This window comes from Streptomyces sp. NPDC058955 (assembly GCF_042741435.1).
Classification (GTDB): Bacteria; Actinomycetota; Actinomycetes; order Streptomycetales; family Streptomycetaceae; genus Streptomyces.
This window is the reverse complement of sequence record NZ_JBHYKM010000011.1, coordinates 24,034-64,408: the sequence shown is the minus strand read 5'-3', so window position 1 is coordinate 64,408 and position 40,375 is coordinate 24,034. Positions and strand designations below refer to the sequence as shown.

Annotated in this window: 26 protein-coding genes and 5 pseudogenes; 13 read left to right on the top strand and 18 right to left on the bottom strand. The window is 67.9% G+C overall.

Features of this window, described 5'->3' with window-relative positions:
* Window positions 1-293: 293 nt before the first annotated feature.
* Window positions 294-851 carry a hypothetical protein gene (locus ACFW1I_RS07525; RefSeq protein WP_384667025.1) on the top strand — a complete coding sequence of 186 codons (558 nt, stop codon included), beginning with the start codon at window positions 294-296 and terminating at the stop codon, window positions 849-851.
* An 87-nt stretch (window positions 852-938) separates the two neighbouring features.
* Here ACFW1I_RS07525 and ACFW1I_RS07520 read toward each other — a convergent pair whose 3' ends face one another.
* The 3 genes from ACFW1I_RS07520 to ACFW1I_RS07510 form a co-directional block, all read right to left on the bottom strand.
* Window positions 939-4,658, bottom strand: coding sequence for a NocE (locus ACFW1I_RS07520; RefSeq protein ID WP_384667022.1), 3,720 nt, complete (start codon window positions 4,656-4,658; stop codon window positions 939-941).
* Window positions 4,659-5,149: 491 nt separating this feature from the next.
* Window positions 5,150-5,683: a hypothetical protein gene (locus ACFW1I_RS07515; protein ID WP_384667019.1), complete on the bottom strand. Its 534-nt coding sequence runs from the start codon at window positions 5,681-5,683 to the stop codon at window positions 5,150-5,152.
* A gap of 75 nt (window positions 5,684-5,758) precedes the next feature.
* Window positions 5,759-6,301, bottom strand: coding sequence for a hypothetical protein (locus tag ACFW1I_RS07510; protein WP_384667016.1), 543 nt, complete (start codon window positions 6,299-6,301; stop codon window positions 5,759-5,761).
* 1,153 nt (window positions 6,302-7,454) lie between these two features.
* Here ACFW1I_RS07510 and ACFW1I_RS07505 point away from each other — a divergent pair.
* From ACFW1I_RS07505 to ACFW1I_RS07485, 5 genes are all read left to right on the top strand, one after another.
* The gene (locus ACFW1I_RS07505) at window positions 7,455-11,342 is read left to right on the top strand and encodes an SGNH/GDSL hydrolase family protein (RefSeq protein ID WP_384667013.1); all 3,888 of its coding nucleotides are present in this window, start codon (window positions 7,455-7,457) and stop codon (window positions 11,340-11,342) included.
* Between the two features lie 16 nt (window positions 11,343-11,358).
* Window positions 11,359-11,829: a hypothetical protein gene (locus tag ACFW1I_RS07500; protein ID WP_384667010.1), complete on the top strand. Its 471-nt coding sequence runs from the start codon at window positions 11,359-11,361 to the stop codon at window positions 11,827-11,829.
* 488 nt (window positions 11,830-12,317) lie between these two features.
* Window positions 12,318-12,776: a hypothetical protein gene (locus ACFW1I_RS07495; protein WP_384667007.1), complete on the top strand. Its 459-nt coding sequence runs from the start codon at window positions 12,318-12,320 to the stop codon at window positions 12,774-12,776.
* A 53-nt stretch (window positions 12,777-12,829) separates the two neighbouring features.
* Window positions 12,830-13,735, top strand: a complete 906-nt coding sequence (locus tag ACFW1I_RS07490) for a hypothetical protein (protein ID WP_384667004.1) — start codon at window positions 12,830-12,832, stop codon at window positions 13,733-13,735.
* Window positions 13,736-13,873: 138 nt separating this feature from the next.
* Window positions 13,874-14,302, top strand: coding sequence for a hypothetical protein (locus tag ACFW1I_RS07485; protein WP_384667001.1), 429 nt, complete (start codon window positions 13,874-13,876; stop codon window positions 14,300-14,302).
* Between the two features lie 391 nt (window positions 14,303-14,693).
* Here the strand turns inward: ACFW1I_RS07485 and ACFW1I_RS07480 are convergent, their stop codons facing one another.
* Together ACFW1I_RS07480 and ACFW1I_RS07475 are read right to left on the bottom strand one after the other, a co-directional pair.
* Window positions 14,694-15,002 (bottom strand): transposase, encoded by a 309-nt coding sequence (locus ACFW1I_RS07480; protein WP_384666998.1) that lies wholly within the window; start codon window positions 15,000-15,002, stop codon window positions 14,694-14,696.
* Between the two features lie 27 nt (window positions 15,003-15,029).
* A protein-coding gene (locus ACFW1I_RS07475; RefSeq protein WP_384666996.1) for an IS5 family transposase occupies window positions 15,030-15,865 on the bottom strand; the annotation gives its coding sequence in 2 pieces (ribosomal slippage) (window positions 15,030-15,515 and window positions 15,518-15,865; 834 coding nt in all).
* Window positions 15,866-16,080: 215 nt separating this feature from the next.
* Here ACFW1I_RS07475 and ACFW1I_RS07470 point away from each other — a divergent pair.
* Window positions 16,081-17,055, top strand: a complete 975-nt coding sequence (locus ACFW1I_RS07470) for a tyrosine-type recombinase/integrase (protein ID WP_384666993.1) — start codon at window positions 16,081-16,083, stop codon at window positions 17,053-17,055.
* A gap of 42 nt (window positions 17,056-17,097) precedes the next feature.
* Here ACFW1I_RS07470 and ACFW1I_RS07465 read toward each other — a convergent pair whose 3' ends face one another.
* From ACFW1I_RS07465 to ACFW1I_RS07455, 3 genes and pseudogenes are all read right to left on the bottom strand, one after another.
* Window positions 17,098-18,060, bottom strand: a complete 963-nt coding sequence (locus ACFW1I_RS07465; protein ID WP_384666990.1) for a sigma-70 family RNA polymerase sigma factor — start codon at window positions 18,058-18,060, stop codon at window positions 17,098-17,100.
* A 122-nt stretch (window positions 18,061-18,182) separates the two neighbouring features.
* Window positions 18,183-18,809 (bottom strand): hypothetical protein, encoded by a 627-nt coding sequence (locus tag ACFW1I_RS07460; protein ID WP_384666986.1) that lies wholly within the window; start codon window positions 18,807-18,809, stop codon window positions 18,183-18,185.
* A gap of 116 nt (window positions 18,810-18,925) precedes the next feature.
* Window positions 18,926-19,942 (bottom strand): annotated as a pseudogene (locus ACFW1I_RS07455) (transposase); the annotation flags it as partial.
* A 110-nt stretch (window positions 19,943-20,052) separates the two neighbouring features.
* Between ACFW1I_RS07455 and ACFW1I_RS07450 the strand changes: the two are divergent.
* The 4 genes from ACFW1I_RS07450 (at window position 20,053) to ACFW1I_RS07435 (ending at window position 24,509) form a co-directional block, all read left to right on the top strand.
* Window positions 20,053-21,297, top strand: a complete 1,245-nt coding sequence (locus tag ACFW1I_RS07450; RefSeq protein WP_384666984.1) for a tyrosine-type recombinase/integrase — start codon at window positions 20,053-20,055, stop codon at window positions 21,295-21,297.
* Window positions 21,294-22,922: a hypothetical protein gene (locus ACFW1I_RS07445; protein WP_384666982.1), complete on the top strand. Its 1,629-nt coding sequence runs from the start codon at window positions 21,294-21,296 to the stop codon at window positions 22,920-22,922. The genes ACFW1I_RS07450 and ACFW1I_RS07445 overlap by 4 nt, the downstream gene beginning before the upstream one ends.
* A 129-nt stretch (window positions 22,923-23,051) precedes the next feature.
* Entirely contained in the window at window positions 23,052-23,759 is a 708-nt protein-coding gene (locus ACFW1I_RS07440) for a tyrosine-type recombinase/integrase (RefSeq protein ID WP_384666979.1), read from the top strand.
* Between the two features lie 9 nt (window positions 23,760-23,768).
* Window positions 23,769-24,509 (top strand): hypothetical protein, encoded by a 741-nt coding sequence (locus ACFW1I_RS07435; RefSeq protein WP_384666977.1) that lies wholly within the window; start codon window positions 23,769-23,771, stop codon window positions 24,507-24,509.
* Window positions 24,510-25,148: 639 nt separating this feature from the next.
* Here the strand turns inward: ACFW1I_RS07435 and istB are convergent.
* The 9 genes and pseudogenes from istB to ACFW1I_RS07390 form a co-directional block, all read right to left on the bottom strand.
* Window positions 25,149-25,919 (bottom strand): annotated as a pseudogene (istB, locus tag ACFW1I_RS07430) (IS21-like element helper ATPase IstB).
* Window positions 25,916-27,334 carry an IS21 family transposase gene (gene istA / locus ACFW1I_RS07425; RefSeq protein ID WP_384666974.1) on the bottom strand — a complete coding sequence of 473 codons (1,419 nt, stop codon included), beginning with the start codon at window positions 27,332-27,334 and terminating at the stop codon, window positions 25,916-25,918. The pseudogene istB and the gene istA overlap by 4 nt, the downstream one beginning before the upstream one ends.
* Window positions 27,335-27,461: 127 nt before the next feature.
* Window positions 27,462-29,399: pseudogene (locus ACFW1I_RS07420) on the bottom strand (DUF4158 domain-containing protein); the annotation flags it as partial.
* Window positions 29,400-29,447: 48 nt separating this feature from the next.
* Window positions 29,448-29,975: a transposase gene (locus ACFW1I_RS07415; protein WP_384666971.1), complete on the bottom strand. Its 528-nt coding sequence runs from the start codon at window positions 29,973-29,975 to the stop codon at window positions 29,448-29,450.
* A gap of 390 nt (window positions 29,976-30,365) precedes the next feature.
* Window positions 30,366-31,989 (bottom strand): annotated as a pseudogene (locus ACFW1I_RS07410) (penicillin-binding transpeptidase domain-containing protein).
* Between the two features lie 631 nt (window positions 31,990-32,620).
* Window positions 32,621-33,709 carry a TniB family NTP-binding protein gene (locus tag ACFW1I_RS07405; protein ID WP_384666968.1) on the bottom strand — a complete coding sequence of 363 codons (1,089 nt, stop codon included), beginning with the start codon at window positions 33,707-33,709 and terminating at the stop codon, window positions 32,621-32,623.
* A 2-nt stretch (window positions 33,710-33,711) separates the two neighbouring features.
* Window positions 33,712-35,856 (bottom strand): transposase, encoded by a 2,145-nt coding sequence (locus ACFW1I_RS07400; protein ID WP_384666965.1) that lies wholly within the window; start codon window positions 35,854-35,856, stop codon window positions 33,712-33,714.
* Window positions 35,853-36,629 (bottom strand): TnsA-like heteromeric transposase endonuclease subunit, encoded by a 777-nt coding sequence (locus ACFW1I_RS07395; protein ID WP_384666962.1) that lies wholly within the window; start codon window positions 36,627-36,629, stop codon window positions 35,853-35,855. The genes ACFW1I_RS07400 and ACFW1I_RS07395 overlap by 4 nt, the downstream gene beginning before the upstream one ends.
* Window positions 36,626-38,338, bottom strand: coding sequence for a TniQ family protein (locus tag ACFW1I_RS07390; protein WP_384666960.1), 1,713 nt, complete (start codon window positions 38,336-38,338; stop codon window positions 36,626-36,628). The genes ACFW1I_RS07395 and ACFW1I_RS07390 overlap by 4 nt, the downstream gene beginning before the upstream one ends.
* A gap of 220 nt (window positions 38,339-38,558) precedes the next feature.
* Here ACFW1I_RS07390 and ACFW1I_RS07385 point away from each other — a divergent pair, with 220 nt between their 5' ends.
* The gene (locus ACFW1I_RS07385; RefSeq protein ID WP_384666958.1) at window positions 38,559-38,813 is read left to right on the top strand and encodes a helix-turn-helix domain-containing protein; all 255 of its coding nucleotides are present in this window, start codon (window positions 38,559-38,561) and stop codon (window positions 38,811-38,813) included.
* Between the two features lie 568 nt (window positions 38,814-39,381).
* Here ACFW1I_RS07385 and ACFW1I_RS07380 read toward each other — a convergent pair.
* Window positions 39,382-39,819 (bottom strand): annotated as a pseudogene (locus ACFW1I_RS07380) (AraC family ligand binding domain-containing protein); the annotation flags it as partial.
* A gap of 133 nt (window positions 39,820-39,952) precedes the next feature.
* Between ACFW1I_RS07380 and ACFW1I_RS07375 the strand changes: the two are divergent.
* The coding region (locus ACFW1I_RS07375) for a DEAD/DEAH box helicase (RefSeq protein WP_384666955.1) at window positions 39,953-40,375 on the top strand (423 nt) is incomplete at its 3' end.

The following is a 40,375-nucleotide window of genomic DNA, read 5'->3' as shown; positions in this document are numbered from 1 at the left end:
CCGGGTTGGCCCCCCCCCCCCAACCACTCTCGCCTCCCCCCCGGCCGGGGGGGTTTTTTTTTAACACCCCCCCCCCCCCTTGGCCGGGGCTCTCTCGGTTCCCCGTCCCTCCGTCTCGACGACCCTGCAGAACTCTGCCGAACGTGTAGGAGACTTTGACCATGCCTTCACCCTTACGCAGGCGGTCCGGCCAGGCCGCGTCTCTTCTGTTCGCGTTCTTCCTCGTCGGAGTCGGCGCATGCTCCAGAGGTCCCAGCCAGAGCGAACTCAAGAAGATCGCGACTTCGGACGAAGTGCGACAGAAACGGGAGCAGACTGAGCGGGACCTGTGGGCGAGGGCCGGCGAGATCGAAGGCGCCTCCCCGTGGGGGCCGCCGCTGCGTACCACCGTCGTGGACACCTGCACCCGGGGCGGAGGTAAGAACTACCTCGACCAGAACGCTCCGGAGCAGCCCGTCCTGTCCTGCATGATGCGGCTGCACCTGTACTTCGTCGTCGACCGTCCCGTGGCCCAGGTCCTCCAAGAACTGCGCTCCATGAGCACTCCCACCAGGTGGTCCGAGCACACGATCGACAGCGCGTTGCGCTACTACGAGAACAGGACCTACGAGGGGCCGTACACCTACCCTCCGTCGATCGGTTCCCGTACCGGAGGGGAGAACCTGCGTTGGGATGCGCCCGGGGACAACACAGGGGCGAAGGTGCGGGAACCGTGCCCCGACCACAAGACGGTCCTCGCCACCTGTGTGTCCGATCCCGCCGACCTAACCCTCGCCGCGATGCGGGAGCGCCCGGGGACTCTGTACGCGTGGACCCTCACGGCGAACTACCACAGGTTGTACCGCACGTAGCGGTGGCAGGAGGCCGAAGAGCCGGCTCGGGTCACGTACTCTCCCGGGCCGGCTCCTCGTTCTTCTCTCAAGAGACGGATCCCGCACCTACCATCCGGCGAGCGTTGCCTCCATGGCGGTCGCGTACAGCAGGGCGCCGCTGATCTTCGGGTGGAATGCCTGTGCCGAAAGGCCGTACGCCTTCAGCAGCGGCCAGTCCACGACCGGGTTGTCGCTGTCGGTCAGGTCTTTGACCAGACCGTGGATGCTCTCGGGATTTCCGCATATACCTCTGCCTTCGAAGGCCCAGGTCGGGTCGGAGAACCGCGCGTTGATGCCCTTGCTTCGGGCGATCTCGCCGACGCTCTTCATCTCTCTGGTGAGATGCGCGGCCACGGTGTTGAGCCAGTTGTTGGACTCCTCCGACAAGCCCAGCCCCGCCATGCGCAGGCAGCTCGCGTCACCGGAGACCAGTTTCGGGTAGCCCATGAGGAGGATCTTGGCGTTGGGGGCCTTGCGGTGGATCTCCTCGACGACGGCGAGGAGATCCACCTTCACCACCTCGGTGATCAGCTCAGGCAGGGCATCCTCCATCCGCATGTTTTTGAAGCCTTCGTCCCTGTCCCTGTCGATGTACCCGTCCCCGTCGGCGTCCCGGTCGATCTTCGGGTCGTGGTCGTCGAACAGCTTGTCCTTGCAGCTGCCCGAGCCGTAGGAGATGAGGCACTTCTGGATGACGTACGCGAACCGTGTGTCGTTGCCGCCGACAGAGATGGTCACCATGGTGGTGTTCTGGTCCAGGTACCCCTTCTGGATCTGGGCGAGTTCGCCGTTCTCTGGGTACTCCAGGATGTTGTACGTGCGCGCGCCGGAGCAGGCGATCAGGTGGTAGTCCATGCTCGCGTCCCAGCGGTCCGCCAGCTCGCCGATCGACTCGTACGCGCCGGCGGACGTCCTGGCCTGACGTGACCACGTCTTCTTCGAGCGGTGGCAGGCGTTGCGGGTCGGCTCGTTCAGGCTGTCCCGGTAGTTGGTCTCCTTGTAGTAGTCGGCGTTGCCTTCGGAGGCGCCCTCGCCCGAGGAGAAGGAGTCGCCCATGGCCACGATCTGGTGGACCGGCTTGCCCGGCAGCTTCTGGAACGCCACGGCGTCCCAGGCGATGTCCTCGCCGGTGCCGCCGTCTTCGGTGTGGGTGGACAGGGAGACCGTCGGCGTGCCGGTGAAGCGGAAGACTCCCAGGCTCACCCAGCGGTTCTCGCGGGTGCGCTGCGGTACGACGCGGACCGGCGAGGTGGAGTCGGTGCCGCCCACCACGTAGGCGGCCTGCCGGGTGTGCGCGCCGTGGTCGGGCATGTGCACCAGGACGCGGCTCCAGCCGATGGCGGACTCGTTGAGCGTCCACTTGCCGGTGATGAACGTCCGCGCGCCGTCAAGGGTGTCCTGGTCCCTGGTGTGGGAGAACCAGAAGTGGTTGTTGCTCCCGGCCCCGATCTGGTGCAGGTCCATCTTGCCCGCGTAGGTGCCGTTCCAGCCGGCGAAGCTGAACGCGAAGGTCCCGGCGGACGAGGAAGGGCCGCAGGTTCTGCTGGTGCTTCCGGCCGGTGTCACGCCGGCCGGGGTGTTCTCGATGATCTCCGTCCCAGCAGGCAGGCCGCCCGTCCCGCACTGGGGCGGGTAGGAGTTCGCGTCCGACTGTTCGGGGTAGGTGTCGTTGAAGCGGTGGACCGCGTTCCCGCACTCCGAGAGGAGGTTGCAGTCCTTCCACTGCACCGAGGTGTTCCACCAGCAGTGCAGCCAGTGGGGGTTGGTCGTCGCCTCCTGGTCCAGAGTGCAGGCGCCCTGGCCGGGTTCGTTGGAGTCGTTCTCCCCGATGCGGCCCGCGTAGCAGTCGTTGTTCTCCATGGTGCAGAACAGGTCGAGCCGAGGCTTGGCCCGCGTGCGATCTCCGTTGCTGTTCCACCACGCGGCCCGGTAGCCGGCCTGCATGTCACCCGGGGCGAACAAGGCGGCGATGGGGCGGGCGGCCCAGCCGATCACCTTCTCCTGGTACGGCCAATCCTGCGGGTGCGCCGCGTGGGAGTAGTCGTCGGCACCGCTCGCGTTCTCCAGGAAGGGCGTACGGTTGTACTTCCAGAGTGGGTTGGCCGGGTTGTTGGTGAAGCCGACGCCCCAGTGGTCGCCTCCTGCGGGGTCGCTCCCCTTCTCGTAGAACCCCGAGTTGTAGGCCCAGAGGGCGAAGAACCAGTTCTCAATGTGCTTCGGGTGGCCGTTGTTGACGGTCATCCCGGCCTTGTTGGTCTGGTTCCACTTCTCGGCGAGGATGCGCGCACCGGCGGCGATGTTAGCCGTGTAGTCGAGCGCGACGGCCTCCTGCTGCGTCTTACTGAGCTTGACTCCCTGGTCGGCCAGCCGCATGCCATCGGTGACCTGCGTGATCCCATAACCGCAGTCGGCCTTGCCCCAGTTGATAGCCCACGGGTCCGGCTGCCCGCCGCCGGCCGTGTACTCGACGCCGTAGTAGTTCCCGATCAGGGAGTTGGCAGTGACGCCCGGCACGGCGAAGCGCGTGGCCTGCCACATGTTGGACTCCTGCGCGGTGATGCCGAGCAGCACCTGCGAGGGGATGTGCCAGTCATTGACCCGGTCCGGGACGCCGTTGCCGTCTCCATACAGCAGGGTCGGCGGGAACAGCGTCTGCGGCTGGTAGGCCGCCATGCCCGTGTTCTTCCAGTTGGCCGACCGGGAGACGTGCTTGTTCAGCGTCCCGGCGACGGTCTGGTTCACGGCCCATTCGACCTGCCGGGGAGTCGGCTGGAAGGCCTGCTTGCGCACGTCGTTGCGCGGCACGGCACACGTACGCTCCGCCTCGACCGGATCCGTGGGCGACGGGTCGGACGCTGCGGACCTCGCCGCCTCCGACGCCTTCGGCGTCCCTCCGCCGCTCGACAGAACGGGGGATAGGGCGCCTCCCGCGGACCGGTCCCTGGTGGTGCCCAGTGGTCTGCCTCCCGGCAGGGCTTCCAGGACCTCAGTCTTCCCGGTGGCGAGCAGGCGGAGTTCGGTCCGGACCGGCCGGGCATCGTCCTCGTCAGGAGCGATCAGGGGAGAGTTCTTCCCCGCCGCCCAGGCGGTCGCCACGGCGGCTTCCCCCCGGGTGGAGATCCGGTCGTCCTTCGCCAGGTCGCCGCGATTGCGAACGGCCCTCGGCAGCGTCCCCAGCGTCTTCGCCCTGCCGGTGACGTGCACAGTGCCATCGGCCGAGGAGGCGAGGTCCCACTCCGTCAGAGCGCCACGCACGAGCGTGGACGGGGTGGCTTCGCCGTTCCTAATCTGTCCGGCGGTCACCCGGCGGGCCTGGCTGTCGCCGTCTTCAGTCTTCTCTGCGGCCGGAGCGGGGAGCCGCTCGATGAATGTGACACCGCCGTCCTTGTCGGTCCGGAGCTGGAAGGGAACACCACTCGTCCGCGCGATCGTCTTGCGCTTCCCGCCCTTGTCCACTCGGACCAGCCGTGCGCCCTCGGCCGCGACGATGCCCTCCCGGGTTGGTATCGCGGAGGTCACATTCCCGTGCATCAGAAGCGGCTTTCCGGCTTTGCCGGCGGTCGCGTCGACCGTGATGAGGCGGGTGCCGGCCTGCTCGTCCCCTTCGTGGGACAGCTGACTGAAGACCGCGTCCTCACCTCGGCCGCAGCCCGGCGAGAAGTACGCCAGCGATGCCTGGTGCGGAAGCTTGACGACCCGCCCCGTCTCCAGGTCCACGATCGCGGTGAACGCTCCCCTCACCATCAGCTCGGGCTTGTTGGTGAAGGTCCGCGGCGCGTAGGCCACTGCCGCGCGCTTTCCCGACTCCGTGACACAAGCATTCCCGATCCAGCTGTCGGCGTCGAAGCCCGGCTCCGACAGAGTGGCCGCGGTCCTCCACTCGTACCCCGCAGCCGCATCCGCCACCAGGACATGGAACCCTTCCGCATCACCAGACGTCGTCCACGCAACGTCCTTGGACGAGGCATGCCCTCTCCCCTGCACCGATGCACGACGCCCCTCCGGAATCACACCTCGAGATACGCCTGGAGATGGGGCCTCAGGCGGTGTCCCCGACCACGGCTCGGCCGACTGCTCCTGTTCGGCGCCGTCCGGCCGTTGCGGATCATCCGCCATGGCCTGCGCGGGCAGCGTCGCCAACAGCGCCAGCGTCATGGTGACCACCACGGGTGCGGATGCCCATCGCCGCCTCATCGCGCGGTGCCCGTTCTTCCGAGACTCTCCGTTAAGCCTGTCATCGGCCGTCCTCTCACTTCTCGCTCGGGTAAGGAGCACAGCTAGCGGTAGACATCGACGACCACGCGGTCCGGCTGCGTCAGATGGAAGACGTTGTACCGGGTCGAGGGGCCGAGCGAGAGGCCGAACTCCGCCCTGGCGGCGTGGAAGTTGGTCAGCTGCACTCCCTTGATCGTGGGCAGGCCGAACGCCTTGCTCCACTCCACTCCGGAGGCCAGGTGGGCGGGCTCCATCGTGATGAACAGATACGACGTCCCCTTGACGGTCACGTACTCCGTCAGACCGCTCATCGGCGTGTAGGCGCCGGTCGTATTCGTCGACGTGCCGAAGATCCGGGTGGGCGCGGTGAGGTCGAACACCAGACGGTCGTAGCCCGTGTGCGTCGCGGCACGTATGCCCGTGATGCAGGGGTTGTCGTAGCACGTCACGGTCGTGGCGGCGGTCTCGGCAGGGGTGGTGGCGGTGGTCTCGGCAGGGGTGGTGGCGGTGGCTGTCGGAACGGCGAGCACCGAGGCGACCGCGGCCGCAGCAAGGGGCACGGCGACACGAGCCCACGTACGAAGCGATCTGTTCATGACAGAAGAACTCCTTGTGCGAAACGAGAGTGGGGTGACCGGGCTTGGACGACGTAGACCAGACGACTGCCCGGCCTATCGGTAGATGTCGACGACCAGGCGGTTCGGCTGGGTCAGCTGGAAGATCTGGTAGCCCGTCGACGGTCCGAGCGTGATGCCGAACTGGACGCGCTTGTCGAATCGGGTGTCGAACGCTCCCAACTCCTGGACACCCTTGAGGGAAGGAAGGCCGAAGCTCTGCACCCTGGGACTCGCGAAGGTCAGATTGCCCGCGTTGTCATAGATGTCGGCGTTCTCCATCGTGATGAAGAGGTACGAGGTGCCGCGGATCTGCAGGAGTTCCTGCTTGCCGCTCCACGGATAGAACGCACCCGTCGTGTTCGTCTCCGTCGTGACCTGAGTGCCCGACGTCAGATCGAAAACCAGCCGGTCGAAGCCGGTGTGCGTCGCGGCACGGGTCCCCAGGACACACGTGTGGGTGCATGTGGCGGTCACGCTCGCAGCGCCGGCCACGACCGGTGTCGCGGCGGACGCCGAAGGCAAGGCGAACAGCGAGGCGACCGCGGCGGCGGCGAGAGGCGCGGCGACGCGAGCCCACGCCCGGTGCGATGTACGCATGGCAGATCAGATCCTTTGCTCGGATTACGACCAGATGGCCGATCGGGAACGTCGAAGGGCGAGGCCGTGCGGCCTGCTGGTCCACACGCAGTGCGCCGGGGGACCGAGGTGACTGCGAACTCGACCCCGTCCCGCCAAGGGCGACACGAAGCGGTCGCAGTCCGGGTGAGCGGCAACACGCAATCCCAGGAGCAAATGTCGCTATAGGAAGCCTCGGCAACCAACCGAAGGCGATCCACCCCTCCCCCGGATAGTCACCTCCTCTAGATTGACCAAAAATGGCAGCCAAACGGCTCGTTCCATCTACAACCCACTGCCCACTCTCTCCTCTTGCCCCGAAAGACAAAACGGAAAAGCAAATGCGAACAGGCCTGCGGGAGGGGGTGCCATGTGCGGGGGCAGCATACGAAAGTGGATCCATAAGGCGGAGGGATGAATTCCTCGCCCGGCCCGATGACTTCTGGCCGCTCCGTCTCACTTTTCGGACATCATCGTTGCGGTTCGCGAACCGGAGGGAAATCCAGCCATGCCTAACGAGAGGAGCGACTGCAACCCGGCTCCCACCTTATGCATCTGCGATCTCCACGCGTCGGGTCGATCCGCGACCTGGCTGAAAGAGCCTGATCGACATGAGGTTGAAACAGGAAACAAGGAGCTCCGCAGGCGGCGTCTTCTCGCCATTCCCTGGGTGGTTTAGGCCGCCTCCATGCCCGTACGCCTATCGTTGCGACGCTCAGATCGAGCGACGACACGGGGGCATCAGTGCGACTGACGGATGGAGCGGCGAGCCGATGGCCGCCAACAGCGATCTGCCGCGACGAGGCCCAGTCCGCCCCGACCACCGCATTTGATGCACGGAAACAGGCCCGTCGGGGCTCCCCGCTACCGCCAGGCAACACCCCTCGGCACGGTCCCGTCACGACCGTAACCTCGCCTGGCACCGGTGCTCGCCTCTGCACAGGGTGGGGCGTCCGCGCCTTACGAGTCTCCAAGGAGATCGCAATTGAGATTACTCCGAAAGACACGAGCGCCTCTGATAGGGGCGGCTGTCGGAGCGCTGCTGGCCGGACTTCCCCATGCCTCGGCCTGGGCACAACCCGGACCTGTCGCCCCGTCGACGCCCGTCGCCATCGCCACCCCGGCGACGGACCGTGTGCCGGCCTCAGATCGCGCCGAGTTCCTCGGCCCGGACTGGGAAAACTCCACGGACGTCGCCTGGACCTCCACCGGTGACGCCCAGGGCTTCCACCTGCTGACGGCGACAGAACAGAGCGGCTACGCCTGGAAGACGCTCGTGTCCCTCGCCGAACCCGGCTTCGACGTCGACCAGTGGATCGGCAACGCCTGCGTCACCGGATCCGGCAAGCGCGCCGTCGTCGTCTACGCCCCGCGCACCTTCACCAACGACCCCCGCCTGATGGCCCGCGGCGGCTTCACCGCCATCGTGGATCTCACCACCGGCGCCGTCACCAAGCTGAAGCTCAACGCTTCGCTGTCGTACTACAACCCCGGCTGTGGGGCCGGAGAGGAAGCGGTCCTCACACAGTCTCCCGGCGAGGACAAGAGGCAGACCCGACTCTTCCGGGTCAACGCCGCCACAGGCCAGGTCGGCAATCCTGTCGTCGTCGACGGTCAGATCACCTCGTCTGTACCCGTCGGCGACGGCAGAATCGCCGCCGCTTCCGGACGCGCCCTCGTCGAGATCGACAACAGGGGCGTGAAGAAGCAGCTCGCGACCACGAGTACCGTCCCCTACCGCATCAGCAAGGACGCTGACGGCGGCTACGTTTTCCTGGAGCGCGTCCAGCGCGGCAGCCTCCAGAACGAGGAGACCGCGCTCGTCCGCCGGTGGGCCGACAAAAAGGTCACACAGCTCGGCCACGGCCCCCTTTCGGACACCGGCCTCACGCGGGTCGGCGGGCAAGTCTACCTGACCGGTGACGTCACCGCCGAGGCCGGTGTCAGCCTGCCGCGGTCGGTCACGCGACTGGACGGGGTCGACAAGGACGCCACCCTGTCCACCATGGGCGCCTCGATCGTCCAGCACACCGTCTGGGCCGACGGCAAAGGTTCTCCGAAGTACCTCCAGCCACAGGAGGTCACCGACGCGCGCCCGGTGAAGATCGACACCACTGTGCGCGACACCGGCAAGAACATTGCCTTCACCGTCAGGCCGATTGCGGCCATTTCCGACGGGTGGGAGTCATCCCGCGCACCGTCTCCGCTACTCAGAACCCGAAAGAACGCGGGTGCCGACACCGACGACGATGACCCGAGCGCCCAGGGCGCCGGTCTACGTCCCCTCGACGCCACGACGGCCTCGGCCACCACATCCGGGTCCAGCAGCGAGCTCGTCGAATCGGAGCGCATCTGTTCCGTGCCCCGTAACGACCCGCGCAACCAGGCTATGCAGCCCAAGCCCCGTCAGGTCGAGTGGGCCGTCGACAAGGCCATCACCGGCAAACTCGACATCGGCGCCTCGCGCCCTGCGAACTGGAAGAACCTGGGCATGCCGGCGTACTCACCGCAGGTCCTCTTCCCGAACCCGATCCTCGAAGGCGGCGGCCGTGTCCCCGCGCAGGTGTTCCTCGGCATCACCGCGCAGGAGTCGAACATGTGGCAGGCCTCCCGCTCGGCAGTTCCCGGCGTGACGGGCAACCCCTTGATCGGAAACTACTACGGCATCGACTACTACGACGGCATTCCGGACAACGACTGGAACGTCAACTGGTCCGCCGGCGACTGCGGTTACGGCGTCGCCCAGGTCACCGACCATATGCGTCTCGCCGGCCGTGAGTACGGCAAGGGCGGGGCCGCCTGGGACTACCAGATACAGCGCGCCGTCGCCCTCGACTACGCGGCGAATGTCGCCGCCGGCCTCCGCATCCTGGTCGAGAAGTGGAACCAGACCAAGCGCGCCGGCCTCGTCGTCCACGACGGCAATCCCGCCAAGCTGGAGAACTGGTTCTTCGCTCTCTGGGCCTACAACTCCGGGTTCTACGAGAACGTCAACGCCAACGAACCCTGGGGCGTGGGCTGGGCCAACAACCCCGCCAACCCCGAGTGGGATGCCGGCCGCCTGCCGTTCATGGAGGACCGGCTTGGCAACGAGGACGCCTCCGCCGCCGCACGCCCGCAGCACTGGCCGTACCCCGAGAAGGTGCTCGGCTTCGCCGCACACCCGCCGGCCTTCCTGGAGTCACCAGGCGTCATGGTGGCCGCGTTCCGCGCCGCCTGGTGGAACGGCACCACCGAAGACGCCACCGTCCAGGGCTCGGCCAAGTGGAACCGAGCCCGCGTGAAGCCGCCGGAGGACCTCTTCTGCGGCGTCTACAACTGGTGCGATCCGTCCAAAATCTCCGATGGCGCCTCCAACGATCCGGGCGCAGGACCCTGCACCCGACCCGACCACAAGTGCTGGTTCCACCTGCCCGTCCAATGGAAGAGCGACTGCTCCTATTCCTGCGGCAACGAGCTCTTCCGTTTCACCTCGCCGAACTACGACGCCGAGCAGGCCGACGGCATCGCGTATCCGCCCAACTGCACCCGCAGCGGCCTGCCCTCCGGCGCACTCATCGTCGACGACGTCCCCAGCGGCACCCCATCCGTCCGACCGGCCTGCGCCAACAGTGACTGGACCAACTCCGGCGCCTTCACCGCCGACTTCCCGGGTGAGTCGGGCATCGCCCACGACAAGACCGCCTCGACGGTCTACCCAGGAAAAGTTGACCTGCATCAGCTGGGCGCAGGATTCGGCGGCCACTTCTACTTCGGCCACACCCGAGACGACGACGCCAAGGGCACCCGCCTCAACTTCACCGGCACCTGGACTCTGAACAAGCCCCGCACCGACTGGATGCGTGTCCTCGTACACCTGCCAGACCACGGCGCGCACACCCAGCAGGCGCGCTACGACATCGACACCGGCAGCGGCTTGTTCTCCCGCCACCGGTATGTCAACCAGAAGCGCGGGACCAACGGCTGGATGTCCCTCGGCTCGTACCAGATGAACGGCGTGCCCCGGGTGCGGCTCACCTCGGAGACCGAAGACGGGACCGGGGACGACGATGTCGCCTTCGACGCTGTCGCATTCCAGCCGCTGCCGGGCAAGCCCCAGCAGGTCGTTCAGATGGGCGACTCGTATTCCTCCGGCGAGGGAGCCGGCTCGTACGCCAAGGAGTCCGACAACGACATCAACAACGCTTCACGCTGGAACGGCTGCCGCCGCAGCAACGACTCCTGGGCCCGCAAGACACCCCTTCCGGGACGCTCCGCATCCATCGGCGTTCTTGCCGACGGTTTCTCCGCGGAGCTGGAGTTCCAGAACGTCTCCTGCTCCGGAGCGCGCTCCTGGCAGCTGAAGACGGGGCACGCCATCGACGGGAACGGGAACGAGACCTGGGGGGTCGATGGCAACTTCCATGAGCGGTTCCAGGTCGATTCCGGCGTGCTCAGTAGTGACACCGACCTCGTGACACTCACCATCGGCGGCAACGACGCAGGCTTCCCGAAGGTCATGCAGGACTGCGCGACCATCGCCTGCCCGCCGGAAGAGGACGTCCAGCGGGGCATCGACGGCGCCATGCCCGGGGTCGAGTCCGCCCTGCGGCGCATCAACACCGAGACGGGTGGCCGCGCGAAGATCCTCCTCCTCAGCTACCCGCAGCTCTTCAATGACAAGTCGCTCACCTGCTTCAGCAGCATCGGCGTCATCGGTGGCACAGACGCGACCCGCGTCAACAAGAACGCCGTCTATATGGAGGCCAAGCAACGGGCGGTCGTCGACAAGCTCAAGGCGGAGGGTCTCCCCGTGTTCTTCGAGTCCGCCGACGCAGACTTCCAGGGGCGGCGGGCCTGCGATGACCCCGAGGGCATCCACAGGACAGTGGCCGCAGGGCAGGGGCCCGGCGACTTCACGTGCTCACCCACCAACCCCGGCCCGTGGACCTGGTGCGTCAGCCGTGAGAGCTACCATCCCAACAGCGCCGGCACTTCCGCCTACTCCGCGGCCTTCCGTCGCGCGGTGAGCAATCTCCCCTAGTAGCGACAGGATCCCTGTGAGAGCAGAGCGAGAAGGACGGACCGCACTCTGGGCGAAGGCCCTGGGCGCGGTCCTGCTCGCTTCGGTCGTAACACTCGTCGCTGCGCTCGCCGTCAGCGGGCGCAGCGAGGCCGACCGCGAGCACAACGCCTTCGAGGCCACTCAGGAGGACGCCAGGCGCTTCGCCGCCGACCTCCTCGCCGACAAGGGCCGCACACCGACCGACCAGGACATACGGGACGCCCTTGACGTAGCACCCGGCTTCGGGGTCCTCGTCGACACACCTCCCACAGCAGACGGCACCCGGCTCCTGGTCCAGTTCTCCCGCCCGTACAAACGGAGCCTGGTCCTCTTCGGTCCGGCCGACGCTATGGCCACCCGCTGCTTCACCATCGATCTGCCGTCCACCGGTCCATCCGAGCCCCGGGTCAAGGCCCACGGGCCAAAGGAACCTTGTGAGACCGTGGCTGGCTCCACCTTGAGATGACGAGACCGGCGGCTGAGGTCGATCACGTCCTGCGGGCAGCCGGAGCTGCACGCAGGACGAATTCGGTCTATGAGGAGTCCGGGACGGCGAACTGCTGACTGTCGCACAGCCCAGCACGCCGTCGACCAAGTGGGCCCCTCTGGTTGACTGTCCGCCAGAAGCAGGGCCCACTGCCACCGTCTCCACGCTCCTGGCCGATACGCCCAGAACAATCAGCCAGCGTTAATTCCTACCCATTTCTTCCAGGGAAACGGGATGCCGAGTTCCGCCACATCCACGTCAGCCACACCGTTCCGATTCGGCCGTCCTGCCGACGGAATCCAGTCATGCAGGCACTCTCGCCGCGAAATCGAAGTAATGTTCCAAAAGCTGATCGGATGTCTCCGCACCATCAGCGCCAGGAATCAGAGAAGGACGAATCGAGGTTCCCCTTGCCCAGACGGAGAATATTAGGAGCATCCGCTTCCGCGGCCGCAGCGTTGGCTGCAGTGATCATTCCGGCCTCGCCGGCCCACGCCTACACCACCTACACCGACGATCAGTGCAGCTCGTCCACGCGCTGCCTGGCCATCTTCTTCAACAGCCTGCAGAACATCGGAGTCTTCAGGAGTCCTTGTTTCATCACCAACAAGACCGAGGACTCGCACCTCGGCTATGACTACCTGACCTCCTCGGGGATGCAGCAGGTCCGTTACCAGTTCAATTACGGGTACGGTTTCGGGTTCGACGAACCACTGCCGAACAGCAGTAAGTGTGAGGGGGCGGATCCCGGATCCGGTTGGAGCGTGAAGAACAACGCCGCTGGAGCCTCCAACGGAGACACCCGCTCCCACCGGATCTTCTACTACAGCAACCAGCAGGGGACGTACCAGACCATCGAGGTCGGCAACAACGAAAACCTGATATCCGCCCTGAAGAACGAGAACGCAAGCAGTGCGAGGCTGTGATGACCGCGAGACGCCCCTGGATCCTTTCACTCCCAGCCGCCTCCCTTGCGGTAGTGCTGGCAGGCTGCGGGCAGCAAACGAACGACGCCCCGCCGGTACAGAGGACGCCCGCACCCGCGGCTGACCCCGCACAGCCGGGCCCCAAGGTCTTCCGCGAGAACTGGCCGGACAAGGTGCCCGCGCGCGGCCTCGCCAAGGGGCTCGCGCTACCCCTTGAGGCGTATATGCCCTCCTACGCCGACGAGATCGCCGTTCAGCAGGCGAGGGACATCGCAGAGATCGCCTGCATGCGACGCTACGGATTCGACGACTGGCGTACCGAAGACCTCGGCACTGCGCCTCCGCTCGCCGCCAATGCCTCCAACATGCCCCGCAGGTATGGACTGACCGACCTCACCGAGGCCAAGGAGTACGGATACCGGCCCCCGCACCCCGGCCGAGAGAGCACCCCGCCACCGGAGCTCGACGCCCCTGACGCCGTCACGGTTCTCCACGGCCGTCAAGAAGGCAGCACGATCTCCTCCTTCAAGGGCAAGGCGCTCCCCGAAGGCGGATGCACCGGCGAGGTGAACCGCAAGGTCGGCACCCTCGACGCAGACCTGGTCGAACGCCTCAGCGCAGAGAGCTTCGAGCGCTCCCAGGAGACCCCCGCGGTCAAGGCAGCCATGGGCCAGTGGTCCCAGTGCATGAAGGACCGCGGCTATCAGGTCAACAGCGTCTGGGACACGGACAAACTGCACTCGCCCGCCGCCGGCACGGCCAGCTCCGAGGAGATCAAGCTCGCGACGGCCGACGTCGAATGCAAGACCACGACGGATCTGGTCAAGGTCTGGTTCGACGAGGAAACCGCCATCCAGAAGCAGCTCATCAAGGACAACGAGTCGAGCCTCGGCCAAGCCCAGTCCCAGAACGGCAACACACTCTCAACTGCGTCGGCAATCAACGCCGCCACCCGATGAGCCTCCCCCACTGTACTCCCCTCGGGTCCCTGCAGGCGTCGCGGCCACCGATATCGCCGACTGCACCCGCATTCCGATGGCATCGACCTCACTCACAGCCATCCAATGCAATGAATCCTCACTCCGGAAGGGATTGAAATGCGTCGCCCCATAGCGTCGTTAGCCGTTATCGCCATGACTGTGGCGGGACTTATCGGCTTTGCTCCAAGCGCATCCGCAGGAGACTACGGATGCGCCGGCTCTCTGGTCTATTCGAAGAATTTGACGGGCCCCGGAAACGAAGTTTGGTCCACCGCCAAACTTTACTACTCCTCTGCAAATGGCGGCACGAACTGCATGGTTTTGGTCGCCAAGAAGTACGCAGGAATTAAGCATTACATGTATGCGATGCTGCGCGTCGACGGCCGCACTGGATCCCACGTGAACGAAGGTCAGTTTGCCTGGTATGCAGGCCCCGTGGTAAGGACGAACACGGATGGGCATTGCGTATCAGGCGGATTCTGGGAGTATTCCCCGGACAATAGCATCCAGACTGGCGCAGGATTCGACAGCGTGGCTTGCGGCTGATCCGACTTCCGGAAGGGCCTGCCGGTCCCTCTTTCGTTGACATCGCGTCAGGCGGTGGCCGACAAGATGTCGAAGTCGGCCGCCGTGACGGGAAGGGGCTTGTTCGTGCGCAGGTGCACCAGCGCGAGCAGAGCCTGCTGGTAGCACCCCAGCTTCCGCCATGGCGAACAGCGTTCGCACCCTTCGTACGTAGATGAGTCAGGAAACGTGCTCGACCGGCTCATTCGGGACGTCGACGGTGGCACGATGTGGGACCAAGCGAGGCTCCTCGGACGATGCGTGGTGCGCAGAAAACACCGCCGCAACGACCAGGAGCCTCGTCTCGTTGCACGCCCCGGCCGACCATCCACTTCACAGTGAGCGACTCTGTCGGGGACCTTGTGCGCGCGGCTCATTTGCCTTGTCGCCACCAGCATTCCCAGGTCAGGCCGCGGGCATCGAGGTACTGCTGGAAGGTCATGGGGCGTCGGGGGCGGTGGGGGTGGCGAGTTGTGCGTGAGGCGAGGCGTTCGATGTTGATGGCGATGCCGGTCAGGACGGGCTGCACGTGTGTCTTGCGGTGGCCGTGGTAGCGGCCGCGGCGGGCTCGGTTTCCGTTGATGAACTCGCAGATGGTGCCTTCGACTCCGGACCGGATGGCGTAGAGCCGTCTCCATTGGGAGTCTTGCTGGTTCGCGCGGTTCCGGGGTCTGAGGAACATCCGTGTCAGATCGTGCGCTAAGAGGTCCTAACAAAGGCGTTGGACGTGTCGGTGGGTGATGAGGCAGGTGGCAAGGCCGAGGAAGGCCTCGTGGATGTCGTCACGTCGTTCCCATCGGACGCGTAGACGCCGGAAGCCGTGCAGCCAGGCAATGGTTCGCTCGACGACCCAGCGGTGAACACCCAGGCCGGAGCCGTGCAGGACGCCTCGGCGGGCGATCATCGGCTTGATGCCCTGCGCCCAGACAAGGCGGCGGTACTTGTCGTGGTCGTAGCCCCGGTCGGCCAGCAGCACGTCCGGTCGCCGCCTCGGCCGGCCGATCAGTCCGGCGACGGACGGGACCTTCGCGAGAAGGGGCATCAGCTGGGTGACGTCGTTGCGGTTTCCGCCGGTCAGTGACACGGCGAGTGGGATGCCCTGTCCGTCTACGAGGACGTGGTGCTTGCTGCCCGGCCGTGCGCGGTCGACCGGGCTGGGTCCGCTTTTGGGCCCCGCCGCGCGGCCCTGACGTGGGAGGAGTCGATCACCGCCCGCGACCAGTCGAGCTGCTTGGCCGACCGCAGCTTCTTGAGCAGGACCAGGTGCAGCTGGTCCCAGACACCGGCCTCGTTCCACGCGGCAAGCCGCCGCCAGCAGATCATGCCCGAGCCGAAGCCGAGCTCCTGGGGCAGATACTCCCACTGGATCCCGGTATGCAGGACGAACAGGATCCCGCACAGAGCCTGCCGGTCAGGAACCCGCGGCCGCCCCGCCACCAGTTTCGGCGCCGGGACCGGCAGCAACGGCTCGATCAGCGACCACAGTTCGTCCGACACGATCCACGGCCGAGAGTTCCTCTTCGCCACGAACGGACCAACGAGCATCCAAGCCGACAGTCACACCATCAGCGGCTTCTGTTAGGAGCTCTAAGCCTCCGTCGGCGCTGGTGGGCGGCCCGCGGGCCATCGGCAACGGGGCCGGTCTGAAGTCGTACCCCAGATAACACCCCAATATCTGCGGTAGCTTGATCCGTCACCTGCGGTGACGTTCTCCGGCGGAGGCACGAAGCGGCCCTGTTATCTGCGGCAAGGGGAAAACGGTGCCCACGCTCGTCCAGCTGCCGACCGGGAAGGGGGTGACCGTCCGGACGGCGGCCGACCTGTTCCTCGACTCGCTCGGCAACCCGAATACCGTCCGGAATTACGGCATCGCCGTTGAGAAGACCGCCGAGCGCCTCGGCGAGGGCCGGCCGCTCGCCTCGGTGGAGGACGCCGAGATCGGCGAGGCGCTGGAAGTGCTGTGGGGCCGCTCGGCGGTGAACACCTGGAACGCCCGCCGCGGCGCCGTGCTGTCCTGGACGAGCTGGTGCTCCGAGCGCGGTTACGAGGGCCCGACGGTCCCGGCCTGGGCGAAGCGAATGGCTGTGCCGGACTCCGAGACCCCGGCCCGCTCGAAGATGGCCGTCGACCGGCTGATCGCCCGGCGCGAGGTCCACCTGAGGGAGAAGACCCTGTGGCGGATGCTCTACGAGACCTTGGGCCGGGCGGAGGAGATCCTCGGCGTGAACATCGAGGACCTGGACTTCGCCGGGCGCCGCTGCCCGGTCAAGGCGAAGGGAGCCCGGACCAAGGCCCGCCGCCGGGGGCAGGTCCGCGAGGACTACGTGCTGGAGACCGTGTATTGGGACGCCGGTACCGCCCGGCTTCTGCCCCGGCTTCTGAAGGGACGCACTCGCGGGCCGGTGTTCGTCACCCACCGCCGCCCGGGGCCCGGGAAGGTCGTCAGCCCGCGCGACGTCTGCCCGGACACCGGGTTCGCCCGGCTGTCGTACGGGCAGGCCCGCGCCCTGCTGGATGAGCACACGGCCGTACGTGGACCCGGAACGGGCTGGGATCTGCACGAGTACCGCCACTCCTCCCTGACCCACCTTGGCGAGCAGGGCGCCTCCCTGCTGATGCTGATGGCGAAGTCGAGGCACAAGAAGCCGGAGAACGTCCGGCGCTACTTCAAACCGTCACCGGACGCGATCGCCGAGCTCACCAGCCTGCTCGCCCCAGGCGACAGCCGCAGCTGAGCGCGTAGGCGGTCGGCCGGGGCGACGGCTCGCCTGCCGGCGCTACACGGTGTGGCCGTGGGTTCGGACGGGCACGTCCAGGCGGTCGCCGACCTCGGTGAGGACGTCGGGGCAGAAGTAGTACCAGCGCAGGCGGGTGATCCCGTCGTCGGCCGTCTCGGCGCGCAGGACGTCCTCGACCGCCTCGGGGCCGCTGCCGTCGGCCGGGGTGGCCCACATCAGGACCAGCGGGTCGCCGTCGAGCTCCCGGACTTCGGCACGCCACCGGACGGAGGACTCCAGAACCAGGGTGTGGTGCAGCGAGCCGGCGGCGATCTGGGTCCGTCCGACTTCGTGGGCGACGCCGATGACGTCGCTGACCGCGTCCTCGACGAAGAGCTTGGTCAGCCCGTCCAGGTCGTACGCGGTGAACGCCGTGGCGAGGGCGTCGAGGGTCTCGCGGTCGGGAGCCGTACGGCGGTCGAGCGCGGCCGCTCGCTGCGGATCGGCCAGGCGCCCGCGGCCGCGGTGCAGTGCGGCCTTGACCGCCCCCTCGGTGGTGCTCAGCATGGCGGCGATCTCCTTCAGGGGCAGGTCGAACACGTCCTTGAGGACGACGGCGGCACGCTCTTGCGGCGCCAGCAGGGTGGTCATCTCCGCGAGCGCGTCGCGGACCTCGGCGGGGTCGGCGGCGGGAGTGGCGGCCTGCTCTGCCGGCTCCACGAGGAGCGGGGCCGGGCGGCGCACCTGGTCGAGGTAGGCGTTGGTCGCGATCCGCACCAGCCAGGCCATCGGGCGCTCGACCGGCTGGTGGGTCTGTGCCGCCCGTGTGAACGCCCGGGCGAGTGCCTCCTGGGCCAGGTCCTCGGCGTCCCACACACTGCCGGTCAGGCGCCGGCAGTAGCGGAACAACTCGCCGCGCAGCGGCTCCAGTGCGACCAGGAACTCGCGGCGCGCGGCCTGCGCCGCCGCCAGCAGGGGCTGCGGCAGCTGGCCGGGGTCGGGGGACAGAGAGGGCTGAGGCATCGCTTCACGGCTCCTTGCAGGGTGAATGGCTGTACACACCGGTACGACGGGACAGCCTTCACGCCGGATACGTAGCCGAAGCGGTGACCTGGCTCACGCCCTCAGCCCCGTGGTGGCACCGGTCACGAGGACGCGCGGGCGACCGCGGCCAGACGCTCCATCTCGTCCACGCCGTCGTTGCAGCACTGTCCGCACACCAGCCACCGCTTCTTGGGCTGCTCGGGAAGCCGGACGTCGTAGGGCAGCCGGGACTCGTCGGAGAACTCGCGCAGGTCGTAGTCGCACTCCGCGCAGACCAGCCGCGCGGCACGAGCCTGCTTCTTCGACCAGGCGGGCCACTCCGCCGCCAAGGCCAGCTTGGCGATGGCCATCCCCTCGGCCCGGGGCTGGAACAGCGTGAAGTCCCAGCCCGGGGCGTCCTCGGGGATGTCGGCCACGGTCTGCTCCAGCGACGGCATCCAGGGGAACAGATGGGGCAGGTCCTTGCGCAGGACGCGGACCTCTTCCCCTTCGCGCATCGCCTTGCTGTAGGAGGAGGCGAGCGGGAAGCGGAAGGCGGTGACGATCGCGTGCGGGACCTGGAGCAGGTCCAGGTCGCGGCCGATGTCGGCGGCGGTGGCCTTCCACTCGCCGCAGTTGACCTCCCGCCACATGGCCAGCCCGTCCCCGTTCAGCTTGCCGGACGCGTTGATGGTGCTGACGATCCGCCGCTGTGCGGCCCGTACCTCCGGGGCGACTGCTCCGGTCATCTCCGTCTCCCTCATCCCTACCGGCGTCCACGGGCGGGCGCCGTCTGCACGGATCAACGATCCAGGACCGCGCACGGCCCGGTCCGACTTTCCGCCCGATCGCGCCGCGCCGGCGCCTACTCGTCGTCGGCGGCAGCGTTCTTGTCCCGCAGGGGCCGCAGACCGCCGGGCAGGTCGGGGAGCTGGAAGGAGTACCGGCCGAGCATGTTGACGTGGTGCCGGACGAACGGGGAGAGGCGCGCGACGTCCTCGTCGCGGACCTCGAAGCCGTCGGCGCGGAGCTGGGTGACGGCGGCGTCCATGTAGCGGGGGTTGAAGAGGACCAGGGCGTTGAGGACGAGGCCGAGGGCGCCGATCTGGTCCTCCATGCCGTCCTGGTAGCGCTGGTAGAGCTGCCCCGCGCGGCCGTGGAAGATCTTCCGGGCGAGCGCGTGCCGGCCTTCCTGGAGGTTGGCCTGCACCTTGATCTGTCGCCGGTAGCCGGGCTCGTCGGCCAGGCGCAGGATGTGCAGGGTCTTCGCGATCCGCCCGTAGTGCGCGATCGCGTCGCCGAGCGGGGTCGGGCGCCCGTCGCGGGAGAGCATCCGGATCACGTCGTAGGCGCGGACGGCGCCGGTGTGGATGGAGCCGATGATCCGCAGGATGTCCTCCCAGTGCCGCTTGATCCGGGCGAGGTCGACCCGGCCGCGGGCCGCGTCCTGGAAGGCGCCGTAGTCGGCCGTGCGGTCGATGCGCCACATCTTCTGGTCCGGCAGGTCGGCGAGCTGCGGGGCGTACGCGAACCCGGCGAGCGTGAGCAGGCCGAAGACGATGTCGCTGTACGAGGCGGTGTCGGTGACGATCATCTCCGGACGGCGGCCGCCGTCGCGGTCGTAGAGGACGTCCAGCACATACAGGGAGTCGCGCGGTGTGCCAGCCACGACCTTCCCGCCGAGCCCGGCGGCTTGGTCGTTGATCATGTTGAGCCAGGTGGCGCCGCCCCGGCGGCCGAAGTACTTCGGGTTCGGCCGTGCGTACACGCTCGGCACCGGGACGACGAACCGCATTCCGTCCACAGAGGCCACGAGCCCGCCGCCCCACGCGCTCGCGAGGCCGATGGACGCCTGGTGCTCGATCAGGGTCGCGTTCGCGGCCCGGACATGTTGACTGAACTAGAAGCGGTGTTTTCGCAGGTCAGGGGCTTGTCTGCTAGCTTCCGGGCATGATGGACGCGGAGGGTCCCGGCAGGGATATGAGGGGGCTCGTGCTGCCCGAAGTCGGGGGCTTGGTCGACACCGGTGATGTGTGGGAGCCGTACCGGCTGCTCGACGCCGGCGGTGCGGCCGTGTGGGCGGTGGAGGTGTACTTCGCCGAGCTTCAGGCGTCTGGGAACCCCGCTTCGACGCTGCGGTCGTACGGGATGGACCTGCTGCGGTGGTGGCGGTTCCTGTGGGCTCTGGGCATCGCCTGGGACCGCGCGAGCCGAGAGGAGGGAAGGGACTTCGCCCGGTGGATGCAGCTGGCCGACAAGCCGGTGCGGGTGCATTGGCGCCACCGGCAGGCGGGTCGGGAACCCGAGCGGCTGCCCGCACCGCGGTCGGCGCCGGGCACACCGAATCCTGTGACCGGCAAGCCGACACCCGGGCGGAAGTACGCGGCCAGCACCCGCGCGCACAGCGAGACGGTCCTGCGCGGCTTCTACGGCTTCCACCTCGACCGCGGCACGGACACCGTGCTGGTCAACCCGTTCCCCCTGGACCGCTCACGCCGGGGCAGCCGAGTTCACGAGCACCACAACCCGATGGACGCCTTCGCGCCCACCCGCACCGGCCGCTACCGCCCCAAGGTCCCCAAGCGGATCCCGAAGCGGATCCCGGACGACAAGTTCAACGAGATCTTCGCTGGCCTTCGCTCGAACCGCGACCGGGCCCTGCTGGCGTCCTGGGTCTCCACCGGCGCCCGGGCGGACGAACTGCTCGACTCGGTGGAGCGTGACGCCCTGCCGGGGCAACAGCTGATCTCGGTGACGCGCAAGGGCACCAGCGATGTTCAGCTGCTGCCGGCCTCCACCGACTCATTCGTCTGGCTGCGGATCTACCAGCACGAGATCTGGGCCAAGGGGGCGCCGCACGGCCGCGACGAGCCGCTGTGGTGGACGCTGCGGCGCCCCTGGCGCCCGCTGAACTACCCGGCCGCCCGACAGATGTTCAACCGAGCCAACCAGCTGCTGGGCTCCAACTGGACCCTCCATGACCTGCGGCACACGGCTGCTTTCCGGATGGCCGAGGACCCCAAGATGCCGCTGACCCACGTGCAGTGGGTCCTCGCTCACGCCCGGTTGACGACCACGCAGATCTACACCACCCCCAGCGCCGATGAGGTGATCGAGAGCGCGCTCGCCCACCACGCACGCCAGGCACGGCGCCGCGCGGAACCCCAGCCCGCTCCGCTCGCCCCCGGCTACAACCCGGACTCGCTGAACACCCTGTTCGGAGGCCCACCCGCATGACCCCGTCCATCACCGCGCCGGCTGTTCCGCGCCCGGCACCGCCCACCAGCCTCCTCACGGGCAACGCTGCGGATGCGCTGCGCGAGAAGTTCCCGCCGCGACCGGTCCCCGACGTCTGGCCGGCCACCTCCGCCGGGCCGGAGGAGGTCCTGGACCGGCTGGCCCGGCCGCCGCTGCGGCCCGCGTCCCAGAGCGCCCTCGCCGCACGGCTCCGCGGGGCCCGCCGCCTGCTGGAGTGGCTCCAGGGCTTCCCGGGCAACAGCTGGCAGTCCCGCTGGAAAGCCAGCCCCGGCCCCGCGGAGCCGCAGACCTGGTGCGAAGAGGTGATCCTGTGGGCTGACGCCCGCGGCCTGCGGCCCGTCCGCGAGCCCGAGCTGAAGGCCGGAATGCTCGCACTGATCTGCGCGGACGTGATCCGCATGCACCCGGCCTGGCTCACGGTCCGCCGCTCCCGGCACTTCATGCTCTCGATGTCCGCCGGCCGCGACCGGGACGGCTTCGCCCGGCTCGAAGCCGCCGTCCCGCCCGACCAGTGGACTTCCCGCTCGGGCGGCACCGCCCGGGTGGTCATCTGCGCGGTGCTGGCCACCAAGGGCGGCACCGTCCAGGACTGCACCGCCGGTGACCTTATGGAGATCCGGTCGGCCGCCAGCAAGCACTGGAACCACGCCACGATGCTGGCCTACGCCTGGCTGCGAGCGGCCGGGCAGTTCCCGCCCGACGCCCCGGCCTCGCTCAGCCGACTGGAGACCTTCACCGGACAGGTCAGCATCGGCGACCTGGTCGACCACTACCAGCTGCGCTGCCGCCCGGTCCGCGACATCATCGTCGACTACCTGACCGAGCGCCAACCCTCGATGGACTACAACTCGCTCCAGGGGCTGTCCCGGGTCCTCGCATCCAACTTCTGGGCCGACCTGGAGCGACACCACCCCGGGATCGACTCCCTCGCCCTGGCGCCCGAGGTCGCCGAGGCTTGGAAGACGCGCCTGGCCACCAGGACCGTCCGCCGCCGCCAGACCAACGGAACGGTCACCGAGGCCAGCGTCCCCAGGAAGGACGCGCCGACCCTCATGATGTCGGTGAGGGCCTTCTACCTCGACCTGGCCCAGTGGGCGCTGGAGGAACCGGCCCGGTGGGGACAGCACGCCGTCCGCTGCCCCTTCCCTCCGGTCTCCAGCAAGAAGCGCCAGAAGCGGCAGAAGTCCTGGTCACACCAGCGCACCCGCGAGAGGCTCCCGCACCTCCCGGCCCTCGTCCGCGCCGCCGACCAGCACCTCAAGGACGCCCGGGCCCGCCTCGGAGCCGTCGAAGCCGCCCCGGCCGGAGCCGAGTTCACCGTGCTCGGCGAGATCTACCGCAAGGCTCGCACCTCGAACTGGGCTGCCGACCCGCACCGCACCACCACCGCCTACCTCCAGCCCGGCGGCCGACGGACCGACCTCAAAGCCGCGGAGAACCGAGCCTTCTGGGCCTGGGCCACGATCGAAGTGCTGCGGCACACCGGCATCCGGATCGAGGAGATGCTGGAGCTCAGCCACCACAGCATCCTGCAATACCGGCTGCCCACGACCGGCGAGGTCGTCCCGCTGCTGCAGATCGCGCCGTCGAAGACCGACGAGTAACGCGTCCTGCTGGTCACCCCCGAGCTCGCTGACGTCCTGAGCGCGATCGTCTGCCGGATCCGGGGCGCGGGCGGGGTCGTCCCCCTGGTGGTCAGCTATGACGCGGCCGAGAGGGTCTGGAACCCACCCATGCCGCTGCTGTTCCAGTGGCGGGTCAACGGCGAGGACCACGTCCTGTCTGTCAACACGATCCGCAAGGCGCTCAACGAGGTGATCGAGGCCGCCCAGCTGACCGACGCCGCCGGCGAGCTGCTGGACTACCAGCCCCACGACTTCCGCAGGATGTTCATCACCGACGCGATCATGAACGGCCTGCCTCCGCACATCGCGCAGGTCATCGCCGGCCACGACGACATCAACACCACGATGCACTACAACGCGGTCTATCCCAGCGCAGCCATCGCCGCCCACCAGGCGTTCATCGCCCGGCGCCGCAGCCTGCGTCCCGGCGAGGAATACCGCGTCCCCACCAGTGAGGAGTGGGAGGCGTTCCTGGGCCACTTCGAACGCCGCAAGCTCTCCCTCGGCACCTGCGGCCGGTCATTCGGCAGCGAGTGCGTCCACGAGCACGCCTGCGTCCGGTGCGCGATGCTCCGCGTCGACCCGCACGAGCGGCCCCGCCTCGACGAGATCCGGGTCAACCTCATCGCGCGCATCGCCGAAGCCGAACGCGAAGGCTGGCTCGGCGAAGTCGACGGGCTCAGCGTCAGCCTCGCCGCCGCCGAGGACAAGCTCGCCCAGCTCGACGCCGAGCAGGACCGAAGATCCACTGCAGTCGATCTCGGGTTGCCATCCTTCCCAAAGGTTGCCGGGCGTGTCAGCGGACTCTCCACCTAGCCTCTGCACATGAGGAAAGATGACATCCGGTGGCAGAAGTGGTGCGCCAACTTTGACGCTGCGGAACGAGACATCAAGACGCTCTTTCACAACCGCCACGTCTGGAACTCGATCCAGGACATGTGGGTGGTGGGTGGTCCGAACCTGCAGCTCAACACCATCGTCACGAACTGGTTCATAAGGAACTACGTGACCACCCAGTGCACGGGGATCCGCCGCGAGTGCGACACCGACAGCAGGACGTCGAGTCTCGCCCGCTGTCTCCGTCGGCTCACGGAGGTTCCGCACATGGCCAACCGGGCCCGCTACGAGGCAAGCATCCTCGCTGACCCGGAGATCGCAGCCGAATACAAAACGATTCAGATACGCGGCTTCGACATGTTCGCCCTCACCCCGGACACGGGCTGCCTGGACCAAGATCCAATCGAGATCCACATCGAGGCTCTCCACGCAGCAGCACGGGCCACCCGCTACTACACCAACAAGATCGTCGCCCATCGGGAGATCACCGACGAGAAGATCACCCTGGCCTGGACGGACCTGGACCAAGCACTCAACACAGTCGGAAGGGTCTTCAAGCATTACTACCGACTCCGACACCCGGGCAAGATCCTCGGCCTGGTCACCCCCGACATGGCGACTGGATGGGAGCAGCCGTTTCGGTCGGCCTGGTGCCCTGACGACTTCTGGCCCGCGCCCGCTTCCCCCGCGCTGGACTTCGTGCTGCCCGAAGGAGACCGTCCCGCTTAGTTCAGAGAAGTAGGTCGCGAGCCGCAGGTAGCTCTGGTCGACGTGGGAGAGCCGCCCGTACTTCAGCGCGTCCGCCCCGCCGATCACGGGGGTGTAGCCAACGTTGCAGCCGTGGTGTCGGCGTACGGACTTCTCTCCCCAGCTGCGTACGGACGAACGTCCCCAGTTGTTTCTGATCCTGGTGCGCCATGCTGGCTCCATGACAACTAAGGGGTGGGGCATAGCAGCCGCGGCCTGGAGCGTGCTTGCTGTGCTGTTTCTGGGGGTAACGGTGTGGGCCGGGGCTCTCGGGCTCGTGCGGCTGGGACTGGCTGGGAACGAAGTCCAGGTTCGTCTTTCGCAGTGCCGGCTCGAAAGCAGTCGAAGTGGAAGCCACGTCGAGTGCTCGGGTCGGCTTGTGGGCGACGTGAGCATGAACACCGTGACGGTGCGCTATGACGGCAAGCAAGGGGACGTAGTACCCGCGGCCAGAACGCCGTGGGGAACCTTTGAGGTGGTGGACAAGAGCTTCACGTCCTGGGGGACGGCAGTTCTGTATCCGCTCCTGCCTCTCGTTGCGACGGCGGTGACGTCCTATTTCGCGTTGAGATCCGGCCGTCGAGGGAAGAGGCAGACCGCGCCAAGTGCCTCGTGAGACTCTTATGCCACTTCCGTCTCTCGCTCGATGGCCTTGAGGCGGTTCTTCAGCCGGTAGCTGGGGCCGTTGATGGAGATCACTTCGCAGTGGTGGAGGAGCCGGTCGAGGATGGCGGTGGCGAGGACCTCGTCGCCGAAGACCTGGCCCCATTCGCTGAAGGTCTTGTTCGAGGTCAGGATGATCGAGCCCTTCTCGTAGCGCTTGGAGATGACCTGGAAGACCAGGTTCGCCTCGGCTCGTTCGAGGGGCTGGTAGCCGACCTCGTCGACGACGAGGACGCCGGGCCGAAGGTAGGTGCCGAGCTTGTTCGTCAGACGGCCTGCGGCCTCGGCGGCTTTGAGGTTGCGGACCATGTCGTCGAGGCTGGTGAAGTAGATCGAGTAGCCGGCCCGGCAGGCCGCGACCGCCAGGGCGACGGCGATGTGCGTCTAGCCGACCCCGGGCGGCCCGAGCAGAGCGGCGTTCGCCTTGCCCTCGACGAACGAGAGGGTGGCGAGGTCCTTGACCTTGCGCGGGTCGAGGTCGGGCTGGAAGGAGAAGTCGTACTCGTCGAGCGTCTTGTGGTGCGGCAGCCGGGACAGCCGCAGTCCCTGGCGGAAGCGGCGGTCGTCGCGGACGGCCAGTTCCTCGGACAGGACCAGGTCGAGGAAGTCGAGGTAGCCCATCTTCCCTTCGTCGGCCCGCCGGGTGTATTCCCTGATGGTTTCCGCCAGGTGGGGCAGGCCGAGCTTGCCGGCCGTGTTGCGGATGCGGGTGGAGACCAGCTCGCTCAAGACGTTTCCCTCGTGCTCGGGTGGATGGTGAAGGGGCGGGTTCCGGTCAGCTCGTCATAGACCGACAGCGGACGGCGGCCGACCTCGATATGGGTGGCCGCGGCCTGGTTCAGCAGAGCCTGCAACGGCCCTGTCTCCTCGCCCCGAGGACGCTCACGACGTGGCTGTGGCAGAACATCGCCGGTGGTGGTTCGGCGTCCCTTGCCCGTGGGCAGGCCGTCCCAGTGAGCCTCTTCGACGACGCGGACCCCGCGGCCGATCGCCCGCGGGTGGGTGGCCAGCAGCGTCTCGCCGCTGGCATCCGCGACGGTGGAATGCAGCATGATCTGCGACTTCGTGGCCCGGATCTCCACCAGATGCCGGGGGCGGACCCTGCGGGCGGGCACCGAGTAGAGGTTGCCGCCGAAGGCGACCAGGCAGTCCTTGCCGACCGGCCGCAGGTGTCGTTCGGCCACCAGATACGGGGTCGGCGGCAAGGGCTTGAGAGCCACGTGATCACGGGCCGCCCGCTCTCCGATGATCTGCTGGTGCGTCCTGTGGGCCTGAGCCCGTCGCTGCGGGACCCAGGTGGCGAAGGCGGCGTCCATCTCCTCGACCGAGGAGAAGGACCGGCCGGACAGGACATGGTCGCGGACGATGAGGACTTGCCGTTCGACGCGTCCCTTGCCGGTGGGACGGTAGGCGGCCAGCACGTCGATGTCGAAGTCGTAGTGGCCGGCGAACCCGACCGCCTCCGGGTGCAGCGGGACAGCTTCGCCTGGGGCGACGTGGCGTCGGACGACGGTCTTGGTCCTGTCGTAGACGATCGTCATCGGCACCCCGCCGAAGTGGGCGAAGGCCCGGCGGTGGCAGTCGAAGAACGTCTGGAGGTCCTGGCTGGTGGTGAAGCAGCAGAACGGGTCGCGCGAGTACGACAGTGTCATGTGGAAGGAGTAGACCTTCCCGATGCCCATGTGGGCGAGGATCATTCCCTCGTCACCCCAGTCCACCTGGGCCTGGGCGCCGGGGATCACCTCGAACCGGCGGTGCATGCCGGCGAGATCCTTCGGCGTGATGCCGAGTTCCTCGGCGACCCTCGGGCGGGCTTCCTGAACGTAGAGCTTGACGCGCTGGTAGTTGCCGGTGAACCCGTACTCCTGGGTGAACCGCTCGTGGATCACCGCGGCCTTCATCAGGATCTCGGCCCGCAGCATCGAGTCGACCAACGGCGCGAACGCGTCGATCACCCTCGCCTTCGACCGCCCGTTCGGCGACCGGCGCGGCGGGGTCGCCGGCCCCGGTGCCGACAGATATTTACGAACCGTCTTCCGGTCCAGCCCGGTCTCCCGGGCCACCTCCGACAGGCTGATCGCCCCGGAATCCAACAGACTGCGGAAACGCCGCAGTTCCAACCAACGATGCGGATCCAGGACCACCGTCGACCGCCTTCCGCCGCCTCTCACCGACCACGCAGCAGAGTGCCGGGACAGCAGGTCTCACCGCATCAACAACTGTCCCTTTTCATCCGTACGCGGGTGGGGACGTTCACGTGTACGCCGACACGTGGGCGACGAGCAGCGCGGCGATCGTGACGTGCAGGTCCCTCAGCCTGGCCTCGCCGCCGGTGACCGAGGTGAACGCCTGGTCGGCGCCGGTCCAGGAGAAGACCTCCAGCAGCACCTCGGGCAGGTCCACACGAGGCAGCATCGCGTTCACCGCGGCCCGCAGATCGAGCAAGGAGGCCGGTTCGGGCTCCGGCTCCAGCGCGGCGAAGTGCAGCCGGCCGTCGTCGTCGAAGACGATCTGCGCGTTGTCCGGCAGGCGCCCGGCGACCTCCCGGTACGTGCCGTCCAGCAGCGCCGCCCGCGCCGCCAGGTGCTCGCCCGCCTCCCCGGGCAGTCCGAGCGAGGCCAGCACGGTCGGCCTCGCCTGCTCCCACGCCTCACCGGCCAGCAGCTTCGCCCGCGGGTCGCCCCACTTGGAGGAGTTCTTCGCGAACACCTGCTTGCTTCGAAGCATCCGGTGCAGCTGCTCCAGGACGCAGAAGGTGTACGCCTTCCAGTCCACCGTGCCCGGCTCCAGGTGGGGTGCCGAGAGCACCAGGCGCCGCCACGAGCCGACCAGCAGGCCGGTGTCGATCTCGGCCGGGCCGACCTTCTTGCGACCCATGAGGTCCGGCAGGGACTTGAGCGCGTCCAGCACGGCCTCGCCCTCGGGAGCGGCACCGAAGTCGACGACCTCGACCAGGAGCTTGAGGAACGGCCGGACGGTGCCGAACCGGCTCACCAGCATGGACCGCCACGCCTCGTCCGCATCGGAGTCCAGCGGCGGGGTCAGCTCGAACAGCGCGGCGATCGCGGCGGCCAGCTCGTGCCGGGGCACCACCGCCTCGATCCGCTCCCACATCGCCTCGAACGACTCCACTGCCGGGCCGGTGACCTCCCCGGTGTCGGTGTCGACCAGCTCGCTCGTGGTGTCGAAAACGACCTGGAACGCGGTCGCCAGCTTCGCTGAGGCCCGTTCCACGCGCGGTAGCGTCTTCATCTTCTCCTTGACGGTCTCGCGCTCGGCCTTGGCCAACAGCTTCGTCGCGATCAGCACCTCCAGGAGGTCGAGCGCGTCGTCGACGGCCCGGGTCGTCAGGTAGACCGTCGTAGCCAGCAGCGTCGCCAGCCGACGGGAATCGCCGTGGCGGCGCAGCAGCGATGCCTTGCCGTCCACGCCGTACCGGGACAGCTCCGCCAGCCGCCGGGGCGGGATCGCCGACGTGTCCAGGTCTCCCATGCCGAGGGCGGCGATCTCTTCCGCCCGCTGGAGCGACCACTTCATCTGCGGGCCCGACACCCGTACCGGACCGCGTCGCAGCCGGTCCAGCTCCGAGCCCCGCTCGCCGGGCGGCACGGTCAGCAGCGAGTCCAGCACCGCCCGCTGACCGACGCTCAGCAGCCCGTACAGCATGTCCCACAGCCGCTGGTTCGCCGCTTCCCGCACCGTGCCCACCAGCCGTGCCAGGCGACTCGCTCCCGGCAGCAGCACCCGGCCCTCGCGCAGCCAGCCCGCCGCCGCGTCGAACAACGCCTTCGGCCCGTCCCCGGTCGTCCAAGCCCGTGCGTCCAGCCAGACCACCAGCTCGTCTCGGACCTCGGCGAAGTCCCGCCAGCCTCCGGACTCCTGGATCTCCCCGGCATGTGTACGGGCCGTACCGTCCCGCTCGCCGTACAGCTTCAGGCACGAGACGTCCGCGATCTCCAACTGCTCGGCCAGGTACTCGGCCACCTCCGCCGGCACCTGCCGCGGGTCCGGCATGAACCGGCCCAGGAACCGCACGCTCGTGAGCTGGACCGCGAACCCGAGCCGGTTGTGAGCCCGGCGCTTGGCCTGCACCGCCTCCCGGTCCGCATCGTCCAGGAAGAAATACCGCTCCAGCTCCGCCCGCGAGGGCACCTCGTGAAACGACCCATACCGGGCCGCCTGCTCGTCCGTCAGGAACTCGACCGCCACAACAGTTCTCCGAAGATCGACAACAACGACCCTCGAAGGCTCCGACGCTCAATCACCCAAGGTCAAAGCCCCAACCAGCCCGGAGAACCCGTAGCGCACGATCTGACACGGATGTTCCTCAGACCCCGGTGACAGGTTGACGCGGCAGTGACTCGGCTGGCTGGGGAGTCGGACTGGACGCCCGTAGCGGGTGACCCACTCGGCATCCACCAGGCCGTCGAGGATGTCCGGTGCCCGCTGGGCGTCTTCTTCCAAGGCCGCGCGCACCGCTTCGAGGAACAGCTCCAGTCGGGTGAGGTCCCGCGCGGTGGCCAGGACTTGGGTGGAGTCGGTGCGCTGTCTCCCTCGTTCGGCGACCATGTTGGCTTCCCGCATCCGTGTCAGCAACAGGGAGAGCAGCTGGTCCGCGTTGTCGTCCTCGCACAGGCGATCACGGAAGTCCGTCAGCACGCTGTGGTGGAATCCCGGGTCGTCCAGTTCCAGGGCGAGTGCGTACTTGAAGTCGATGCGGCACCGCACGGCCTCGGCCGCCTGCCGGTCGGAAAGGTTGAGCAGGAACTGCATGTCGACGGTCACGGAATACGTGAACGTCCACACTGCAGGGCACAGACCGTGGCCATCTGGGCCGGTGAGAGTCCGGGGCGGCCATCGCGCGGGTACCAGGAAGCGAAGTCCCTGTCGTCCCAGAGACCATCGAGGTGATCACGTACCCACATCGCCGTGGTGCCGCTGGCTTACTGGCCCGCGCCATCTGGGCTGTGAGCTCGGGAACTACCGCACCGGACCGGGGACGAACGGACACTGATCACCTCAGGTGGACGGAACTATGCAGGACCGTCCGAAGTGTTCCAAGCGCCAACAGCCCTCGTCCCGAAAACTCCAAGATCCCCGACAGAGTCACTCAGTGAGCCGAGTTTTGACCTGCACGTTTCTTGAGGATGGGACAATAGAATGGTTCCTGGGACTTTACCCCGCACGCAACACCTGCGCCACAATGGGTCCGGCTGCGTCGCCACCGTGTCCGCCCGACAGCACTACAGCGGAGGCCGCAAGGTCATCGGAGAAACCCGCGAACCAGCTGTTGGGGTCAGGCTGTCCGTCAACCTCGGCAGAACCGGTCTTCGCCCCCTTGTCGCCGCCGACCGAGGCCATCGCTTTCGCAGCCGTTCCGCTCGTTGCGGTGTCTCGCATCATGTCGCGCAGCTGTCGGGCCACCGCCTTGTTCAGGGGACGATCAGCAGTGGCAACGGCGCGATCGTCGAGGCCCGGGGAAACGAGATACGGCTGCTTGAACGCGCCAGCTTTAGCGGTGGCGGTGATCGAGGCCACAGTGAGCGGGTTCATCTGAACTGTGCCTTGGCCGATGTACTGCGCGGCTGCTTCGCCGCCGGCCTCTGTTGGGATCCTCCCGTCGAAGGAAGCGATACCAGTCTTCCATTCCTTGTCTATGCCGAACACCTCACGGGCTTCCTTGCCGAGGGCTGCATCGTCATGGGCATCGTCGATCTTCTTGATGAAGGCGGTGTTGCAAGAGCGGGCGAAACTCTTCTTGAATGGGACAGTGCCGAGTTCGAAGTCGTCGAGATTCTTGAACGTACGCCCGTAGTACATGGCGGTCTTCGGGCATTCGGCCGGGCCGTCTGCCGTAACCAGGCCCTTCTCCAGGAGCAGCGCGGCAGTCACGATCTTGAGGGTGGAGCCGGGGGCGAGGCGGCCGAGGAAGGCGGTGTTATTACCGCTGGCAGGGCTGTTGGCGACTGCCCGTATCGCCCCCGTCGATGGTTGTATCGCGACAACCGCGGCGCTCCTGTACCTCTTGACCGCCTGCTCTGCTGCCGACTGCACAGCCGGGTCGATGGTCGTCTCCAGGCGACCTTTCACGCCCTCGCTGAGTGTCAGCAGCGTTGTGTCCGCCCCCCCCTTCCGAGCCGGAGTCGATCCAGGTCTCGATCCCGGGTTCTCCTCCGACTCGCGTGCCGTACCGTTTGCGCAGCTCATCCAGGATCGGCCCGAGCGAAGGGTACTTCTCCTGCGTCAACTCGACACCGCCACGGCCCACAACAGCAAGCGCGGCTGCCTTCGCATCGCCGGTCCGCAGGGTCGCCCCCTTACTCAGCTTCGGGTGTACCACGGTTGGCTTCCAGTCCACCAGTGGTCGCCCCGTGGTCAGTCCGTGCACCACAGTCAGCTTCGAGGCATACGACCATGCCTTGGTGTGCCCTCCATACGAGACGGTGGCACGGACCGTGAACGGCACCGTGATCCCTTCAGGTCTGCCTGGCACGATGTCGGCCTTCGCGATCTTGGCGCCATCCCGGTAGGCGAGCAGTGCGGGGCCGGCCTCCACTGGGTTGTTGGTCAACTGCGCGGCTCGTTCCGGCTCGCCGCTCGCCCACGCCGCCAGGAACTCCTTCGCCGTTCCGGTCACCTCCTCGGAGGTGACCGGTCCCGTCCGCCGTTGCTCGACCTCGTTCTTTGACGGAGAACCCCCAGTCACTCCGTTCCAGAGGTTGTACCCCCCGTACCCCACGCCGCTCGCAACGACGAGGAACACCCCGCCGACAATCGTCAGTTTGGCTCCACTACGCATCTCCGCACGCCTCTCTCCCCGTCCAACCCCCGGAGATTAGCCCGGCTTTGCTCCACGCAGCGCTCTCGAGAGATAGCGGACCCGGAATGGATGCGAATCGGCTGGAACTGATCGGCGCAGCCTCCAAGACGACTGACGCTTCACTTACTCCAGCTTCGTGACGAAGCGACGCGGCACCTCTCATGGCTCTACAGAACCCTGAGCAAGCGACCGATCCAGGCCAATCGATGTGCTCGGAACCCCTGATGGTCTTGCCGTCCCACTTACAACCGAAATATCACGAGAAGCACACGCAGCGAGCTGGAAGCTCAAGCTGAGTATCCTCCCGAACGCCAGGACTACTACCAGGCGGCTTCCCAGCACGGGCAAGCGTCCGGTCATCGCTGTGGTGGCACTCGCAGCGGAGCGGGACCTGCTCCGGTCGACCCCGTCGCTGCTGATGCGGGTGCGATCGTGGCGAGGACCGCCGTCGAGCGCGGCATCGCCGGACTGGGCCGCCCCTCGTGTCCCGCCCTATGGCACCTGACCCGTACGAGGCCCGCCCTCCTTGCTGCAATCCTTGTTTTGCCGGGACACCTGATCCGGCCGGGGCTCAGCCCCTCGTCGCAGTTTCGGAGAACGGCCTCGGCGGTCAGCTGGCTTCGGCCTCCCCTGCCGAGTCTGCGGGCGGGTTCCGGCGGCGCCTTCGCTTGTTGCGGTAGGACTCTTCGCTGGCGCGGGGCAGCACGATCTCGTTCATGATCTTCTTGGTGATGCGCTCGCTGCCGGTGGCCACCGCGTCGAGGGCTGCCTCTCTGATGAGGATGGAGAGGCTGTTGATGCTGCCGCCCGTGCGGTCGTGGAGGTATTCCCAGTCGAGTGAGCCGGGCTGGTGTCTCAACAGGCCGAGAGCCTCCTCCATGGACTTGACGACGGTTGCCCATTCGCGGGCGGCGGCGAGGGTGTCGATGCCGAAGCGGCGCAGTTCGAAGTGGGTGAAGCGTCCGGCGGTCTGTGTGGCGCGTTCCTTGTGTCCGCCTTCGAGGAACAGGCCGGAGTTGAGGACTTCGACGCCGGTATAGACGAAGGTGGCGGCGCAGAAGTTGGCGAGGTGCTTGAGGTGGTCGTTGGCCGGGCGGCCGTCCTTGACGGAGACGTCGAGGAAGTGGATGTCGTCGATAATGACGAGCTGCGTGCCGCACCTGCGTAGCGCCGCGAGGACCAGTCCGGTGATGTCGGTGCTGGTCGCGCCGCGGGGCAGTTCAAGGTTCATGTACTGGGCGATGGCTGCGGAGAGCATCTTGGGGGTGGCTCCGGCCGGGACGCTGATGTAGACGACCGGGACGTAGTCGTCGCCGGCCCGGCCGAAGCGATCGGGGTACTTTCGGCGCAGTCCCGTCTCGAAGTCGGCCGCGAAGGTCTTGACGAGGGTGGATTTGCCGACGGTGGGCGGGCCGTCGATGACGATGCCGGGTCGGGCTCCGGCCGGGGCGTCCTTGTTGAGTTTGAGTTTCTTGGTGATCTGCTGGTGGATGCGGTCCATCGGTGGGGTGCGCAGGATGACGAAGGCCGAGTGGTAGTCGTCTCTGGCCTCGTTGAAGGCGGCCCGCTCTGCTTCGCTCATCGCCTGGTACGCGCTCCAGGCGGGTAGTTCGGGGCGGCCTGGCATGTGCGCGAGGGCGGCGAGGTAGGCCCGCCACTCCTCTTTGGTGCGCGGTTCGGAGAATCCGGGGTGGATCACGGTCAGCCTTCCTGCGTGTCGTTGCCGGGTGACCAGACCGGAAGGGGTGTGAGGTCGCCGAGGTCGAACCGGCGGCTGCCGGGCTCGCTGTCGCTGTCCTCGTCGGGGGCGGGGACGGCTTTGAGCGGTGGGATGGCCGCGGGGCGGGAGTTCTCCTGGGCGTTCTGGGCGGCGCGGTGCTGGTCGCGGGCGACGGTGCGGGCGCGTTCGGCGTCCCGGGCTCGCCTGCGGCGGTCGGCGGTGGTCCAGGACTCGGGGGCGTCGGTGCGGTTCTGCAGTTCGCGCAGGGTGGCCGCGACCTCGTCCTGGTTGTCCGGGTTGCCGCCGCGGAGGGTGACCAGGCGGACGGCCTCGCGCAGGGTGATGTCGGTGAACGGCACCTGGTCATCGGCGGCGTGGGTCCAGCGCAGCACGTGCCAGGCGCCGTCGGCGGGGTCTTGAAAGTAGGCGTGGAGGACGTTGCGGGGGTCGACGCGGATGGGCCACTTGCCGCCCGGGTAGGGGGAGGTGGCCTTGCGGTAGCGGTAGAGGATGTCCGCGTCGTAGGTGAGGTACTGGTATTCGATGCCGTAGGGCTGGATCGTGCGCCACTGGATGGGCAGCAGTTCGTAGTAGAGCGCGGGGTCGGTGGGACAGGCGACGTAGCCGCTGCGCGCGACGCAGAGCGCGTACGCCTCGTTCGGGGACAGCCGCAGGTCGGGGAAGCCGGGCATGACCAGGCCGTCGTGGTGGCGGCGTTGGTAGACGGAGACGACGTATTCGGCGAAGAAGTCTTCCAGGTCGGGGATCGACCAGCGGGCGGCTTGTTCGACGTTCTTGCCGCGGCGGACGACGTTGTTGCCCTTGTAGCCGGCGACGTGCTTGCTGAACTGCTCGTTGATCGTGCCAAATACGGCCTCGACGTGGGGTTTGTCGGTCGGCTTGCCCTTGCGGCCCAGCTGCAGGTTGATTCCGAGGCGGGTGCAGGCGCGGTGCACGACGTCGGAGTCGAACTGCTTGCCGTGGTCGATGATCAGCGTTTCGGGGAAGACGACGGGGCGGGCGGCTCCGTCGGCGAGCCGCTGGTGGTAGTCGAGTTTGCGGGGCAGCGGGATGCGGGCCATGTCGTAGCGGAGCCGGTCGGCCCAGCCGGGCCGCATCGGCTCCGGGGTCATGGCGTCGATGAGCAGCAGGCCGACGTCGAGGGCGTTGGTGGACTCGGGCGTGATGCGCCAGGACAGCAGCGAGCGGGTGGCCAGGTCGAGGGCGACGGTGAGTTCGACGCCGTGGGTGGTGTCGGTGGCCGGGTCCCAGGCGCGTACGTCGAGCGGGGTGGAGTCCATCAGGACGATCTCGCCGGGACGGTGGGCCACCAGGTGTTCGAAGAGCCGGTCGGGCTGCTGGGCGGTGGCGCGGCGGGTGGTGGAGGCGCCGAAGGTGTGCCGGCCCTTGAGCAGCAGCTGGGTGTAGCGGTGGAACGTGGCCCGCGAGGGCAGTTGCACTGCGCCCGCGCCGTGCTTGGTGTCCAGGCGGTTCTGGACGCGGCGGTGGAAGCGGTCGAGGCTGCCGGTGGAGTCGTCGATCTCGGCAGTGTGCTGGTCGAGGATCGCTTCGATGATCCTGGCGTCGACGCCGGCGAGCGGGTTGGACGGCTTGTACTTGCGTTTGTCGACCAGGGCCCACAGTCCTTCGGCGCGCCAGGCGCCGAGGACATCCCACAGTCGCCGGTCGGTCATACCTATCTCGGTGGCCTTGGCCGCGATGCGTTGCCGCAGCGGGAGATCGGGTTCGTACTCGGGGCGCGGGGCGGCGGTGCCCTCTGCCTGGGCGGCCAGGGAGCGGTAGCCGGTGGTGGCTTCCAGCAGATGGGCCTCCAGCTCGGTGACGCGCTCGATCTCCGTGTCCGGCAGGCCGTCCAGCAGAGCGCCGGGGCTGAGGGTCAGCTCGTTGTCCCGCGCGGGGACATCAGGGGCATCGGCAGCGTCCGCCGTGTGGAACGTGGTGTCGGCCAACAGTTCGGCGGTCACGATGACCTGGAAGGAGCCGCCCTGGGAGCGCAGGCGTACGGCGGTGTCGAGGAAGCCGATGACTTGGTGGCGTTCGTCCTCCCACTGAATCCAGTCGCCCAGTTTGAGACGGGTGGCAGCAGGCCGAGGGGCGGTGGTCATGAAGGATCCTTCACGGCGGTCACGGTGGTGGAGCCCCGCAGGGGCGTATCGAGGTCGCAGATCAGACGGTGGTGCCACAGCAGGTGGCACAGCACGGGGAAGGCCAGCTCGGGTTCGTCCATGAAGCTGAGCAGGAACTCGATGGCGACCGGACGGCGGGCGAGGGCGATCAGCCGGTTGGCGAGATCAGCCCCTGCGTGCAGGGGGCGGCGATAGCCGGCGAGCCAAGAGATGTTCGCGAAGCGCTGGGCATCGACGGAGCCGACCAGGCGGTAGTCCCAGCCGAGTTCGACACACACCACGCGGGTGCGCTCGGCTTGCAGAAGGACATCAGGGTCGTCAAGAAGCCGGGGATTCTTGACGTCCACCAGCAGCGCGGTGCCGTCGCTGCGGCGGCAGAAGATATCCGGGGTGTGCTCCCACACCTCCCCCACACCGACGCCGTCGAGGATCAGGGACTGGGTGGAGATCCCGGTGATGGTGGGGTCGAAGTCGTACAGCGTCAGCCACTGCGACTCCAGGTAGCTCTCGTAGCCCAGCAGCGTGCCCGTGGTAGCCGACCAGAACCAGCCCGGCGTGTGCTTCTGCCCGATGTAGTGAGGGATGCGGCGGATCGGCGGGCAGCTCTCGAAAGCGACCTCAGCCGCGGAAGCCAGGGTGCGGGTGACCGGCAGCTCAGTCTCGGGGTCGAGGCTGGTGATGGTCAGCCGTGGCCGCGCGGTCCGCGTCGGGATACGACGCAAGGTGCGCGTGCTTCTGGGCACGGGGCTCACAGGTAGCGTCCTGAGTCGGGGTGCTGGGCAAGGAGGTCGTTGCCGTACGCGATCAAGGCATCGGTGAGGAACGGGCGGACGTTGCGACGGAAGAGGCGCCAGCTGTCCACCATGGAAGCCCTACTGGCCCGCTCATCAGCCCTGTACGCGGGGGCCTCACGGGCGTGACCGCCGGTGAGGTGGGTCCACAGCCAGATCGCCGCGTTGCGACGGAGCCGGGTGGTGACGGGGTGGCCTCGTGGCCAGCAGACGGCGTACAGCACCGCGTGCGGGATCTCGTCCAGGTCGGCCAGGATTCGGCGGCGGCGAGCGTAATCGGCCGGCTCACGGCTCTCCAGCCGCCTTCCGGCCTCGGCAACCGCCTGCCAGAAGGCGTGAGCGTCGCCGATACAGCGCACCACCACGTCCGAGGCGCGGGCCGCCCGGCCCGCGGGCATCTCCAGCACGCGGGCTGCTGCCGCCCAGGTGTCGGCTCCGGCCAGACGTGCCACGGCCATCGAGGCCAGACGGCGGCCGCTTGCCCGTGCGGCACCCGGCAGATGCGGGGCGATGAGGCTGGCGTAGTCCTCCGCGTCCAGCAGTTGCGGAATCCGGTGGAAGGGCAGTGCGAGGCGAGGTGCGGTCGTACGGGTCACCCCCGCAACCCTGGACATCGGCCCGATCGCCTGGTCGTATGCCTGAGCCAGCGGTCCCGGCAGCGGCAAGCCCCGCAGGGGGTTGTGGTCGACCTCACGGCGACGGGCCACGGCGGCCTTCACCCAGGGGTCCAGGGCTGACCTCAGCGCATCGGGGTCGGCAGCGGACAAGACCGGCGCCGCAGCCGCTAGTACGGCCAGGGTCAGATCGACGGTTGGGGGCATGGTCCGAAGCCTCGAAGCGAAGCCGCCCGCCGAACGATTGACCGTGGCGGTCGCCAGCTCCCGGCGAGCGGTCTCCGGCACAGGCAACGTGTCCACGGCCGGACACACCGGCGCGGCGAAGCGGATGACCGCGGCCAGCGAGGACAGGGCGGTGAACCACTCCCATCCCCCGACCGTCTCACCGCCGATGTGCGCGGCGCCCCCTTCCGCGACGTGAAGGATGCGGCTCTGCCAGGCGGCAAGCTCCGGCGCGACGGGCTCCGCGGGAAGATCGCGAACGTCCTGCGGACAGCGGGTGCCCGCATTGGAGTTGTCACACCGGACCGGGTCGGTCCGGGAACGCGTGGACAGGTAACGTGGCCCACGCCTCAGCCCCTGGCGCAGCCGAATGCCGCACCGCGGGCAGACTTCCACCAGGCGCACCCGGTGAACCGGGCAGACGGCGACTGCGCCCAGCCGCCAGGCCAGTTGCCACACCCCGCCGCTTTCCGCCAGACACGGCGGGCAGGCACGGGAGGCGGAGAGCATGGCCCACCCGTGACGAGCGATGACACTCACTGTCCGCTCGTCCGTCATATCGATGCCACTCAGGTCCAGAGCCGTCCCGGAGTACCGCGACAGATGCATGGCCGCGATCCGGTTAGCACTGATACCGGTCGCCTGCCCGATGTGGGCCAGCGTCATCGGGGTGGGAACGATGCCGTAGAAGACCGGGTGGAACTTGGCCCTCAGATAGGGCCGAGCCTGCAGACCGAGCAACCGGCCGATCACACCTGGCGGAACCATGTGGTCAGCGGCCACCCGGTCCACCCACGAACCAAGCGACTCACCCTCTTCCGGAAGCAGCACCAAGGCCATCCTCCGCGGCCCCGCGCCAGGCAAGCTCATGCCCCTGCCGCCGTCGACACCCGAAACGCCACTGTCGACCACCACGGATCTCCCCGCCGGCACCGGAAGCGACTGAGACTCGGCCGCGGACACACTCCACCCCCACCAAACATGCAGCTCAACGGCCCTTCCGGCCGATGTGTAGGACATATCCTACACATCGATGCATTACCTTCTTCCTGTGCCGACTACCAGCAACCTCGCCGCCGAGCGCCGCGTCGCCTTCGGCCGCCGCGTACGCGAGGTGCGAGAGCGGGCGGGGCTGACTCAGACGGCTGCGGCCAGAGCGGCTGGGCTGGACCGCTCCTTCTACGCAGAAGTGGAAAGCGCTCGGCACAGCGTTTCCGTGGACCGCCTGTACGCCATCGCGGACGGCCTCGGCGTCTCCGTACACGAATTGCTCCCCGACAACCTCAGCCGGTCGGCCGGCGAGTAGCCCCACACCTGGGCAACGCTCCTCGACCGCCCTACGGACCTTTGCCCAGCCCGTGTTCGCGTCCCCGTACCGGCCTACCGGCACTACGGCCCCGCAGCCGGAAGTGTTTCGCCAACGCGGCACCTGCCATTCACCGCAGCAGCAGTCGATACGTTCGGCGCGGCCGACGAACTCACCAGGTTCTACGGCCCCCGCGCCGAGGGCGCTGCCCACCCTCGGCCAATCGTTGGCACGATCAGCCTGGCAGACCGGTCCCGCAGAGGAAGACCGCCGCGAAGCCACAGCACTGTTCGCCGATCTCGCGCACGCCGAACTCGTCACACATGCACCGAAGTGAATGACGTATAAGCCCCGCACGAAGCGCTACGCCCCCCGGCCCCCTCGAACGCCCGATCGCCCGATCGCCCGATCGCCGCCAAGTCGTACCAGACACGCCCACACGCGACTTCCACCACCAAGATCAGCTGGCGCCCCACTCGGCAGCCGCTGAAGCCATAGGCGAGACGCTGAACAACCCGCTGAAGTTTTGACGGAGATGCTGAAGCGCCGAGCGAGGCCCGACAGTGACCAGGCGCAGCAGGCTGTCGGCGGCCAGCGCGTTGCCCTCCTCGGCGGCCCGGTGCACGCCGATGACGAGCTGGGCGGCGTACGGGTCGTCGACGACGGGCTGGGTGAAGCCGACCGGGCCGCGGACGGCGATGACGTCGGCGGCGATGGACCGGATGAGCTCCGCGTCCGGGTAGATGGTGCGGTAGGTCCAGCCCTCGGGGATGCCCGCGTGACCGGTGTGCGGGGTGTCGGGGTTCACCAGGGCGATCTGCCCGGGCCCGGCGTGGACGAGGTCGTTCTTGTAGTGGAACGCCTCGACGCCCTCGGTGATCGCCGCGTAGACGAAGGTCTCGTGGGTGTGCCGGGAGAAGGTCTTCTCGATGTAGTGGGCGTGCAGCAGGTCCACTCCCGGCAGCTCGGCGTACTGCCAGTACCGTGCCCGCTCGCCCCTCGCCATGCCTCCATTCTGCGTCCGCCCCGGTCCGGGCGACGAGCGGGCCTCCACTCGCCGGGGTGAGGCCGTCCCCGGGGCGGGCCGGGTTTTCCACAGGCCACGGCGGTTGTCGGTGGCGGGGTGCACGATGGGGGGCATGGTCACGTCCGCGCTCGAAGACTTCTCCCCGGCCACCCGAGGGTGGTTCACCGGGGCGTTCACCGCGCCCACCGCCGCCCAGGAGGGCGCCTGGCGGGCCATCGGCGCGGGCTCCGACGTGCTGGTCGTGGCACCGACCGGCTCGGGCAAGACGCTGGCCGCCTTCCTCGCCTCCCTGGACCGGCTGGCGTCCTCGTCCGCGCCCGCCGAGCCGAAGAAGCGCTGCCGGGTGCTCTACGTCTCCCCGCTGAAGGCGCTCGCGGTCGACGTGGAGCGGAACCTCCGCTCGCCGCTGACCGGCATCCGTCAGGAGTCCGGGGGGGGGGGGGGGGGCGGGCCCGTGGTGCGGGGGGGGGTACGCGGCGGGGGCAACCCCGGCGCCGGGGGCCGCGGCCGGGGCTCCCGGCGCCCGGGCCGCGTG

Excerpts from the sequence above, each read along its gene's own strand:
- ACFW1I_RS07515 (WP_384667019.1), bottom strand. The coding sequence starts at position 5,683 with ATGAACAGATCGCTTCGTACGTGGGCTCGTGTCGCCGTGCCCCTTGCT.
- ACFW1I_RS07510 (WP_384667016.1), bottom strand. The coding sequence starts at position 6,301 with ATGCGTACATCGCACCGGGCGTGGGCTCGCGTCGCCGCGCCTCTCGCC.
- ACFW1I_RS07485 (WP_384667001.1), top strand. The coding sequence starts at position 13,874 with ATGCGTCGCCCCATAGCGTCGTTAGCCGTTATCGCCATGACTGTGGCG.
- ACFW1I_RS07480 (WP_384666998.1), bottom strand. The coding sequence starts at position 15,002 with ATGTTCCTCAGACCCCGGAACCGCGCGAACCAGCAAGACTCCCAATGG.
- ACFW1I_RS07465 (WP_384666990.1), bottom strand. The coding sequence starts at position 18,060 with ATGCCTCAGCCCTCTCTGTCCCCCGACCCCGGCCAGCTGCCGCAGCCC.
- ACFW1I_RS07460 (WP_384666986.1), bottom strand. The coding sequence starts at position 18,809 with ATGACCGGAGCAGTCGCCCCGGAGGTACGGGCCGCACAGCGGCGGATC.
- ACFW1I_RS07445 (WP_384666982.1), top strand. The coding sequence starts at position 21,294 with ATGACCCCGTCCATCACCGCGCCGGCTGTTCCGCGCCCGGCACCGCCC.
- ACFW1I_RS07440 (WP_384666979.1), top strand. The coding sequence starts at position 23,052 with ATGCCGCTGCTGTTCCAGTGGCGGGTCAACGGCGAGGACCACGTCCTG.
- ACFW1I_RS07435 (WP_384666977.1), top strand. The coding sequence starts at position 23,769 with ATGAGGAAAGATGACATCCGGTGGCAGAAGTGGTGCGCCAACTTTGAC.
- ACFW1I_RS07400 (WP_384666965.1), bottom strand. The coding sequence starts at position 35,856 with ATGACCACCGCCCCTCGGCCTGCTGCCACCCGTCTCAAACTGGGCGAC.